The sequence below is a fragment of the Thermotoga sp. SG1 genome (genome assembly GCF_002865985.1).
In the GTDB taxonomy this organism is placed as follows: Bacteria; Thermotogota; Thermotogae; order Thermotogales; family Thermotogaceae; genus Thermotoga.
On record NZ_LNDD01000005.1, the window covers coordinates 170,489 to 226,708 of the forward strand.

Below are 56,220 nucleotides of genomic sequence, written 5' to 3' on the forward strand. Positions count from 1 at the left end.
AACCCATGGTGAGTGAGGGAGACTGGAGAGTTGTAGTGAAGGATGATGGATGGACCGCGGTAACTGTGGATGGTTCAAGATGTGCTCATTTTGAACACACCGTGCTGATCACAGAAGATGGGGCAGAGATATTGACCAGGGAGGGATGAAATGGGAAAGGATGATGTCATTCGGATGGAAGGTACGATAATAGAGGCTTTACCAAATGCAATGTTTAGAGTAGAATTAGACAATGGTCATAAGGTTCTGGCCCACGTGTCCGGCAGGATGAGAAAACATTTCATAAGGCTGGTACCGGGTGACCGTGTTGTTGTCGAACTCTCTGTGTACGATCTCACCCGAGGGAGAATCGTTTATAGAAAAAAACCAGAGTAACGAAAGGAGTGGAGTGATATGAAAGTGAGAGCTTCTGTGAAGAAAAGATGTGAGCACTGTAAGATAATCAGAAGGAAAAAGAGGGTTTATGTTGTCTGCAAGGTTAATCCAAAACACAATCAAAAGCAGGGTTGAGAAGGAGGGAAATGAATGGCTCGTATCGTTGGTGTCGAGCTACCCAACAACAAGAAAATCTGGGTTGCACTGACCTACATTTACGGAATCGGCAGGAGCAGATCCTTTGAAATACTGAAGAACACCGGTGTGGATCCAGACAAGAAGGTTGGTGAACTCACCGATGAAGAAATAAGCAAGATAACCAAGTACATACAGGACCACTTCAAGGTCGAAGGTGAGTTGAGAAGCGAGGTAGAGAGAAACATCAGAAGACTAATAGAGATAGGATGCTACAGGGGCATAAGACACAAACTCGGTCTTCCGGTGAGAGGTCAGAAGACCCGCTCCAATGCGAGAACCAGAAAGGGCCCAAGGCCCAGCAGGATAAAGACCAAAAAGAAGTCTTCATGAGGGAGGGAAATGAATGGCCAGAAAGAAAGGGACATCGACCAGGAAAAAACAGAAAAAACTCAGTTTCGATTATGGTGTTGTCCACATAAAATCCACGTTCAACAATACCATCATCACTCTCACAGACAAGGATGGAAACACTCTGACATGGGCCAGTGGAGGCACCGTTGGTTTCGAAGGGACCAGAAAAGGAACGCCGTATGCCGCCCAGTTGGCCGCTGATAAGGTGGCAAGAGAAGCACTCAGAATGGGAATAAAGAGAGTGGATGTTCTGGTCAAAGGACCCGGTCCGGGAAGGGAACCTGCCATCAGAACACTTCAAGGAGCAGGCCTTGAAATCAACCAGATAAAAGACGTTACCCCCATTCCCTTCAACGGTTGCAGACCTAAAAAGAGGAGAAGAGTGTAAGGAGGGAAGAAAATGGCAAGGTACACAGGACCTGTTTGCAGGCTTTGCAGAAGGGAAGGCATGAAACTCTACCTCAAAGGTGAAAGATGCTACACGGACAAGTGTGCTTTCGATAGAAGACCCTACGCTCCTGGACAGCACGGCCAGAGGAGAAGTAAGCTCACTCAGTATGGAATACAGCTCAGAGCCAAGCAAACGGTCAAGAGAATATACGGCATCCTCGAAAGGCAGTTCGAAAGGTACGTTGAAAAAGCTATGAAGAGAGCTGGCGACACGCGAGAAAATCTGATTCAACTTCTCGAGGCAAGACTCGACAACGTGGTGTACAGGATGGGATTTGCCATCAACAGAAGACAGGCAAGACAACTCGTCAACCATGGACACTTCCTTGTAAATGGAAAAAAGGTTGACATTCCAAGTTATCTCCTGAGGCCGAACGATGTGGTGGAGGTCAGGGAAAAGAGCAGAGACATAGAAGTGATCAAGAAAGCCGTAGAGTTCAACAGGGAAAGAAACACGGTTCCATGGATAGAGGTTGACTTCGACAACTACAGAGGAACCTTCCTGAGGTATCCGCGTCTTGAAGAAGTCACAGATCTTCCGGTCGATCTGCAGACAGTCATCGAATTCTACTCGAGGTGATGAAAATGGTAGAGTTTGTGATGCCAAAGAAGTTGAAGGTGGAAGAAGAGCGAGAAGAAAAAGATTATTACTACACCAGGTTCTCGCTTTCTCCACTTGAGAGAGGGTATGCTATCACCATAGGAAACGCATTGAGGAGGGTTCTTCTTTCTTCCATACCCTCCCTTGCGATCGTTGGAGTTAGGTTCATAAAACCTGAAAAATATCACGAGTACGATTACATCGAAGGAGTAAAGGAGGATATACTCGACATCATATTGAACCTGAAAAAGGTTCAGTTCCGTGTGAACGTGACCGTCAAGGACAGAATCAAAATGGAAGTGGAAAAGAAAGGTCCAGGAGAACTCGTGGCCGGTGACATAAAAACCCCCGCCGGTATAGAGGTGGCGAATCCAGACCTCCACATAGCAACTTTGAATTCGAAGGCTGATCTCTTTTTCGAAATCTACGCCGAAGTCGGAAAAGGCTTCGTCCCAGTCTCAGAAAGAGATGAAAGGCCTGAAGTGGGATGGATACCCATCGATGGTGTCTTCAGTCCGGTTATGAAAGTGAATTTCTTAACGGAAAATGTGCGTGTTGGAAAGAGGACGGACTACGACAAACTCATACTTGAAGTGTGGACGAAAAAGTCGATAAGACCCGAAGAAGCGTTACGGAAAGCAGCCGATATCTTGATAAACCACTTCAGGATCGTTATGGAAGGCCTTCCGGAGATGAAAATATCCGAAGAGTACATCATCACGGAAGAGAATGAGGAAGAAGTCTTGACCTCTGTCGAGGGCGAGGATCAGGAAAGCAGCGAAAACCTCGATGTGTACAGTAAGAAAATAGACGAACTTGAGTTGTCTGTCAGATCCCTGAACTGTCTCAAGAGAGCAAAGATAGAAACGATAGGCGATTTGATGAGCAAGACAGAGGATGAACTCTTGAAGATCAAGAACTTCGGTCAAAAGTCTCTTGATGAGGTTAAAAAGAAGTTAAAGGAAAAATTCGGACTCGAGCTCAGGAAGGGGGAATGAAAGATGAGGCACAGAATGAAGAGGCATAAACTGGGAAGGTACGGTAGTCACAGGAGAAGTCTTTTGAAGAATCTTTCAAGAGAGATAGTTGAGCACGGGTCCATCGTGACCACCACGGCCAAGGCAAAGGCATTGAAAGTGTTCATGGACAAGTTATTAAACAAGGCCATAGAAGCCGCCACAACTGAAGACAGAGCAAGAAGTGTTCATTTAAGAAGGCAGATCAACGCAGTGCTTGGAGATAGAAGACTCACGAACAAACTGGTGGACGAGATAGCGAAAAACTACGTTGGAAGGAGAGGCGGCTACGTGAGAGTTCTCCGAATAGGTTTCAGAAGAGGAGACGCCGCCGAGATGTCACTCGTTCAGCTGGTGGAGGCATCCAGTCAGGAGGGCTGATGCCTCCTTTTTTCTTTCCCGCCTTTTCCTCCTTCCACCAGTTTCCAGGAGGTGAAAAGTTGCCAGAAGAACAGAAAACCATCAGTATATCAGAACTGGAGTCGATGAACATAAAACAGCTTTACGAGATAGCAAAATCACTGGGTATTCCTCGGTACACCTCTCTGAGAAAGAGAGATCTCATATTTGCAATTCTGAAAGCCCAGACCGAATCCTCCGGTTATTTCTTCGGTGAGGGTGTCCTGGAGATACATCCAGAGGGTTTTGGTTTTCTCAGGCGCATCGAAGACAACCTGCTTCCAAGCAACGATGACATATACATCTCTCCCTCTCAGATCAGAAAGTTCAACCTGAACACGGGAGACATCATATCGGGTGTCATAAGAAAACCGAAAGAGGGAGAAAAGTATTTTGCCATGATAAAAATTGAAGCCATAAACTACCGTCCCGTTGAAGCTGCAAGTGAGAGGGTAAACTTTGACAATCTCACACCAGACTACCCGAGGGAGAGATTCATTCTTGAAACGAATCCGAAGATATTCTCCACAAGACTCATCGATCTTTTCGCACCCATTGGAAAAGGTCAGAGGGGAATGATCGTAGCACCGCCCAAAGCGGGAAAAACCACCATCCTGAAAGAGATAGCGAACGGCATAGCGGAGAACCATCCAGATACCATAAGAATCATTCTCCTTGTCGATGAAAGACCCGAGGAAGTGACAGACATAAAGGAATCCACGAACGCTATAGTCATAGCAGCTCCCTTTGACATGCCTCCTGACAAACAGGTGAAAGTTGCAGAGCTCACTCTAGAGATGGCAAAGCGTCTGGTTGAGTTCAACTACGATGTGGTTATTCTACTTGACAGTTTGACAAGGCTTGCAAGGGTTTACAACATAGTCGTTCCCCCGAGCGGAAAACTTCTGACCGGTGGTGTGGATCCTGCGGCGCTCTACAAGCCCAAGAGGTTCTTTGGAGCAGCAAGGAACACAAGAGAAGGTGGGAGCCTCACGATAATCGCCACTGCCCTGGTGGAAACCGGATCGAAGATGGACGAGGTTATATTCGAAGAGTTCAAGGGAACGGGTAATATGGAACTCGTTCTTTCCAGACAACTGGCGAACAAGAGAATATTCCCCGCCATCAATCTTCTCCTCTCTGGAACCAGGCGGGAAGAGCTTCTCCTGGATGAGGAGACATTGAAGAAAGTCTGGCTTCTTCGAAGAATGCTCTCTGCAATGACAGAGGAAGAGGGATTGACGTTGATTCTTAACAAACTCGCCGAAACGTCCTCGAATGAGGAGTTCTTGAAACTGATAGACAAGGAAAAAGCAAGGTATTGATCATGCCAGGAGGTGCTGGAGTTGAAACTGATAGGTGTTGATCTCGGTGGAACAACATTCTCTGTGGGTCTGGTCAGTGAAGACGGAAAGATCCTGAAGAAAATCACCCGCGATACGCTTGTTGACAACGGAAAAGACGATGTGATCAGAAGGATTGCGGAGGCAATTCTCGAGGTATCTGATGGTGAAGATACTCCCTACGTTGGGATAGGTTCTCCCGGATCGATAGACAGAGAAAACGGCGTAGTAAGGTTCTCTCCGAACTTTCCAGACTGGCACAACGTTCCTCTAACCTACGAGATATCGAGACTCACGAAAAAGAAAGCCTTCCTCGAAAACGATGCGAACGCCTTCGTTCTCGGTGAGAAATGGTTCGGTGCCGGAAAAGGCCGTGATCACATAGTTGCCCTAACGCTTGGAACGGGAATCGGAGGAGGCGTCATCACCCACGGTCAGCTTCTTACAGGAAAAGACGGAATAGGAGCAGAACTGGGACACGTTGTTGTGGAACCAAACGGTCCCATGTGCAACTGCGGAACACGGGGATGTCTTGAAGCGATAGCCTCTGCAACGGCGATAAGAAGATTCCTCAGGGAAGGCTACAAGAAGTACCGTGATTCCCTGGTTTACAAACTGGCAGGCTCCCCAGAGAAGGCAGACGCCAAGCATCTTTTTGATGCTGCAAGACAGGGCGATCGCTTTGCCCTCATGATAAGAGACAGGGTGGTGGACGCACTGGCGCGGGCTGTGGCCGGATACATTCACATATTCAACCCGGAAATAGTGATCATAGGTGGGGGTATTTCCAGGGCAGGAAGCGTTTTGTTCGATCCTTTGAAAGAGAAGGTAATAGACTACATCATGCCCTCCTTCGTGGGAACCTATGAAATAGTGGCAAGTCCTCTGGTAGAGGACGCCGGCATCCTCGGTGCGGCCTCGATAATAAAGGAAAGGACGGGGGGCTAAACCATGAAGGTGAAGATTCTTGTCGACAGCACTGCTGATATTCCTTTTTCCTGGATGGAAAAGTACGATATGGACAGCATACCTCTCTACGTGGTATGGGATGATGGAACGTCCGAGCCAGACGAAAGAACCCCTGAAGAAATAGAGAACTTCTACAGGAGGATAAAAGAAGCAGGCAGTGTCCCAAAGACCTCACAGCCGAGTGTGGAGGATTTCAAGAAAAAGTATCTTAAATATCGGGAAGAAGGTTACGATGCCGTGCTGGTACTCACCATATCTTCCAAACTCTCCGGAACGTATAACTCCGCCGTTCTTGCAGCCAGAGAAGTAGATATACCTGTACACGTTGTCGACACTCGACTTGCATCCGGTGCCATACCTCTCCCAGCGCGAGTGGCAAGGGAAATGCTGGAGAAAGGGACATCCGTTGAAGAAGTCCTGAAAAAGCTCGATGAGAGATTGAAAAATGGAGATTTCAAAGCGATCTTTTATGTTTCAGATTTCAACTACCTTGTCAAAGGTGGAAGGGTAAGCAAATTTCAGGGGTTTGTTGGAAATCTTTTGAAGATAAGAGTGTGTCTTCACATCGAAAACGGAGAACTCATACCCTACAGGAAGGTAAGGGGTGACAGGAAGGCCGTTGAGGCTCTCATCGAAAAGCTCAGTGAAGATACACCGGAGGGCTCAAAACTTCGGGTGATAGGTGTTCACGCAGACAACAAAGCAGGAGTCATGGAACTTCTAAACACTCTCAGGAAAAAGTATGAGGTTGTGGATGAGATAATCTCACCCATGGGCAAGGTCATCACGACCCATGTGGGACCCGGGACGGTTGGTTTTGGAATCGAGGTTTTAGAACGAAGAAAATGAAAACACCGATGAACACCAGAATGTCTCCCAGACTTATCACAAACCTTCTTCCCCACGGAAGATAAACGGGGATGTAATCTGCCAGTATTGTTTTCCAGGAAAACTCGGTGAACACACTGTGTTTGAAATCCAGTCCAAGATCGAGGAGTCTGAGTGTTGGTTCCCAAACCGGCATCTTTCCACCGTTGACACTCATGGTGAATCCGTTCAAAACGGCACCTGCTGTCATGAGTTTAAAGCCGGGCAGGTTTCTGTTCCACACAAAGAAGAGAAACAGCATGAAAAAAGAGATGGGAACGATGATCTCTTTCCAGGGGAGAAACTGAAGAAAAAACGGAACGGCAAAAAGATAAAGCCCTTTGTAGTTGTATTTCAGAATGTTTTTGATGTTTCCGGTTATCAGTGAAAGAATCAGTGCTATGATGAACACGTCAACCATCATTTTTCTTTCTCCTCCTCTCCTTCCTTGTCGAGAATTTCAAAAAGAAGTCTGACGAGATCGGGGTCGAGCACTGTGCCGCTCATCTGTTTCATCATGATCTCTTTCGCCTCTTCTTTTGTTAGAGCCTTTCTGTATGGTCTGTCACTGGTGAGTGCCTCGTACACATCTGCTACCGCTATGATTCTTGAAGGAAGGGGTATCTCTTTTCCTTTCAATCTGTCGGGGTATCCCGTACCGTCCCATTTTTCATGGTGATGTCTCACCCACTTGCTTTCCCTGTTGTTGAATATGTACACCTCTCTCAGTATGTCTTCGCCCATGATCGGATGGTTTTTCACTATGTCCATTTCCTCCTTTGAAAGGATAGTTGGTTTTTTCAGTATGTGATCGGGTATTCCGATCTTTCCTATATCGTGTAGAAAGGCTGCGTTGTAGATTCGTTCCACCATTTTGGGTGAAAATCCGAGTTTTCTTGCCATTTTTCTTGCAAATTCTGCCACCCTTTCACTGTGTCCACGGGTGTACTTGTCTTTTTCTTCGAGGCTCTTCGCAAGAAGTTTCAGGTGTTCCAGTTTGGCTTCGTAGTACTTGTACCTGTAGTAGTTTCCTATTTGAATGGAAAGTACGGCGGCAAGAGAGACAGGAATGGCGATGAAACCCATATATTGATAAAGAATGTAAACAATGATGACCACAGGAATAAATAATGCCATACTTAAAACAGGTCCTGATATTACCTTTGAAAAAGTTTCAACAAAATCTCCACCAGAAAGTATGCAAACAGCGAAAAGCACAAACAAGTTGTTCAAAGTGAAATAGATAACCGTACAAATTATCACAGCAAGAATATTCCACACAAAATTTCGATCAACTATGGAGTGAAATACGATACTAGAGACATATGAAGATACGGCAACTTGTGAAAAATTGAATATATACCGACTCACTGGATATCGTTCTTTGGGTATTTTGATCAGTTTGTATAGAATACCCGAAGAAGCGTTGATCAAAGAGGCTTCCAGAGGCATAAGAAGAAACACCACTGTGATGTGGACGACCATACTGGCAGAAGTTTCCACTCTTCCTCCTGTAAACTCCAAAGTCTTTATGCTTGCGATCTCGAAAATAGAACTGATCAGAAAAAGAAAAAGAACAAATTCCATGTCTTGCATTCTAGAAAAAGTGTTCTTGAAAATGAAAATTAGAGTAACATAGATAACAAGAACAAGCAAAGAATAAATCAGAAATGGCCTCTCTCTTTGATTTATCACACTCTCACTCCTTAAAGGAAATATAATCGGACTACACGGGGCAGGGGGATACCAGATGAAGGAATATTATATTACCAAACTCTATTGGTTCCAACCACTGCCATCAGAGCTCCAAAGAGGCTTCCAAGAACGAGGATCACTTTCACGAGTTTTCTCATGGCTTCCCCCCCTTTCATTGCTCAGTCTCAGTGCTTCGCTTGTTACCGGATCTTCGCTGACCACATTTCTTTCTGCGAAACTCCGCTTTTGAAAGACCCCCTGCCCCCATACTATTTTATCAATTTTCTTTCAGGAGTGTTGAGATCAGATTCAAAAGATCATCTATTCCCTCACCCGTCACAGAAGATGTTGGTATAATCGTGTACTCTCCATACTTTGAAAACGCTCTTTTGTGTTCGTCCAGTTTTTTCTTCCTTTCAGACATCTTGACCTTGTCCATCTTGGTGAGGACGATGGTGAAGGGAATGTTCAGGTTTTTCAACCACTCCACCATCATGAGGTCTGTTTCCTGAGGTGGTATCCTACCATCAACGAGTAAAAACACCATCTGAAGGGACCATCTGTTCGTGAAGTAGTCTTCTACCAGTTTTTTCCACTGCATACGTTCTTTTTTGGAGACTTTTGCGTATCCGTATCCAGGAAGGTCTACAAAATAATACCTGGAATTCACAAGGTAGAAGTTTATCGATCTTGTTTTCCCTGGCGTTTTACTCACGTAGGCTATCTTTCTGTTGAACAGAGCATTTAAAAGAGACGATTTTCCAACGTTGGACCTTCCAACGAAGGCGATCTCACCCTTCAAAGGAGGGGGATAATCACCCGGTGTTTTCGCTATCTTGACCAGTTCCACATCCTTTATGACCATTTTCTCTCACCCTCTTTCTATGCTAGCATACAAAGAAGGAGGGATGAAGTTGAAGGGATACGTGCACGTTTACACAGGAGACGGCAAAGGGAAAACAACCGCCGCCCTTGGACTTTCGGTGAGAGCGGCCTGTGCGGGCCTGAGGGTGTTCATAGGGCAGTTTCTGAAGGGAACACCGGTTTCGGAGTTGAAACTGAAGGAGTTCTTCCGCAACATCGAGATAGTTCAGTACGGAACTTCCGAATTTGTCGTGGGAAGACCATCTGAAGAACAGATAAAAAAAGCAAAGGAAGGACTTCGGGACGTCAAAGAGAGACTGATTTCTGGAAGATACGACGTCGTCGTTCTGGATGAACTCTGCGTGGCGATTCATTTTGGATTCTTTTCGAGAGAGGAAATAGAGGACCTGCTGAGTGTCAGACCCGAAAACGTGGAACTCGTAATAACAGGAAGGTACGCACCAGAATGGTTGATCGAAAAGGCAGATCTTGTCACGGAGATGAAAGAAGTGAAGCATTACTACAGAGAAGGCGTCAGGGCAAGAGAAGGCATAGAGTACTAGGAGGGATACCCATGGTTGTAGAAAACAGGCTGGAAAAGGGAAGACCCGCGGTGGGAATGGAAACCACCGTGTTCGTTCATGGACTACCCAGAAAAGAGGCGATTGATCTTTTCAGAAGGGCAAAGAAGATGTCCGAAGAGATGGGATTCCAACTTGCGGTAGTGGGTGTCTTGAAGGGAAGAATTATCGTGGGAATGAACGAAGATGAACTCACCATCATGATGAACGAAGGTTCAGAAAAAATAGGAACAAGAGAGATTCCGATAGCACTGGCAAAGGGAATGAACGCTGCAACGACTGTAAGTGCCACCATCTTTCTCTGCAAAAGATTCGGAATGGATGTTGTCGTGACGGGTGGTACGGGTGGTGTTCATCCCGGTAAAGTGGACGTTTCCCAGGATCTCACGGAGATGGCATCTTCAAGGATCATACTTGTGTCCAGCGGCGTAAAATCCATCCTCGATGTGGATGCAACGTTCGAGATGCTTGAAACCCTGGAAATTCCAGTGGTGGGATTCATGACAGATGAATTTCCCCTCTTTTTCTCAAGAAAAAGTGGAAAAAAGGTGATGAGAGTAGAGGATGTAGAAGAGATCCTGAGAATCTACAGGACCATGGAGGAACTGAACCTTGAAAAGACCCTCATGGTGCTGAACCCTGTTCCAGAAGAACACGAAGTTCCACGGGAAGAAATCGAACATCTTCTGAAAAACATCGAACTGAAGGTGGAAGGAAAAGATGTAACACCCTACCTTCTCAGAAAACTTGTTGAGGTAACGAACGGTAGAACTCTGAAGGCAAACCTTTCTCTTCTTGAGGAAAATGTGAAACTTGCCGGAAAGATAGCACTGGCACTTGGAAGATAACGGATATGGTATACTAAAAATCGATGGTACTCCAGACACCGTGAAGAGGGAGGTCAGGCAAGATGAAGAGAACGTACCAGCCTTCAAGAAGAAAGAGAAAAAGAACGCACGGCTTTCTTGCGAGGAAGAGAACTCCAGGAGGAAGAAGGGTTCTCAGGAACAGGAGGAAGAAGGGTCGCTGGAGACTGACTGTATGAGCGAGCGTTTCACCAGAAAGGAACGCCTGAGGCTCAGGAAGGATTTCCTTGCGATATTCAAAGAAGGAAAGAGTTTGCAAAACGAGTATTTTGTGGTTCTGTTTTTGAAGAACGGTCTTGATCACTCGAGATTGGGAATAGTGGTGAAGAGAAAGTTTGGAAAAGCGACCAGAAGAAACAAATTGAAAAGATGGGTAAGAGAAACGTTCAGGAAGAACAAGGATAGAATACCAAAAGGTTTCGATATCGTGGTGATTCCCAGGAAAAGATTGTCCGAAGAGTTCGAAAGTATCAACTTCTGGGTGGTTCAGGAAAAGTTGCTCAGTCTCTTAGAGAGGATAGAGGAATGAAAAGATTGCTCATAATGATCGTACGGTTCTATCAAAGATACATCTCTCCTCTGAAACCTCCAACCTGCAGGTTTGAGCCAACCTGTTCGACTTACTTCATACAGGCATTGGAAAGGCACGGCCTTCTGAAAGGTTTTTTCCTGGGCCTCAGGCGTGTTGTTCGCTGCAACCCTCTTTCGAAAGGTGGATACGACCCAGTTCCCGAAGAATTCTCGTTCAAACTGAGGAGGCGATGATCTTGAAAAGGATCGTGGCAGTGTTGCTTGTCATCTTGCCTTTCATCCTGTTCGGGATCGAACCCATCAAGGTCACACGCTCTGACGAAGAAATCGTTGTTTTGACCAGATTCAGGGAGTATCACTTCGATCTTGAAAAAGGCATACTGAAGGATTACTACACACTCGTTGAGGGCAGAAAACACGTTTTCACATACGGAAACGATGGTTTCGATGTGCTCGACGAGGGGACACCTCTCACTGTCATTGAAGAGCCGATAGTAACCGGAAAAGGAAAGACTGCGGAGGGATTTTCAGATGAAGTGAGTATCGTGTACAACTACGGATACGTGAAGAAGATCTTCACCATAAAAAATGACGAAAATTATCTCTTTTTTGTGGACATAGAAAATTCCAGGCCCGTGGAAGTAACGCTTCCCAGAGTTTCACTGGATCCCTCCACAGACAGATACATGGAGAACTACTTTGCCTCTTTCAACTCGAAATCGAGGACACTGGTTCTTGTCAAACACGATGAGGGCCTTCGCTTCGAAGGAACTCTGGAGGTGAACGGGCAAAAAAGACTCACCGTCTTCATGGGACCAAACAAGAGAACTTTGATCAAAAAAGCGTTCCCCGAAGACTATGAAGCCCTGATGAAAGTCCTTGGAAACATTCCTGGATTCAACAGATGGTACGATTCTGTGTTCTATGGGCTCGTCTGGTTTTTCTGGTGGCTCAAAGATCTGACGAAAAGCTTCGGGTGGGCTATCGTTCTGTTCACACTGATAGTCAGGTTGATTTTGTATCCGCTCTATCATGCACAAACAAAGTCGCTCATAAACATGAGGAAACTCCAGCCGCAGATAGAGTCGATCAAGAAAAAATACAAAGATCCTACAAAACAACAGGAGGCACTGCTGAAACTCTACAGAGAAGCAGGTGTGAACCCTGCCAGCGGATGTCTGATGCTTCTCATACAGTTGCCGATCTTCATTCTTCTGTGGTCTGTTATCAGGTATTACGTCGAGGAGTTCGCTTACAGCGGTGGCTTTCTCATCTGGAAGGATCTTTCGGCAGGTGGTTTTGCAAACAACTGGATTTTCCTTGTGATCACGATAGTGGCAAGCTATTACACCACCCTTCTCACGAGTCAGGATGTGAGAACGGCCTGGCAGGGTCTCATAATGTCCATCATCTTTCCGTTCTTGTTCGTGGGACTTCCAAGTGGTCTGTTCCTTTACTACACGACAAACACGCTGATTCAACTCGCAGTTACCTATTACACCTACAGAAGGTACAAGATCAAAGGAATCACCACAAGAGAACTTCTAGGACTTCCGAAAAAGGCTTGAGGAAGAGGGGGGATTAGATGAAAAAGGTCATCGAAAGAGCTCCTTCTGTAAACGAAGCCATTGAGAGGGTAGTCAAAAGGTACGGACTCGAAGAAAACGAGTACACGGTAAACGTTCTGGAGAAAGGATTCCAAGGCATATTTGGACTTTTCTCAAAAGAAGCCGTCGTTGAGGTTTCAATCAAAAAGTCCTATTTTGAAAGGAGATTGAGAGAGTTTCTGGAAGACATACTGCGTGTGGTGGATCCTAATGTTAAAGTGGCTGTGAGATCTTCCGGAAGGAGTTTCTTCGTTGACGTGGACAGTGAGAACGTGGGAAGGTTGATAGGAAAACATGGAAAAACATTGGGTGCTCTTCAACACATCACGATGATTTTTCTGAACAGACTGAGTGATACGAAATTGAACGTGATCCTCGACATGGGAGATTACAGGGAAAAGAGGAGGAAATCGCTTGAGAAGATAGTTGAAGAAGCGGTGAAAAAAGCTCTTTCAGAGAAAACGAAAGTGACTCTCGATCCCATGTTTGCTTTCGAAAGGAGACAGGTTCACAAACTGGTTAAGAAGTACAAAGGTGTCACGAGCTATTCAGTGGGAGTGGAGCCTTACAGACGGGTTGTTATAGAGTACGTCGGAACAAAGAGGGAGGGAAGAAGAAGACATGATATTAAAGAGAGCATATGATGTCACTCCCCAGGAGATATCTACAGATAGTGTAAAGGGTGTCCAAAAGCGAGTTTTGATAGGGCTTAAAGAAGCAAGAAATTTCGTCATGAGGCTCTTCACAGTAAAACCATCTGGTGTTATAGAAAGACACACACATCCCTGGGAGCATGAAATATTCGTTCTGAAAGGAAAGTTGACGGTTCTGGACGAGAAAGGTGAAAAAGTGGTGGAAGAAGGACACTGTATCTATGTAGAACCCAACGAGGTTCATGGATTCAGAAACGACACGGACAGTGATGTGGAGTTTCTCTGTTTGATACCCAAAGAAGGCGGAGAGTAATTCTTTTTTAAAGAACACGAAAAAAAAGAGTAGTAAAATACTCCTCTGGCGCTTGAAGTGCGTCAAAAAATCCCGTTTGGGTACGTACTTCAGCGCCTGTATACCAACAGGTAGGAGGTGAAGGTTTTGTACGCCATCGTAGAAACAGCGGGAAGGCAGTACAAAGTGGAGGAAGGAAGGATCCTTTACACCGAAAAGCAGGCAGAGTACGCTCCTGGAGACGAGATCGTCTTCGACAAAGTGGTGTTTCTGAGAAAGGACAACGAAGTACTCGTTGGAAGACCCTATGTTGAAGGCGCAAGGGTCGTTGGAAAGGTGCTCGAACACGCCAAGGCCAGAAAGGTGAAAACGGTGAAGTACAGACCCAGGAAAAACAGCAAGGTAGAAAAAGGGCACAGGCAGTGGTACACTGCCATCAAGATCGAAAAGATCGAGGTATGATAGAAGTAACCATCACCGATACTTTCTTCGAAGTGAAGGGTCATGCATCGAACGAAGTTGCCTGTGCGTCTGTGAGTGTTCTCACTCAACATGTAGCGAACTTCTTGAAGGAGGAAAAGGTTGCAAGAATAGACAAAAGATCGGGTTATCTGAAAGTGGAATTTGAAAAACTGGAACCGTGTGAAGTAAAGGTACTCGCAGCGATGGTGAGATCTTTGAGAGAACTGGAGCAGAAGTTTCCTTCCCAAATTAAAGTGGAGGTGATTCTGAATGGCACATAAAAAGAGCGGCGGTGTTGCAAAGAACGGCAGAGACAGTCTTCCAAAGTATCTTGGGGTTAAAGTGGGAGACGGACAATTCGTAAAAGCAGGGAACATACTCGTGAGGCAGAGGGGCACAAGGTTTTACCCAGGAAAAAACGTTGGAATGGGAAGAGATTTCACGCTCTTTGCTCTGAAGGATGGCAGGGTGAAGTTCGAACAGAAAAACAACAAAAAGTATGTGAGCGTTTATGAGGAGTGAAAGGGTGAACGGCATAAAGCGGATCTCCTTTGTTGGAGTGTTTTCTGCCCTTGCAACACTCATGATGTTTCTGGAGTTTCCCATATTTCCACAGGCAAGTTTTTTGAAATACGATCCCAGTGAGATCCCGGCACTCATTGTGAGTTTTCTGCTGGGACCAAAGGTGGGCATGCTTGTAATTTTGATCAAGGATGTTCTGTTCTTTCTGGTAAAATCGGGTGATCCTGTAGGAATCGCAATGAACGCGGTTCTGGGAATGTCCTTTGTTGGACTGGCTGGTCTCATTTACCACAGAAACAAAAGCAAGATAACGGCCATAAAGGGAATGATCATAGCGACTCTCTTCACAACGGGATTTGCGCTTGGTTTGAACGCGTTGATCGTTCCTCTGTACTTCAAGGCTCCTTTCGAACTGTACTTGAAGTTTTTCCCGTTCATTCTGGCCTTCAATCTCGTGAAGTTTGGGGCTGACTCGATGGTCACTTTCTTCGTCTACAAGAAGGTTTCGAGTATCTTCAAGTTAGAAACAGTAGAAGGGAGGAACAGCAATGGCTAGATACTTTCCCGTTCAAAAAACGACGATGGTGAAACCCGAAGAAGTGGAGAGAAAATGGTACGTTGTCGACGCTTCCGGGAAGGTTCTTGGAAGGTTGGCAACACGTATAGCAAAGATTTTGATGGGGAAACACAAACCATCTTACACTCCCCACGTTGACACGGGAGATTATGTGATCGTTGTGAACGCAGACAAAGTGGTACTCACAGGTAAGAAGTGGGATCAGAAAGTGTACTATTGGCACTCTGGATACCCTGGTGGTCTCAAATCTATGACCGCAAGGCAGATGCTTGAGAAGCATCCAGAAAGACTCATATGGCTTGCGGTCAAGAGGATGCTTCCAAAGAACAAGATGGGCAGGAGGATGCTCAGAAGACTCAAGGTGTACGCGTCTTCCGAACATCCTCATCAGGCTCAGAAACCAGAACCAATTGAATTGTGATGAGGAGGGAATAAAATGGCCGGTGTTATCGGATATTACGGAACAGGAAGAAGAAAGACTGCGGTTGCAAGAGTTTACCTGAGACCTGGTGATGGGAAGGTCAAAGTGAACGGAAAAGAGTACGAGAGTCTGAATGACTATTTCAAAAACGTCGCCTGGACAAAGCACGCCATAGAACCTCTTGAGGTGACGAACACCCTTGGAAAATTCGATCTTGTGATCAGAGTAAACGGTGGTGGTCTTTCTGGACAGGCCGGTGCTGTGAGATTGGGCATAGCCCGTGCTCTGCTTCAGTACGATGAAAACCTGAAATCTGTCCTCAAAAAATACAAGATGCTCACAAGAGACCCGAGAGAAGTCGAAAGGAAGAAGTACGGTTTGAAGAAAGCAAGAAGGGCACCACAGTTCTCCAAGAGATGATCTCCTGAAAAAGAAAGCAACACGGGGGTCCGGTTGCCCCGGACCTCTCTTTTTCTCTACATTCCAAGGAGTGAGAATGTGATTCCTCGAGAGGTGATCGAGGAAATAAAGGAGAAGGTTGACATCGTTGAAGTGGTTTCAGAGTACGTGAATCTCACAAGAGTTGGTTCTTCATACCGGGCACTCTGTCCCTTTCATGCGGAAACGAATCCTTCCTTTTATGTCCATCCGGGCTTAAAGATATATCATTGTTTTGGTTGCGGTGCAAGTGGTGACGTCATCAAGTTCCTTCAGGAAATGGAGGGAATAACCTTTCAAGAAGCTCTGGAAAGGCTTGCAAGAAGGGCTGGTGTGGATCTTTCCGCGTACAGATCAACTGGAAGCTCTGATTACACCAGATACGTTCATCTGTACGAGAGGGTCTGGAAGAGATACGTTAACGAACTCAAAAAATCACATCAGGCAAAGGAGTATCTGCTATCCAGAGGGTTCACCGAGGAAGAAATGGAGAACTATGGATTCGGTTACGTTCCTGAAGACTCGGAAATAGCCGCTGAAGTCGGAAAAGAGTTGAATCTGAAGGAAGACGAAGTGATGAGGTACGGGCTTGCCTTGAAGAAAGGAAACAGACTGGTCGATAGATTCGAAGGAAGGTTGATCGTTCCGATAAAAAACGACAGGGGGCAGATCGTTGCCTTCGGAGGTCGTTTGTTGGGGGACGGTGAACCGAAGTACCTGAACTCTCCAGACACCAGATACTTCTCCAAGAGAAAGACACTGTTTCTCTTTGACGAGGCAAAAAAGGTGGCGAAAGATGTTGGCTTTTTTGTTGTAACTGAAGGATATTTCGATGCCCTGGCGTTCAGAAGAGACGGCATACCAACCGCGGTGGCAGTTTTGGGAGCGAGTCTTTCACGCGAAGCCATACTGAAACTTTCCGCATATTCAAAGAACGTGATCCTGTGTTTTGACAACGACAGGGCGGGTCTCAGAGCCACTTTGAAATCTCTAGAAGACCTTCTGGAGTACGAGTTCAACGTTTTGATAGCAACACCTGATCCCTACAAGGATCCGGATGAACTTTTTCAGAAAGAGGGAAGAGGATCTCTCAAAGATATGCTCAAAAAATCTGTTTCTTTTGAGTATTTCCTGACAAAGGCGGGAGAAGTTTTTTTCGATAAGGGTAGTCCTGCAGGTATGAGGTCCTATCTTTCCTTCCTGAAAAGATGGGTCCAGAGGATGAGAAGGAAGGGATACCTCAAGAATATAGACAATCTTGTGAAGGAGGTTTCCAGTTCGACTCAAATACCAGAAAACCAGATCTTGAACTTTTTCGAAAGCGATAGGTCTAATAATGTGCCTGTTCAAGAGGCGAAGGTGCAAAAGGTCTACGACGAAGGAAAAGGGCTTGCCTATCTGTTCTTGAACTATGAGGACTTCAGAGAAAGGATACTGGAACTCGACCTGGACGTTCTGGAAGATCACAATGCAAAAGAATTCTTCAAAAGAGTATCTTCAACCGAGAACATAAACGAATCAGTAGAAACACTTCCGAAAGAGGTGAAGGACTGGATCTTCAGAGTCCTGGAAGAAGTTCCCCCTCCAAAGAATCCGGAAAAGTTCTTTTGGGATCTCGCCGAGAGATTGAAAACTCGTCAGTTGAAGAAACGCCTGGAGGAGATAGAAAAGTTGATAAAACAGGGTGTCAGTGAGGAGGAAAAGCGTATCCTCCTGAACATGAAGTTGGACCTTTTGAGAAAGATCAAGGGGAGGTGAAAATATGGCGGAAAAGGAAGAAGCAATCATGAAGGATGAACAGATCACTGAAAGTGAACAGGAAAAGAAGTTTCCACCGCAGATAGAAAAGCGGATAAAAAAACTCATAAACCAGGGAAAGAAGAAAGGATACATCACCTATGAAGACATAGACAAGGCGTTTCCTCCAAATTACGAAGAATTCGATACGAACCTGATAGAAAAGATATACGAAGAACTCGAAAAGCACGGAATAAACATAGTCGAGAGCGATTCAGAAGAAGAAACAGAAACCTCCACGGAAGAACTTGAAGAACTCCTTGAAAAGGAATCCCCTGAAATATACGACTCCAGCAACGTGAGGGATTCCATAAAGATGTACCTCAAAGAAATCGGCAAGATACCGCTTCTCACACCGGCTCAGGAAAGAGAACTTGCAAGACGAGCTCAAATGGGTGACAAGAAAGCCAAGGAAAAGCTCATAACGTCGAATTTGAGACTGGTAGTCAGCATCGCAAAGCGTTACATGGGTCGTGGGCTTTCCTTCCAGGATCTGATACAGGAAGGAAACATTGGTCTTCTCAAAGCGGTGGAAAAATTCGACTGGAGAAAGGGCTACAAGTTCAGCACGTACGCCACCTGGTGGATTCGACAGGCTATTACAAGGGCAATAGCAGATCAGGCAAGAACTATCAGAATCCCTGTTCACATGGTTGAAACGATAAACAAGTTGAACAGACTGAGAAGAGAATACTACCAGAAATACGGAGAAGAACCATCTGTGGATGAACTCGCCAAGATGATGGGGAAACCACCCGAAAAGATAAAGGAGATACTCGAAGCAGCAAAAGAAACCATTTCACTCGAGTCTCCGATCGGTGAAGATGAAGACTCCTCTATAGAAGATTTCGTGGCAGACGAATCGGTGCCTTCTCCAAAGAAAGAGGCCATGAGAATGCTCATGCGCGAAGAACTGGAAAAAGTTCTGAAGACCCTCAGTCCAAGGGAAGCCATGGTTCTCAGGATGAGGTATGGTCTGCTCGATGGGAAGCCAAAAACACTGGAAGAAGTGGGACAGTATTTCAACGTCACAAGGGAAAGGATCAGACAGATCGAAGTCAAGGCCCTTCGAAAGTTGAGACATCCTTCAAGAAGTAAATACCTGAAATCTCTGCTTTCACTGATGGATGAAAACGAAGGGTGAGCGAAAGCTCACCCTTCATTTTTCAAAATCTTCAGAAGATACTCTATCGGGTCACCCTTTTTGTAAAGGACGACAGTACCGGATCTTGGATTGTACCCTGGATGTTTTAAAAATGGAGAATTTTTACCCGGAAGGAGTTCCACCATGAAGTGGTCGAATCTGATTTTTCTTATACCCAGTTTTGATGCTCTTATTCTTATTCTGAAGTAATCCAGGAGCAGTTTCACCTCTTCTGGCGGCTCTCCGAATCGATCCCTCATTTCTTCCAGTATCTCTTCTATTTCCTCTTCTTCAAAAGCGGACGCAAGCCTTCTGTACATCCTCAATCTTTCCACGGGGTTTGAAATGTAATCCTCTGGTATGAAGAACCTGCCCGGAGGGTTTTCTATCTCAACTTGAACGGTGTGCTTTCTCTCTACTCGTTTTTTCTTCACCTTTGTCACAGTTTCCTTCAGGATTTCGTTGTACAGTTTCAAACCAATGGAGACGATGTTTCCGTGCTGCTCCAGTCCCAGAACATCTCCGATACCCCGCATTTCCATATCCTTCATGGCGATCTGTAGACCACTCCCTGGACCTGTGTGTGCCTTAAGCACCCTGAGTCTTTCCAGAGAACTTCTTGGAACCCCTTTTGGATACAGAAAGTACGCGAAAGCCCTTCTGTCACTCCTTCCCACCCTTCCTCTGAGTTGATAGAGCTGGGCAAGACCGTACCTGTGGGCATCGTCGACGATCAGTGTGTTGGCGTTCGGTATATCGACACCGTTTTCGATGATCGTTGTACACAAAAGAACGTCGATGTTTCCACTGTAAAACTCATGAACGACCTTTTCCATCACTCTTCTGGACATCTTACCGTGTGCCATAGCGATTCTGAGTTCTGGAAACATTCTCTTCAATTTTTCGAATACTTCCGGAAGTTCTTCCACCCTGTTGTGAACATAGATCACCTGTCCTCCTCTGTTCACCTCTCTTACAACGGCCCCTTTCACCAGTTCTTCGTTGTATTCAGCAATGTAAACGTGCACAGGTTTTCGCCCGGGCGGAGGAGCGTTTATCACCGAAAGGTCCTTCATCCCGGAGAGTGCCATGTGGAGCGTTCGCGGAATTGGCGTGGCACTTAGGGAAAGAACGTTCACAGAAAGTCTCATCTTTTTGAATTTTTCTTTCTGTTCAACACCGAACTTTTGTTCCTCGTCGATGATGACGAGTCCAAGATCTGAAAATTCCACTCTTTCGTTCAAAAGAGCGTGCGTTCCTATTACGATGTCTATTTCACCCTTTTTCAGTCCTTCCAGTATCTCTCTTCTTTCTCGCAGCGTTCTGGAACTGTCGAGAAGTTCTACTCTAACACCGAAAGGCTCGAGTCTTTCTTTGAAGTTCTCATAGTGCTGTCTGGCAAGTACAGTGGTGGGAACAAGTACTGCCACCTGTTTCCCGGATACCACAGCGCGAAAGGCAGCACGAAGTGCTACTTCCGTTTTGCCCACTCCAGCATCACCACATAGCAGTCTGTCCATAGGTTTCTCCGATGACAAATCTGTCAGAACTTCTTCTATGCATTTCTGTTGATCAGGGGTCTCTATGTACGGAAAGGTTTCCGCGAATTTTTCTTCCAGTTCAGGATCACCGGGAAGTGGTGTTCCTCTCACTTCTTCTCTCTTCAGGTAGAGTTCAACGAGTTCCCGCACCCTTTTCTCGATGTCTTCCCGAACTTTCTTCAGCGTTCTCTTCCATCTTCCCCTGTTCAATCTGTCGAGTTTTACCTGGGATGGGTCACCTATGTACCTGTGTACCCTGTCAATTTTTTCAACCGGAACGTAAAGAAGCGCATCTTCGTATTTCAGTTTGAGATAGTCCCGCTCTCCAAGAACACTTTTCAATCTGATCATGCCTTCGAAGATGGCGATCCCGTGTTCTTTGTGAACGACGAGTTCTCCCTCTTCTATCTCGTCGATGTCTACCAGGGGAAGTGGTCTCTCTTCAGTACCAGAAGAGATGGTTGCACCGGCGACTGTCTTCTCCACGTTTTTCAGAACTCTTTCCAGGACACCTTCATCGAAGAACAAATCGTATTTTTCCTTCAGGAGATCTTTCAATTCTTTTCTTATCCTTCGGTATTCCGTCAGGGCTTTCTCCAGATCTTCACAGGTAAAACGTACATCCTTCACAAAGTCGAGCAGAGAACTGTCTCCATATTCATCGAGAAAGGGTAGAATGTAAACCTCGTTGACCTTCTGGAAAGATCTCTGGGTGGAAACATCGAAAAATCTGATGTCTTCAACGACGTCTCCAAAGAGTTCTATCCTCACGGGAAAGTCGTATCCTGGAGAGAAGATGTCCAAAATTCCACCTCTTATGGAGAACTCCCCCGGCATTTGAACGGTGAAGGTTCTCTCGTACCCCATCTCCACGAACCTTTCTGGAGAAAGATCGAACGAAGCAGAACGTCTGACTTCGATGATTCTTTTTTTCAAAGATTCCGGTGAGAAGATCTTTTCGGTGAGGGCTTTCAGGGTGATGGCGATTTTTAGATCTTCGCCTCTGAGAAGCTTCCAGAGGATCTCCACTCTCTTCTTTTTCACTTCAGGTGATAAAGAAACGTCTTCGAGAGGCAGGTTGTCTCTCGATGGATAGAAGAGATATCCTTCCAGATGTATCTCTCTTTCATTCGGAATCAGAAGTATTTCAACCATCTTTCATCAGATCTTTCACGAGTTTCCTTTCATCATCACTGAGACCTTCAAAGGGATTGGGGAGGTTGAGTTTCGCCCTGCACAGGGCCTTCACAATTTTCAACTTCGGGTCTTTTAAACCAAGATTTTCTGCTTTTTTCAGCAGATTCAGCGCTTCAAAATACTTTCCCATCTGATAATAGGTGCATCCCATGTTGAAGAAGGCTTCCGCACTTTTTGGATTTATCTCCATGGCCTTTTTGTAGCTTTCCATGGCTTTTGCCAGAAGATTCTTTCTCCTGTATATGTTCCCGATGTTGATCCACAGCTCAGCCGATGGTTCTTTCTCAACCAGTTTCAAAAACTTTTTCAGAGCGATATCCAGTTTTCCGTTCTTCATATCGAGGTACGCTTCTTCGAACTCATTTGAGCTCAAGTTCTATCACCTTCTTTGTGACATAAACGGTGTCTGAATAGTTCATCTCAGGTGTTCTGAAGGCTGCAGAGATGGGGATGATTTCCTCGGTGATGGGTTTGACGTAGGAAAAGCTGAACACCCAGAGGTTGTGTTTCAGAAAGTGTGGCGTTCCCACTCCTCCACCCGACCTGTAGCAAAACTCCTTCAGTTCAGGTGGTGCATCGGACATGGAGTGGAGTTTGATGTTTTTCAGTTTCAGAACAGCGAGTTGTTCGTTTGAAAAGCTCGTATCAGGTGGCACCAGTACGCAGTAACCCTTTCTGTCGTTAATCTGGTATATCTTTTCTGAAAGAAACTCCTCGTCACTTATGTAGAATGTATACTCTCTCGTTTTGTAGGACACCTCGAAGGGAACACGGCCGCGTGCCTCGAGTAAATCGGAAAAGAGATGAACGAGATCTATATCCTTTCCAAAAGCGTTTTCCACCCTCACGTAAAGAAACATCCTGTCGGTTGTGAACTCGAAGGAATCTATGTGTACGAAGATCGGCTCTGAGGATTTCAGGATGCTGATCTCTACTCTGTGGTTCTGCCAGTCTGTTCCGAAAAGATACGGATACTCGTATTCTATGTTCACATATTGAGGGACCGATCCTATCTTCAGGAGTTTTCTTCCGTCGAAGTGATAGAGTGTTCCAAACTGGTCGAGTAAAAGGTACGATCCATCGTAGAACATCTCAAAAGAACGTGCTGGAACGGGAAGGGAGATCCTCTGCTGTTCTCCATCGTCAACATTTGTTACTATAAGAGAGTTGCTCCAGGTATCAAGAACTATCACTCGATTTCTGTAAATTTCTGCATCCGTGATCAGTGGATTGCCACCGAGTGGTATTTCATCAGAACCGCTGTCTTTCATCAGAACTATCCTGTTTACATCAGCCAGCACGAACTCTCCAGAATCCAGAATCCCTGCTCCGATAGGATGAAGAAACGATCCTATCTTCTCCTCGTTTCGATAGACATCCCCACTTTCTGAGATCAGAAAGATGTTCCCTTCTCTGTCCACGAAAACCTGTCCTGGGCGAAACGAAAGATTCTTCACGCTGTAGGTGTATCCGTCGGTTTCTATCAAACGATTGTTTGGTGGGTCAACGATGTAGATGGTTTGTCCCAGAACAGCCACGTCTGTCGGGGAAAAGAAATATTCCACTCCATCTTTGAATCCATCCAGAGTACGAAGGGTTTTCATATAGAAAGAAACCGTTTTTTTGTTCTGCAGGATGAATTCGAGGTTGTGAACAAGCGAAAGAACTTCTGGCTGATCGGGAACGATAACAAGAAGATTCTTCAGATCTTCATAAGCCTCTCTGACACGTCCGGTTTCTATCATCAACTTCGCTCTCAGATACCAGAACTCCGCCAGATCTTCTGCCGGAACAGGCTTGTAGAAGATCTCCTCCATCTTCTGTAAGGCGGAGTTCACATTTCCCTTTGCCCAGTCCACTATCACCTCTGAGAACATTTCCCTGACACTCTGTGTAAAGACAGCCAGAGTGATGAGCAGGAAAAAAAGAACGATGTGTTTTTTCACGGTTTCACCTCTTGAAGAGGGTCACCTTTCTTTCTGTTCCAGAGAGGAGTCTTCGTATGTTCTCCGAGTGACGAAGGGTTGACAAAACAGCGAGTATCAGGATCAACATACCAGCGTCGTAACCTTTTAAGATGTATCCCAGGAGTGCAGAAGTGTAGAGTCCGATGAGTGATCCAAGAGAAGCGTAACCAGTGATCATAACCACGAAGAACCACACAAGAGCGAATACAATTCCTGTGGGCCATGACAGATAGAAGATGACACCGAGTGTTGAGGCAACGCCCTTTCCTCCCTTGAACTTCATGAAGACAGGAAAGTCATGACCAAGGACGGTCAAAATCGCCGTCAGGGAAACTAGTTTTGGATCACTAGAAGTGGACCCCGCCAGGAAGGCAGGAAAGAACCCCTTCAAAGCGTCGAGTAAAAGGCAAAGACCACCGACCGCAGGGCCCGTTGTTCTGATCGCGTTCGTTGCCCCTATGTTTCCACTTCCGACTTTTCTCACGTCCACACCCTTGATCCACTTTGGTATCAGATAACTGAAGGGAATCGATCCCACCAGGTATCCAAGCAGGGGGAAAACCCACCACTCCACATTATCACCTGCTCTTTTTGAATTTCAAAAATATAGGAGATCCCTCAAACGGGAACACGTATTCTCTGATCAACCTTCTCAGAAAGACTTTCTGAGGTTCTTTGATCTTTTCTATGTCGTTCACAAAGAACAGGAAAGTGGGTGGTTTTATGTCTACCTGGAGTCCAAAGAAGATTTTGAGGCCGCGCGGCAGGTTGGTGAACGCCAATACCTTCTGAAGAGCAGAGTTTAAAGCACTGGAAGGTACTTTGGTCGTGTAGGAAGAGTACGCCAGGTTGATGGCATCGATTATCTTTTCCACTCCCCATCCTTTGTCCGCAGAAGTGAATATCAGAGGACTGTAGTCAACAAAGTAGAGTTTTTCCTTGAAGAGTTTTGTGAATTCATCGTATCTCTTCTCACGATGTTCCACCAGGTCCCATTTGTTGAACACAACAACACTCGCTTTCCCTCTTCTTTCAACCAGACCTGCTATTCTTTGATCCTGTCTTGTGATACCTTGTGTGGCATCGAGAACGATGATGACAACATCCGCTTTCTCTATACTCTCAACGACCCTGTACGTACTGTACCTTTCCACGGTTTTTGGTTCTATCCTTGACTTCTTTCTGAGTCCCGCCGTGTCCACGAAGATGTATTTTTTCCCATCGATGAACACTTCATCGTCCACAGGATCTCTGGTGGTGCCAGGAATCGGTGAAACCAGCGCTCGTTCTTTGTTCAGAATAGCATTGAAAAGGGTAGATTTTCCAACGTTCGGACGTCCAACGATGGCGATCTTTATCGTTTCGGTTATCTCTGGTTTCGTTTCTAGATCCAGGCCTTTTTCCTCCAGTTTCTGAATGATCTTTTCCATCAGTGTATCGAGGTTGATACTGTGTTCAGCCGAGACAGGTACGGGATCACCGAATCCCAGACTGTAGAGCTCAGGTTTTACCTCTCTTTCAAACTTTTGCTGGTTCTCAGTTTTGTTCGCTACCAGAATAACATCCGCTTCTGATTTTCTGAGAAAGTCGGCAAGGGACTCGTCCTCTTTTGTTATACCGTTTTTACCATCGACGACGAACAGGACGAGATCTGCTTCCCTGATCATATTCAAGGTTACTTCCTTCATCTTCTTTGAAATGATATCCTGCGGGTTGTCGAACACACCACAGGTGTCAACTAACCTGAAGGTTTTTCCGTACCATTCCACAGTATCTTGAACGGGGTCACGAGTGACCCCTTCTTCATCCTCGACGATTGCCTTTCTCTTTTTCACAAGTTTGTTGAAAAGAGTCGACTTACCAACGTTGGGTTTTCCTACAATCAACACAGTCGCCATAATTCACTCTCCATTCTTCAACAGGTCACCGAGTGATTTCTGGTAGCTTTCCTTTTCCACCTTTTTTCTGTATTCTTCTATGTTCATCCTTTCTTCGAATCTCTTTTCACTCAGGATCATTCTTCCACCGAATATCTCATCTGGATCGATCCTGAGAACGACGAGGTTGAGCAACTTTCCTTCCTCGGGTTCACTGACAAGGTGGTTGTTCGGCACAAAGCCTTCCACATCGTATTCTTCGACCTGAACGATTACGCCTGAGTTCACTATCTTTTTCACGGTTCCCCTGACTATCGAATCTTTTTCCAGCTCTTCCAGGGCACGTTTCCACGGATTTTCTTGAGTCCTTTTTATACTCAAGGAAAGTCTTCTGTTTTCTTTGTCCAGGTTCATTATCTTCACTTTCACCTTCTCGCCCACTTTAACGACCTCTTCTGGGCTATCAACCCTTTTCCAGGAAAGTTCGGAGATGGGGACAAAACCTTCAATCCCTTCCTCGAGTTCGACAAATACACCTTGTCTTATAATGGAAGTGACCTTTCCTGCCACCGTGTTTCCAACGGAGTATCTGTCTTCGATGTTCTCCCATGGATCTCCCTTTGCCTTTCTGTAACTAAGGGTGAGCTTTCTGTTTTCCCTGTCCACGTTGATCACTTCAACTTTTACAAGGTCACCAATCTTCACAACGTCTTCCAGGTTCTTTCTGCTGTTTCCCCAGAAAACCTCTGAACGTGGAACGAGTCCCTCCACACCAGGTTCGAGCCTCACAAAGAAACCAAACGGATGTATGGACGTGACCTCCCCACTCACCACTTTTCCAACAGGATATTTTTCCTCCACCTTATTCCAGGGATCAGGCATGAGCCGTTTCAGGCTGAGAACCACACTTTTTCTGTCTTTGTTCAGTTCGATGAGTTTTGCTGTGACCTTCTGGCCAACCTGCACCACATCCTCAGGAGTTATTCTTGTGTCATAACTGAGCTCGCTTCTTGGAATGAAACCTCTTATTCCATCCGAAATTTCAACCTCAACTCCTGAACGATTTATCCTTTTCACTGTGCACTCTACTAAGTCTCCTGTTTTCTTTTCAGAGAAAAACTCTTCCACTTTCTTTTCCTGTACAGCCTTTCTTGAAACCACGATTCTTGTTTCCCGTCGTGTACGGACCATGTCCAGTATGAGAACGTCGATCTCTTCTTTAGGGAAGGGTTCTTCTCTTCTCAACAGAGAGTGTGAACCTGGCAGAAAAGCTGGTACCACTCCCTTCAATACCACGCTGTATCCACCTTTCGTCTGTGAAACGATCCGTGCTTTGACTGGTTTTCCTTCTTCGTATAGTTTTCTCAGTTCTTCCATTGTCTTTCTGAAGATCGGCCTTTTCTCTGAGAGTGTGGATCTTTCTTCGTAGTTCAGGTTCAATATTTGAAGGGTGAGTTCCTCCCCTACTTTGTAATCGTCTATCGGTCTGGTCAACTCGTTTTCTGGAACGAATCCTTCACTTTTTCCCCCAAAATCCACTACTATGCCATCCTCTTCCTTCCCGATGACCATCCCTTTCACTATCTGCCCTCTTCTGAACTCACCCGGTTCATACTGATTGAGAATTTCATCGTTGAATTCCACTGGTTCCATACTACTTCCCCTCCATCTCTTTCAGTTTTCTAACAACGTCCTCTATCAAAGAAACAGGTGTGGAAGTTCCACTGAACACACACACCGTACCATATTTTACTACGTCCTCCGGAATTTCATCGGGTGATTCCACCCAGATGGTTCTAGAGTTTTTGGATGCAAGACGGAATAGTTTTCCCGTATTGGAACTGTGCTTTCCACCAACCACTATAGAAAGTTCGCAGATCTTCGAAAGATCTTTCACTTCCCTTTCCCGCTCCACGGTCACAGGGCATATCGTGTTCAGATAGATGGCCTTTTCGAAGTTGTTCATTCTGATCATCTCTGAGACGAATTCTCTGTATTCGTCCAGGGAAGAGGTGGTTTGGGACAGAAAAACTACGTTCTTTTCTTCCGTTTTGAAAGGTTTCTTTGTTACGATCGCGGGAGCGTATCCCATCAAAGCCACCATTTCGGGATGATCCTTTTTTCCAAACACTATGAGCTTTCCTCTGGAGGAATATTCTCTGGCTGTTTTGAAAAGCTGGAAGACGATAGGACAGGTGAGATCTACAACCTTTGGATAAACCTTTCTCAGTTCTTCGAGCTTTTTCTCTGGTATTCCATGGGCTCTTACGACGAAGACATCTCCATCGGTGGGATCAGAGGAGATTTTCAGACCCTTTTTTATCAGTTCTTCCATTACCTGCCTGTTGTGAACGATCTCACCGTCCGTTACTACCCTTTTTCCTTCATTCAGAAGCCTTTCAACGGTTTTTATTGCCCTTTCCACTCCAAAACAGAAACCGACATTCTTTGCAACGATGATCTTCAAACCTTCATCCTCTCCTCAACAAGTTTCAGTATTTTTTGAAGAACCTCGTTCACACTCATACTGGTTGTGTCGATGACCACGGCATCTTCCGCCGGTTTGAGTGGTGCAATCTTCCTGCTGGAATCTTGTGTGTCCCTTGAGATCAATTCCTTTTCAACCTCTTCCCTGCTGACGTTCAAACCCTTTTTCTGGTATTCCCTGAGTTTTCTCTCGATGCGAGCTTCCAGAGAAGCTGTGAGAAAAATCTTGAGCTGAGCATTTGGCAAAACAACGGTTCCGATGTCCCTTCCCTCAACCACTATGTTTTTGTCATCACAGATCTCCCGTTGTATTCTAACAAGGTGTTGTCTTACCAAATCGAGTTTTGCAAAATCTGAGGCGAGAATACCCGCTTCGGGGCATTGGATTTTCTCTGTGTAATCTTCTCCGTTGATGAACACCCTACCATCTCTGTAATCCACATTCACATCTTTGAGTGCCTTTTCCAGTTCCTCTCTTGATGAGAAAGGATTCAGCCCTTTTTCTTTCAGGTAGACAGCAACAGCACGGTAAGTGGCTCCCGTGTTCAGATGTTCAAAGCCCAGCCTTTCTGCCAGGAGCTTTGCGATGGTGGATTTTCCTGAGGCTGCTGGTCCGTCTATTGCTATCTGAAGCCCCATCCTACACCTCCTCCGTTGTGTCGACGATCTTGAAGATCTTGTCCAGGTGTGTGAGTTTGAAGATTCTCAGAATGCTCTCTTTCAGAGAACTGAGAATGAATTCCTTTCCGTTGATCTTGGCGTCCTTTAAGATGACAACCAGAGTTCCAAGACCCGCACTGTCCATGTAGGAGACGGAAGAAAGATCCAGAACGATCTTCTTTTTGTCCGTCGATGAGACAAGGTTTCTCAACTGCTCTTTCAACTCTGAGGAATTGTACGCATCGATTTCCCCATGAACCTTCACGATTATCTTGTCTTCCTGCTCTATCTTTTCTAGTTTCAGTCCTTCCATGTTATCCCTCCTCAACACGGATTCTGAGTTCCCTGAGCTGTTTTTCATCGACCGACGAAGGTGCTCCTGTCAGAAGACACACACCGTTTCCTGTCTTCGGAAATGGAATGACCTCTCTTATGGAGTTTTCTCCAGCGATGATAGCAACCAGCCTGTCCAGTCCAAAGGCGATTCCACCGTGTGGGGGAACACCGTATTTGAACGCTTCAAGGAAAAATCCAAACTTCTCCCGGGCTTCTTCTTCACTTATTCCAAGTAGTTTGAAGATCTTTTCCTGTATCTCTCTTTTGTGTATCCTTATGCTTCCCCCTCCTACCTCGTATCCGTTTATAACGATGTCGTAGGCTTTTGCTCTCACCTTTGTATGATCATCGCCGAGAGTTTCCTCAACCGGCATGGTGAAGGGATGGTGCCTTGCCACGAACCTTTCTTCCTCTTCGCTCCATTCGAAGTATGGAAAATCAACCACCCAGAGGATGTCAAACCCCTTTGCCAGATGTGAAAAGTACTCTTTTCCTATTTCCAGTCTGAGTGTTCCAAGAGCCTCGTTGAGTAGATCTCTATCCTTGTGAGCAGCTATCAAACAAACGTCCCCTTCTTTCAGATTTTCCTTTTCTGCTATCGTTTTGAACTCCCTTTCGAGGTGTTTTAAATGCGGTGAAGTGATTTTTCCTTCTATCTTGAACCAGATGAGTCCTCCTAGCCCAAGTTCTTTGGCCCTTTCCATCAACTCGTCACCTTTTTTCCTTGTCATCTCAGAGGCGAACTCTGGAACGACGAATCCCTTTACACTTCCTCCCTCTTCCAGGACGCTTCTTATAACCCTGAAATCAGTTCCTTCAAAGGCGTATCTCAGATCTTTCAGTTCCATACCGTACCTTCTGTCGGGCTTGTCCGTTCCGTATTTTTCCATCGCTTCATTGTATGTTATTCTGTCAAAGGGCGTTTTCAGATCCATACCGATGGCTTCCCTGAACACTCGGGCGATCATGCCCTCACTCACCGAAAGAACATCTTCTACGTCGACAAAGGACATCTCCACATCGACCTGGGTGAACTCCGGTTGTCTGTCAGCTCTCAGGTCTTCGTCTCTGAAACACCTTACTATCTGAAAGTACCTGTCGAAACCAGATATCATCAGAAGCTGCTTGAAAAGTTGTGGAGATTGTGGAAGAGCGTAGAATTTCCCTGGTCTGAGGCGAGAAGGAACCAGAAAATCTCTGGCACCCTCCGGTGTGCTCTTTGTGAGAAAAGGTGTTTCTATCTCTAGAAACCCCAGCTCGTCGAAATATTTTCTGATTGTCCTTGCAATGGTGTATCTCAGAATTATATTGTCTCTCATTCGCTTCGACCTCAGATCTATGTATCGGTATCTGAGCCTCATTTCTTCCTTGGGTGTTTCATTGGGATAAAAAGGTAGGGGTTCTGCTTTAGACAGGATCTCTATCCTCTCTGCTACAACTTCTATTTCTCCGGTTGCAATGTTAGGGTTTTCCGTGCCAGCCGGCCTCCTTCTCACCGTTCCTTCAACCAGAACGACGGACTCACGCGTAAGATCGTCCACTGTTTCGTAGGCTTTGCTGTTCACATCACACACAATTTGTGTTTCACCGTACCTATCTCTCAGATCAAAGAATCGAACTCCTCCAAGGTCTCTTATTCTGTCCACCCATCCACAGAGTTTCACCTTTTTTCCTTCGTCTTCTGCTCTGAGTTCACCGCATGTATGAGTCCTCAACATGCTGTCCCTCCCTCTGGATCTGTTATTATCGCCGTTATCAACTCAGATGGAATTACCTCAAAAAGATCTGTCTCCTTCAAAGATCTTGAACCGAACTTAAAGGGATCAGCCACCACTAGAAAAGGTTTTTTCTGCTCCCTACACAGGATTGCAAGCGTGGTCGATCCCACCTTGTTCAGAACATTTCCTGCTTTATCGACGTAATCGGCTCCGACAAGGCACAGATCCACTTTCCTCAGGATTCTGTACGCCAGAAGGTCTTCGACGAGTTCAACCCTCAGACCTTCCCTTCTCAAAGATTCTACCAGTATCCTTCCTTCACTTCCAGGACGTGATTCCAGAACATAGACACAGACTGGTTTTGCCTTAATGAAGGTTTGTTTCAGAGTCTTGCTGTTACTCAGCGTTATTATTCTTTTTCCTCTGCAAAAAGAAGATGCGTATTCAACTGTGCGCTCCAGGGTTTTCTTTAAAAGACGGAGAAATTCCGATAGTTCTTTTTTTGAAGGACTTGTTTTCAGAAAATGTGCCAACTTTTCCAGAACCGCCATGGGTTTTTCCCTGAAGAAAAGATGTATATCTCTTACTACCTCGTTCATGTTCAGAGATTCAAAATTGTCTTCGATGAAGGTTATCAAACGTTCTGCAACTTCCCGGGATCCTTCTGTTTTCATCTGGCTCAAAAACTCTTGAACTCCAGACACTCTGGTATCACCTCATATAAGTATTGTATCCCAATTTCCCTCTGTTCCAAAAAAATAGTTGTAATTGGTGCTCTTCCGTTGTTTTCAAAAATTGCTGGTGATTATTTGGAAATAAATTAAAAATTCTCCGCTAATCTCTCGTTTACAACCGAAATCATTGGTGTTATAATTTTTTAAAACGAAAATTAACAAGGAGGCGAGGATAGTGAAAAGAGAAGAAATACTGAAATGGCTCGATGCGAATCCCACCATACAGGAACTCAAGAGATTCGCAAAGAGTCTGGGACTCAGGGTGAAGAAGGCCATGAAGAAAAAAGATGTCATAAAGCTCATAAGAGAACACGTGGAAAATTCTTCAGCAACGAGTGCATCCTCTGGTGCTCCCACATTGAAACAAGTGCCTTCTACAGTAGATCTCACGCTTCCCAAAACCTACAACAAGAACAAACTCGTTCTCATGCCGGTCAATCCCTACGTGGTGTTTTCTTACTGGGATTTTGACGATGAAACTAGGAACTTGATGAAACAAATGGCAAGGGAAGGGAAAGCTGTCATCAGACTTTACGATGTAACTTTCATTATGTTCGATGGAACCAATGCTCACAGGACCTTCGAATACAGACTCGATGAGGTCACTCTCGAAGCAGGGAATTTCTATTTCCAGGTTCCCATGCCCAGGGCAGACTACCTCTCGGAGATGGGTTATTTAGATGAAGAAGGAAGGTTCATTCCTTTGATGAGATCCAACGTAGCAAGAACTCCAACCGCTTCTCCTTCGACTTCTTCCAGGGAAAGATGGTATGATCTGCGTAGCAGAAAGAGAAGCGTGATCCTCTCTGAAGGAAGCCTGGTGAAACCGATAGAGAAACTGAGAGGTGTCACCTCTCCGGGTTGGCCTTCCGGACAAGGAATAGGCATCATGTGGGAGATATTCAGAAGCGGGAGGTAATCGTATGCGTGGAAAAATACTCATCTTTTTACATGCTCATCTTCCGTATGTTCACCATCCAGAGTACGATCACTTTCTAGAGGAAAGATGGTTGTTCGAAGCCATAACGGAAACTTACATACCACTTCTGATGATGTTCGATGAGATAGCTGACTTCCGACTCACCATGTCCATAACTCCTCCACTGATGGAAATGCTCTCTTCCAGAGACCTTCAGGAAAAATACAAAAAACACATGGAAAAGCTCATCGAACTTGCAGATAAAGAAGTGGAGAGGACAAAATCCGAACATCCTCTGAAACACAAGATGGCAAAGTTCTATCGAGAGCATTTCGAAAAAGTGCTGAACGTCTTTCTGTCTTACGATGGGAACATTTTGAATGGCTTCAAGAAATACCAGGAAACAGGAAAGCTCGAGATCGTTACCTGCAACGCAACTCACGCGTTTTTGCCTCTCTATCAGATGTATCCGGAGGTTGTAAACGCTCAAATCGCAGTTGGTGTGAAGAACTATGAAAAACACATGGAAAAACACCCCAGGGGGATCTGGCTTGCTGAATGTGGATACTATCAAGGACTGGATCTCTACCTTGCCCAGAACAACATAGAGTACTTCTTCGTTGATTCACACGCGTTCTGGTTCGCTGATGAACAGCCAAGATACGGGGTCTACCGTCCTGTCATGACACCGAGTGGTGTGTTCGTCTTCGCCAGAGATCCCGAGTCGAGCGAGCAAGTGTGGAGTGCCATGGTCGGATATCCCGGAGATCCAAGGTACAGAGAGTTTTACAGAGACATCGGATTTGACAGAGAAATGGAGTACATAAAAGATTACATAGATCCTTCTGGAGTGAGGGTGAACACAGGGATAAAATACCACAGGATCACATCGAAGAGTCTGGATGCATCGAAAAAAGATTACTACGACATAGATGCAGCCATGGAAGCGGTTGAAGAACACGCAAGAGACTTTCTTCACAAAAAGGAAGATCAGGCGAAAAGATTAATGGATGTGATGGGAGTAGAACCCGTGATCGTAGCGCCGTTTGATGCAGAGCTATTTGGTCACTGGTGGTTCGAAGGTGTTTACTTTTTGAAGAGGTTCTTTGAGCTTGTGAACGAATCCAGGACTTTGAAGTTGGTCACCGCTTCGGAAGTCATAGATACACTCGAGGAGGTTCAAATCGTCACTCCTGCCGATTCCAGTTGGGGAGCTGGTGGATATTACGAAACCTGGCTCAATGGAACGAACGATTGGATCTACCGACACCTTCACGAAATGATAGAAAGAATGGTAGAGCTTGCCAGAAAATACTACGACAGTTCCGATCCTCTCACAGAGAGAGTACTCAACCAGATGCTCAGAGAGCTTTTTCTGGCGCAGTCCAGTGACTGGGCTTTCATCATGACAACGAGAACAAGCGTTGAATACGCAGAGAACAGAACAAAACTCCACATAAAGAGATTCTTCGATCTATATGACCAGCTCACCAGCGGAAATATAAACAAAAAGGTTCTTGAATACTACGAGTGGGTGGATGCGATATTTCCGGAGATAAACTTCAGAGTGATGGCGAGGGATGTGGTTTGAAGACATCCGATTACCTGAAAAAATACGGTATAAGACTCAAAAAGCATCTTGGTCAGGTGTTTCTCTCAGACGATCGAATAGCAAAGCGCATTGTGAAGGAAGCAGGTTTGAAACCAGATGATGTTGTTGTGGAGATAGGAGCGGGTGCAGGTACGCTCACAGAAGAACTCGCAAAAACAGGTGCAAGGGTGATCGCTTACGAAATAGATGAAAGTCTTGCACCGATTCTTCAAGAGAGGCTTTCAAAGTACCCAAATGTGGAGCTGAGATTCGAGGATTTTCTCAAAGCAAAAGATGTACCAGATGGGGCCATTTGTGTTTCCAACATACCGTACAGTGTAACAGGCCTCATAATAGAAAAGATCATAGAGTGGAGATTCAAAAGAGCCATCCTGATGGTCCAAAAAGAAGTTGGAGAAAGAATTCTCTCAAAACCAGGAAGAAAGTCTTATGGATATCTTTCTGTGATGGTTCAGACATTCTACGAAGTAAGAAAACTCTTCGATGTTCCAAGATCCTATTTTGTTCCAAATCCAGAGGTGGATTCGGTGGTCATCGAAATGAAAAGAAAGGATGTGGATCTGGACTTTGAGAGGTTCAAAAAATTTGTTTCAATGATATTCTCAAAGAAAAGAAAGACTCTCAAAAACAATCTCAAGCCGTTCCTTTCCATTTTTGAAGGAATGGACCTTTCAAGAAGGGCAGAACAGCTCACCATTGAGGAGATAATGGAACTCTACAACGTTTGGAGGAGGACTCTTGAATGTTCAAAGGAATAATAGCTGCGATCTGGGATATGGAATCTCTTGGGGAGATAGATCCGAACGTTGTTTTTCTTCTCAAGAGCGATATTTTGAACCTGAAGTTCCACCTGAAGATTCTCAAAGATAAGGGAAAAACAGTCTTCGTTGACATGGACTTTGTGAGTGGCTTGGGAGAAGGTGAAGAAGCCGTTTTATTTGTCAAAAAAACCGGTGCCGATGGAATCATCACGATAAAGCCAAAAAACTACCTTGCCGCGAAGAAAAACAACATCTCCGCTGTTCTCAGATTCTTCGCACTCGATTCGAAGGCAGTTGAGAGGGGAATCGAACAGATCGAATCCCTTGGAGTGGATGTGGTGGAGATTCTTCCGGGACTTGCGGCACCGAAGGTGGCAAAGAAAATACCCGGCAGGACTGTGATCGCCGCCGGGCTTGTTGAAACAGAGAAAGAAGCCAGGGAAATTCTCAAACACGTTAGTGCGATCTCTACAAGTTCAAGAAGCCTTTGGAAGATGAAGTTTCAACCATGATACATTTTTCAGCTGAATACTCCACATCATTCAGAGTGTTCAAGAACTCTTCAATTTCTCTGGAAAACGCTCCAGGTTGGTACCAAAACTTCCTGAAACCTGCCTTGTAGGCCTTTTCTGTTTCTTTGAGGGCCACTTCTGGTGGTACAACAAAGACTATCACGTCCACATCTTTGGGAAGTTCTTCCACACTCTTGTGAGTTTTGAAGCCTTCTATCTCGTCGTATTTGGGGTTCACCGGCAAAACTTCGAATCCTTTGGAGATCAAATCCTTGAGAATCACGTTACCGTATTTCCTCGGGTTAACCGTTGCTCCAACAAGAGCTATCCTCTTGAACTTTTTTGGATCCATTTTCCAACCTCCTCACAGTTCTTGTTACAACCAGATTCGCTCCTGTTCCAAAAAGGTCTTTCAGAACGATATCTCCAGACTTCACGGGTGCTTCCACCTTTATCTCCCTGACGATCTTCATCAACTCTGGGATGAATCTTTTTGGAATCGGTCTGTCGGTTTTGACCGACGCAAGTGGTAGCTCTCCGTTGAGCACTCTTATGCTGGTTGGAACTACCCTCTTTGGATCTCTGATTTCGTCTTTTGCGTATTCTACCCCTCTGGGACATCTGTTACCAATGATCGATTTTATATGACCCTCTTCATTTAGTTCCACCTTAATTTTACACCCAACCGGGCACTGAACACAAACGACGTTCTTCAGCATTTCATTCCACCTCCTCTACGGACACAACGATCTCATCGAAGCCTTCAAGATCTCTATCTGGGATCTTTACCCTCAACATCTCACTCGGCACAAGATCTTCAAACTCTTTCTCGAACCTTCCCACGGTGAGTCTTCCCTTTTCCATGGGTTTCTTCACTCTCAGATAGAGTGTGAGGGGTTCAGCGGGTGTGTACCAGATGGGATGAACCACCATCACGTTCTTTCCAAGCTTTACAGGTATTTTCTCCTGGGGAACTTCTCCTTTTACAAACTTTGCAGCGTATCGTCCTGCCATTTCTCCTTCGTAACTCACGTAGTCAACAAGATCAAAAATCACGGTGCAGTTCCCTGCTGAGAATATCCATTCTTTTGAACTTTGACCTATGTTCGATACCCCAATTCCCTTCGAAGTGAGATTTTTGACCACGAGGTTTTCTATCAACTCCACTTGTGGAATGAGCCCAACAGACAGTACCAGTGTATCGACTTTGAAGACTCTTTCGGTTCCTGGAACTGGTTTGAAGTTCTCGTCGACTTTTGCGACGACAACCTCTTCCAGTCTCTCCTTTCCCCTCACTTCGACCACAGTACTGGAAAGATACAGTGGTATGTTATAGTCTTCGAGACACTGAATCACGTTTCTGAGAAGTCCCCCGGTGTAGGGAAGACGCTCCACCACTCCCACCACTTCCATTCCTTCGAGGGTGAGCCTTCTTGCCATGATGAGACCGATGTCACCTGAACCCAATATGAGAGCACGCTTTCCGGGAAGCCGGTTTTCGATGTTTATGAGTCTTTGTGCAACTCCTGCTGTGAAGATGCCGGATGGTCTGTCTCCAGGGATCATGAGACTGCCGAAAGGTCTCTCCCGTGCTCCCGTTGTGTACACCAGAGCACCGACCTCTACTTTTTCAATTCCTCCTTCTGTGACCAGAATCACCTCTCTGTCATCAACCTGTTTTACGTAGGCGTTCACCAGAGTCTTTATCCCCATCTTTTCCATTCTTTCCTGGAATCTTTCGGCGTACTCGGGTCCCGTCAGTTCCTGTCTGAAGTAGTGAAGACCAAAACCGTTGTGAATACACTGGTTCAGTATGCCCCCTGTTCTTTCGTCTCGCTCGACAAGAAGAACTTCTGCTCCTTCTTCTTTTGCTTTCAAAGCTGCTGCCATTCCAGCCGCACCGGCTCCTATCACCATCACGTCCACCTTCATTCTCTCACCTTCCCGTTCACAACCCAGCTGTTTTTCGATTTCATCCTGATTTCGGACATGTCCGTGTTGAGTTCTCGCTCGAGGATTTTTAGAATTTTTGCCATACAGAATCCTCCTTGACACCTTCCAAACATCGCTCTTGTTCTGAATTTGACTCCATCGAGTGTTCTTGCACCCCTTCTGATCGCTTCTACGATCTCTTTCTCCGTTACCTCGTTGCAGAAGCAGACCAGTCTTCCTGCACGTGGATCTTTTTCTATCTCTTTTTTCCATTCCTCGATGGGCAAGGATGAATAGTGTTTTATTCCTTCCCTCAGCGGATTGAAATCTTTCTTTTTGATGAGTGGAATCCTCATCCTTTCCTGGATGAGTTCCTCGACCACGTATTCCGCCACGGCGGGCGCTGCTGTGAGTCCTGGAGATCTTGTGGCCATGACGTTCACGAAGTTTTCCACCGTTTCACTTTTCTTTATGAAGAAATCCTTCTGAGGACTTTCCGGTCTGAGACCGGAGAAAGTTTTCACAACAAGCGAAAAATCAAGAGACGGTACGAGTTTCTTTGTGAACTCCCGCACCTTCTCAAGGCCTTCCTTGGTAGTAAGAGGCCTGTCTTTCATGTTCTCTGGAAGATCCTCGGCAGTTGGGCCAAGGAGGATTCCTCCATCGACTGTGGGAAGAACGAGGATTCCCTTCGAAATCTTCGTGGGTGTTGGGAATATCACTCTTTTCACAAGTCCTTGAAGTTTTTTGTCAAGAAGAATGTACTCTCCCTTTCTGGGATGTAGAGGAACGTACTCTGCTCCTGCCATTTTCGCTATCTCGTCTGCATGAAGCCCCGCACAATTTATCACGATGTCTGCCTCGTACTCGTGTTTGTCGGTGATCACTTTCTTTATACGGCCGTTCATCTTCACAAAACCCAGAACCTGTTCACCTAGAACGAGTTTCAAACCATTTTGAAGGGCGTTTTCCACGGCCGAGATGGCGACCATCCAGGGTTCTGTGATACCAGCCGTTGGTGCATAGAGAGCATATCTGATCTCCGGATTGAGATTGGGCTCCATCGAAAAGATCTCGTTTTTTTCAAGAATGGTCAGCCCTGGAACACCGTTTTCCTCACCTTGCTTGAGCAGGCGTTCGAGTTCTTTCAACTCTTCATCGTTGAACGCCAGCACGAAAGAACCGGTTCTTTTGAACTCAAAATCCAGTTCTTTCGAGAGTTTCTCGTACATGGCGTTTCCTCTCGCACAGAACTGTGCTCGAACACTTCCTGGAGGATCGTCGTATCCTGCGTGGACAACGGCGGAGTTTGCCTTGGTCACACCCCATCCTACATCTAAATTTTTCTCTATGAGCGTCACTTCAAGATCGTACTTCGTCAGTTCTCTCGCGATGAGAGATCCAAACACACCTGCACCAATGACGATTGCCTTCAAGTCGAACACCTCCTTAAATAATAAAAAAAGCCATACCCCACCCCTGTGGGATATGGCTCTCTCTTCTTCTCTTTCCACCATGTATTATAGAATTTTCCAGAGATCTTTGCAACTCGTTGAAATGGCTTTTGCTCCGGCTTTCAAAGCGGCAAAGATCTGTTCTTTTTTCCTCACCAGACCTCCTGCGATGATATTTCCAGAGTATCGATTGGATATTTCCTCGATGATTTCTGGAATGATGCCTGGCAGTATCTCCAGAAAATCCGGCTCCAGGTCTTTTGCCTGAACCAAGCCGCTTTCCAGGGCTCCAGAATCCACCAGAAATACTCTCTGAATGATTTTCAATCCAAGTTTCCTGGCCGCTTTTAATAGTGAAATGTGTGTAGAAATGATTCCATCAGCACCTACTACGTCTTTGAGAAATTCGAGTGAACATTTATCAAACGACAGTCCCTTCACAAGATCGATGTGGACGAAAACTTCCTTGTTTTCTTTTTTGAGTTTATAAACCATCTCTTCGATGTTCACCACGTTTCCTGTCAGTAGAAATACCAGGGTGGAAGGTGAAGCCAGAGCCTCTTCGATGTCTTTTTCTGTCCTGATGGCTGGAATCACGGGGTACAGATTCACTGCTTTTCCCATCCAAGAGACCTCGACACAGCTTCTTTCCATTTTGAGTACAACCTCTCTCTCTCTTCAGGATCCATGGATGGTTCAAACCTTCTATCCAGCTGCCATAATTTCGATATCTCTTCCTGATCCTTCCAGTATCCGACAGCGAGTCCTGCCAGATACGCCGCACCGAGTGCTGTCGTTTCGTTCACCACTGGTCTTTCTACAGGAACTCCCAGAATGTCCGACTGGAACTGCATCAAAAAGTTGTTCACGACAGCACCACCATCGACGCGGAGTGTTTCAACCTTCATGTTGCTTTCTTTTTCCATGACTTCCACAACATCTCTTGTCTGATAGGTGATCGATTCAAGGACAGCTCTCACTATATGTTCTTTTGTGGTTCCTCTGGTAAGACCTATGATCAAGCCACGTGCGTACATGTCCCAATACGGTGCGCCAAGACCCACGAACGCTGGAACAAAGTACACACCACCGTTGTCCGGCACCTTTGTGGCGAGTTCTTCTGTTTCTGCTGCATTTGAGATGATCTTAAGACCATCTCTGAGCCACTGAACAGCTGCTCCTGTGATGAAGATACTGCCTTCGAGTGCGTAGTAGACTTTGTTGTTCAATCCCCAGGCAACTGTTGTGAGAAGGCCGGATCTGGATTCAAAGGCCTTTTCTCCGGTATTCATGAGTAGGAAACATCCGGTTCCATAGGTGTTTTTGAGCATACCCGGCTGGAAACAGGCTTGACCAAATAAAGCCGCCTGCTGATCGCCAGCATCCCCAGCAATCGGTATCTCTGTTCCAAATAGTTCTTTTGTCGTACGACCGTACACGTGACTCGATGGCATCGCCTGTGGAAGCATTGCCCTTGGTATATTCAAAAGTTCCAGGATTTCATCGTCCCAGTCGAGTTTGTGGATGTTGAAAATCATCGTTCTGGAGGCGTTCGAGTAATCAGTAACGTGCACCTTTCCACCCGTGAGGTTCCAGATGAGCCAGGTGTCGACCGTTCCAAAGAGTACTTCTCCTTTTTCTGCTTTTTCTCTTACTCCTTCAACGTTGTCGAGAATCCACTTGATCTTTGTTCCAGAGAAATAAGCGTCGATGACAAGGCCCGTTCTTTCACGGATGAATTCTGAATACCCTTTTTCTTTGAGTTCGTCACAGATAGGAGCAGTTCTTCTACATTGCCATACGATGGCGTTGTAGACTGGCTTTCCTGTGTTTTTGTCCCAGACGATGGTTGTTTCCCTTTGATTTGTGATCCCTATGGCAGCTATCTCTTCAGGTTTGACTCCTGCTTCTTCGATCGCTCTTTTTGCAACTTCGATCTGAGACTTCCATATCTCCATGGGATCGTGCTCCACCCATCCAGGTTTTGGATAGATCTGTTTGAACTCCTTGTTTACCCTGGAGATCACGTTTCCCTTCTCATCGAAGACGATCGCCCTGGAACTCGTTGTACCCTGATCGAGAGAAAGAACGTATTTCATGAAAACCCCTCCTTTTGTGATAAATTTAGAACAACCAGTTATAAAGGGATGCACCAAGAATTCCCCCAATAATAGGACCTATTATTGGAATCCATGAATAACCCCAGTCTGAATCCCTTTTTCCAGGGATAGGGAGAACGGCATGAGCCAATCGTGGACCGAAATCCCTTGCAGGATTTATGGCGTAACCTGTTGGTCCTCCCAGGGAAAGTCCAATACTCCAAACGAGAAAGCCCACAAGCAACGGATTCAAGCCATCTGCAAGTTTGTTGGCTCCTATTCCAAGAACTCCCATGAGCAACACCATCGTTCCAACAATTTCTGTCAGAAGGTTGGCACCATACTTTCTGACAGCAGGTCCTGTGCAAAAGACGGCCAATTTTGCATCTGGATCGTCTGTTTCTTTCCAGTGAGGAAGGTAGGTGAGGTATACTATAATTGCACCTACAAAAGCTCCAGAGATTTGTGAAAAGACATAACCAGGTACCTTTGACCAGGGAAATTGACCGATGGAAGCCAATCCAATGGTTACGGCAGGGTTAATATGAGCTCCACTGATCCTTCCAACGAGGTAAACTGCCATAGCAACTGCTAGACCCCAACCTGTTGTGATAACTATCCATCCTGAGTTGTACCCTTTTGACTTTTTCAAAACTACGTTTGCAACCACACCATCTCCTAGGATGATGAGTAACATTGTGCCAAGGAATTCAGCCAGGTACACGGACATTTTCTCAATCCTCCCTTATTGTAAATATTTAACCCCCCAACAGTATCCATAAACCGGATACATGCTGGGGGGTCTCTTTTTCTCTGAACCCCAACTATTCACTTTTTAGTTATGATCCACATCGAATTATAACGAATCTTTTTCTTTGTGTCAATATAGTTACAAAAATCACAATACAGTTTCACCCTACCTAGATATTTCTTAATGTTAAATCTTAAACCTTTCCACATCTTTCTTCAATTCATCCGAAAGATTCTTGAGTTCTGTTCCAACATCTGCTATCCTCTTTGCAGCTTTCTCTTGTTCTGTGATGCTGGTAGAAACCTCTTCTATCTCGTCGGCAACCGTTGTGGTTGTCTTGGCTACTGCATCGAGAGCACTGCTCATCTCTTCGGATGCGGCGCTGAGTTCCTGAGCGCTCGCAGCGATTCCTTCGATCCTTGCGGCAAGGTCTTCTATTCTGGACACGATCTGGTTGAAGTTTTCGTAGGATTCTTCCACCAGTTTTCTTGCATCTTTTGTGATTTCAACGTTTTCTTTTGACATCTCGTTCGTTCTTTCCACACCGTCTCTGATGTTTTCAAGGATCTGGCTGATCTCTTCAGTAGCTTTCTGGCTCTCTTCCGCAAGCTTTCTGATTTCATCGGCAACCACTGCAAAGCCTCTTCCTGCTTCCCCGGCTCTTGCGGCTTCTATAGCGGCGTTGAGGGCAAGAAGATTCGTCTGTTCTGCTATGTTCTGGATCGTTCTTACAATCTCTTCTATGTTTCTTGCACTCTCTGTGACCTTGAGAACAACTTCAGCGGTGTTTCTTGAGTTCTCCGAAACGCCTTCTACTTTTCTGACCGCTTCCTCGAGGATTTTCTGACCGTTCTTTGCGAAGTCCGATATGTTTTCTGCACTCTCTGAAATCTCCTGGATGAGTTTGGATATGTTCTGAGAATTGGCGGCGACTTCTTCGGAGCCGGACGTAACTTCTTCTATGGAAGCAGAAGCGTTCTGAACTTCCCGGCTGATCGTCTCAGACGCTCTTGCGATCTCTTCAAGGGCACCGCGGAGTTGCTGTGATAGAGCAAAGAGTTCTTCAGAAACTCTTTCCACTTCATCCTGGGATTTGTCTATCTCCGAGATGATCTTTCTCAGATTCTCGAGCGTTTCATTCAACTTCTGTGAAATAGTGCCAAACTCGTCTTTTGATTTTATATCAACGGACACAGAAAGATCTCCACTGGATACCTTCTCAAGGGCGGAAAGAATCGTTTTCGTCTTTCTGGAAAGAACTCTTCCATAGAAGAAAACGGTTACTATCACACCAAGTCCTATAACACCAACAATCAAAGCGTTTCTGAAGACAAGATTTCCGACGATCTTTTTCACATCGTCCACGTATATTCCTGTTCCCACAATCCAGTTCCATGGCTTGAAGAGTTTCACGTAAGAAACCTTGGGCTCAGGTTTGTCACTTCCAGCCTTTGGCCAGGAATATTCGACAAAGCCTTCGCCTTTTTCTTTTGTTATCTTCACCATTTCGTTGAAAAGGTACACGCCGTTTGGATCTTTGTAGTCACTCAGATCCTGACCGTTCATCTCTGGTTTGATCGGGTGAAACACCATTCTGGGGTGGGTGTCGTTGATCCAGAAGTAGTTGTTGTCGTCGTACCTGATCTTTCCTATCAAAGATTTTGCCAGCTCTTGTGCCTGCTCTCTTGTGAGTTCACCCTTTTGTTCCATCTCATAGGCTTTCTCCAGTATTCCGTAGACCGTTTCAACCAGGTTTTTGGCCTCTTCTTTTTTTCTTTCCATGATGGAGTTGTAAACGGTTGTGTTCATGAGGATGTACTGTGTCACAAAGAAAGCCAGTACAACCACCACACCGAGTGCCAGAACTTTGGAAGAAATGCTTCTCATGTCTGAAACCTCCTTTTTAATAACGTTTATGAAATGTTGATGAACATTATCAAAGAAATTATACCATTGAAGAGGGGGTTGCCCCCCTCTTGTAAGTGTTCAGAGGATTTTTTTATTTCAAAAGGTGTTTTATCGTCAGGAGGGATCTTGTGAGGTCTTCGTCCACCACGGTAACATATGAAGGAAGGTCAAGATGAACACCCGTGAAGTTCCAGATGGCTTTTATTCCTTTTTCAACAAGTAAGGTGGCTGTATTTTTCGCTTTTTCTTTTGAAACGCACAATGCTGCAATTTCTACGTTAAACCTCTTGATTACTCTTTCGAGTACATCCATTTCTCTCACTGCAAACTCTCCGATAAACTTTCCCACGTTGCCACTTTCAACGTCTAACACTGCAACGACCTTTACGCCGACTTTTGAGAAATCTTGGTTCACGAGAGCCCTTGCCAGATCATTTGCTCCCACGATGATCATGTTCGTTGTGTTGTTCACACCAAAGAGGTCGTTGAGTTCTTTTCTGAGTTCTTCCACATCGTAGCCAACCCTTGGTTTTCCCTGACACTTCAAATAAGAGAGGTCTTTTCTCACAAGTTCAGGGTTTATCTCGAGAAACTTTGCTATTTCATCAGAGGATATGAAGGGCTTTTTTACGGACTCCAGTACCTTCCTGTACATCTTCAATCTTTCAAATGTAGCTCTAGGAAGATGGATCATCTCACCCATTTTTCGATAGCTCCTCCAACACTTTCTCAAAGGTGGCTTCACTTAGAATTCTACCATCCACGACCACGTTCGGGGAAGCTCCACAGTTCTCTACACAGAACGTTCCAAGAATTTCTATCTTTCCTTCCATGTCGTTTTCTTTGACGTAGTCGACGAGTTTTTTCAGAATTTCGTAGGATCCCTTCGTATAGCAGGAGGTTCCAAGGCAAACCTTCACAGTTCTTTTTTCTCCAGACGGAACGGGAAGTATTTCTACGTCTTTTTCTGGATACCTTCTTCTTGGACGGTACGTTGTGTGGAGAATTTCGTGTCTTGTGTGTTTATCTTTTAGATCTTCCTCGTAGAGTTTCATGAGGAAGAGGTTCTCCACGGGAGTGAGAAGAGATTTTATTCCCATCGTGTCTCTCAGAACCTTTGCCCTGTGCTGTCTGATCCTGGAGTCGTTCGGATAAGGCTGTCCTCCACCACCCACACATCCGTAGTTACATGCCATCACTTCCACTATAGACAGGTCGTTCCTTTCCTTCAAAACTTTTTTCACTTTTCCAAGTCCGTAGATGATCGCTCCTTTGAAAGATGTTCCATCTTTGAGTGTAATCTCTGCTAGTCTGACACCTTCTTCTGGAACCTGAATGTCCATTTTCTCTATCCCTATTTCTTCGTTCAGAACAGAGAGCACGCAGGAGAAAACACCCCCTGCTTTTCCGAAACCAAGTCCTGCCTGAGAAGACACACCGTAGGGTCTGTCGAAGGGTTGTGGTTCTACTTTGCTGATGTCGATTCTGCTCATCTTGATAAGCTGCGAGAGTTCCCTTGTGGTAAGGACAAGATCGACGATTCCTTTGTGCTCTTCTCTTTCTGCTTCGAATTTCTTTGCGGTACACGGCATGAACGAGACAAGGAATATCTTTTCTTCAGGAACACCAAGTTTCTTTGAGTAGATCTTCTTTATCACGGTACCGAGTGCCTGCTGAGGTGATTTCACACTCGAGAGGTTCGAAAGATACTGAGGATAGTTGTGCTCAGCGTACTTCACCCAAGCGGGACAACAGGAAGTGAACTGTGGAAGTCTCTCACCGTTTTTGAGCCTTTCGTAGAATTCGTGTGCCTCCTCGTATGCGACAAGGTCTGCTCCGAACGAAACGTCGAACACTTTGTCGAAGCCGATCGTTTTCAGAAATGAAACGATTTTTTCCGCCATCGCAACGTCTTCATCTATTCCGAACTCTTCCTGAATGGCCGCCCTGACAGCAGGTGCGATCATTCCTATCACCATTTTGTCACTCTCGAGGGCTTCTATGAGTCTGTCTATTTCGTTTCTGATGCTCAGTGCCCCCGTTGGACAGTAGGCAACACACTGACCACAGAAGACACATTCCGTTTCCGCAAGGGGTGTGTTGAACGCTGTTGTTACAACGCTTTCGAAACCTCGTTTTGCAAATTCGATGACTCCCACTCCCTGAACTTCCTCACAGACACGCACACAGTCACCGCAGAGGATACACTTGGAGGTGTCTCTCACAATGGGAGAGGATTCATCTCTCACGTGTTCTTTTTTGAGAGGTTCGAATCTTATCTTTCTGATGCCAAAATCTTCTGCGTATTTTTGTAGTTTACAACTTCCGTTTCTGTCACAGGTGGTGCAGTCCCTGTTGTGGGTCGCAAGAATGAGTTCGAGGATGTTTCTTCTCATTTCGTATATTTCCGGCGTGTTCGTCTTAACTCTCATTCCTTCGTACGGTTTGAGTGTACAGGAGGTGGTGATCTGTCCTTCGACCTCCACAAGACACATTCTGCATGCTCCGTAGATGGAGGCTTCCGACAGATAACACAGGTTCGGTATCTCTATACCTACGTTTCTCAGTGCTTCAAGGAGATTTCTCTCGTTGTCGTTTATGTTTATCTCTCTTCCGTCAACGAAGACTTTCATCCTTTCCCCTCCTCATACAAGTTCAATGGCCCTGAAAGGACACTTGCTGGCGCAGACACCACATTTGACACACTTTTCCTGATCTATCATGTACGGTTTTCCGCGCTCTCCCGTTATGGCGTTCTGTGGACAGGATCTTGCACACAGACCACATCCTTTACAGATCTCAGGATTGATGACGTACTTTTTGAACGCCGTGCACATTCCGCTGGGACACTCTCCTTCGATGTGGGCGATGTATTCGTCTTTAAAGAGTCTCAAAGTGCTCAGTATGGGGTTGGGCGCAGTCTTTCCAAGGCCACAGAGAGAAGCCGTTCTTATCGTCTTTGAAAGATGTTCGAGTGTTTCAAGGTCTTCGTAAGTGGCCTTCCCGTGTATGAACTTCTCGAGTATGTTATACGCTTGCATAGTACCTTCTCTGCATGGAACACACTTTCCACAGGATTCTCTTTTTGTGAAGTCAAGGAAGAACCTTGCCACTTCCACCATACAGGTTTTCCTCGTGATCACGACGATTCCACCGGATCCCACCATCGCATCTGCCTTCTTCAGCGTGTCGTAATCCAGAGGCATGTCCAGGAAGTCTTCAGAGAGACACGCTCCGGATGGTCCTCCTATTTGAACGGCTTTGAACTCTTCACCCTCAACGAAACCACCACAAATGTCGTAGATGATCTCTCTCAGAGTGGTCCCGAACTCGACCTCGATGATTCCAGTGGCTTTCAGGGGACCTGCAACGGAGAACATTTTGGTTCCAGGAGAATTCTCTGTTCCTCGTTTTCTGTAGTTTTCCACACCGTCTCTCAGTATTCTTGGAACGTTCGCGTACGTTTCCACGTTGTTGATGAGGGTGGGTTTTCCCCAGAGACCAGACTGGGCGGGAAATGGTGGCTTTGGCCTTGGCATACCTCTTTTTCCTTCGATGGAGGCAAGAAGTGCCGTTTCCTCACCGCACACGAATGCACCGGCTCCCTCTTTCACTTCCACATCGAAAGAAAAGCCCGTTCCGAGGATGTTTTCACCGAGTAGTCCCATCTTCTTCGCGTCTTCTATGGCCTTTTTGAACATCCTGACTGCGAACGGGTATTCGGCTCTGATGTACGCGTATCCTTTCTGAGCACCGACTGCATACCCGGCTATGATCATCCCTTCCAGAACAAGATGCGGATCCCTCTCCAGAAGAGTCCTGTTCATGAACGCTCCGGGATCTCCTTCATCACCGTTACAAACAACGAACTTCGTGCTTTCTTGTGCTTTTCTTGTGTACTCCCACTTGAGACCCGTTGGAAATCCTCCACCACCTCTTCCTCGAAGGCCAGAGGCTTTTACAGTTTCTATGATCTCTTCCGGCGTCATAGATGTAAGGGCCTTCACAAGGGATTCGTATCCACCACGTGCGATGTAATCTTCTATGGTGTCACATTCAGACTCTCCAATAGCCTCCATTATGTAGAAATCCTGATTTTTGAAGAGTGTTGTATCTTCTATTCTCGGCACTTTCTCTCCTGTGATGGGATCTATCAAAAACAGTCTTTCGATCGGCTCTCCTTTGAGGATCGTCTTTTCCACGATCTCTGGAACATCTTCCGGCGTCACGTTGGAGTAGAAGAACCTGTAAGGCATGATCTTTACAAGGGGTCCAGAAGAACACCTTCCGCAGCATCCTGTTCTGTTCAATGTGACCTTGTCATCGTCGATCCTCTCGAGGGTCACTTTTCCAAGGAGATCTCTCTTTTCTAGTTCTTTTTTGAAGGTATTGTAGACCCTGAGAGCACCCTTGGCGGTACATCCTGTCCCAACACATACGTACACAGAAGTACCGCTCAATTTCTTTTCCCTGAGATCTTTCAGTTTGTTTGCATATTCGATAAATTCCTTCACGTTTTTAAACATTGGCGCTCTCCCTCTCTTTCTCTTTTATTTTTCTGAGGATTTCTTTCACCTTTTCTGCCGTCAAATTTCCGTAGACCTCATCGTTGATCACCATAACAGGTGCAAGAGCACAGGCACCAAGACAGCCAACCTGATCCAGACTGAACATGAGATCCTCTGTGACGTTTCCGGGTGTGAGCCCAGTTTCCTCTTTTATGGCCTTCAAAACTTCCGGAGAGCCCGCCATGTGACAGGCCGTTCCATCGCACACCATGATCGCGTACTTTCCCTTCGGTTTGAGAGAGAACTGTGCATAGAACGTTGCCACTCCGTAGATCTTCGCGGGAGGAATTCCCATCGCCGTACTCACGTAGTTGATCACGTCTTCGGGGAGGTATCTGTAGAGTTCCTGGATTTCGAGGAGAATCTTTATCAGGTTCTCTCTTTTGTAACCATGTTTTCTCAGGATCTCTTCAACCTTTTCGAAGCGCCTTTCCAACTCCAACACCTCCTAACAGTATTGGACGTTCACTATTTTTCCCATTTCCTGAAGGATGTGAGCAATATCCTTCACCAGTCTGAACTTCAGGGATATATCGTGACTGAACAGTGGATTTTGATGTGCCGGGTTTATAGCCCTTCCAACGAAGAAGTTGATCTCATCAGCCTCCAGAAGGTTTTCCACAATGAATTTCGCTCCGTATCCCATCTCTTCGGATTGTCCCTCGAGGTATCTGAACACCTGAGTCAGCGTGACGATCCCTTCCGTCAGAAGATCGATTCCCTCCATGTATCCAACAGGTGGAGAATTCTCTGAGAACGTGTAAAGATCTATCTCCACTTTCTTTCCAGTGACTCTTTCAAATATCTGGCCCGTGGTACCACCACACACGATCTTTTTCCCGGGAAGACTCAGGAATTTTTTCACGTACTCTTCATCTTTTTCCTTCCTCTCAGGTGGCCCAACGAACAGGTTCAGTATCCGTTTTTCACGGAAGTTCAAACAGGCAACGAGTGTGTCGTCTCCCTTCACATCTCTGTCCAGTTTCTCTGCAAGTCTCACAAAGTGTCTGACGATATCTGCAGGGGAAACGTGATTTCTGAGAAGGTGTTTTATTTCACTCTCGATGTTTTCAACACCAAAACCCAGAGGAAAAAGTTCCGTTCCCATTCCTGCCTGTGAGAGTCCATCTGTTGCCAGAAAAAGCATCATTCCTTTCTCAGGATGAAATTCCCAGATGGAGACTCGTCTTCCCTCTATGTCAAGACTCTTTTTTTCTGGATGAATCCGCCTGTTTTCTCTGAAGAGCATCACCACGGGAAACTCGTACTCCACCACGGTACAGATTTCGTTCTTGAAATCACACACCACGGAGCACAGGTTGGAGTAACTGATTCTCCTCACCCTGCAAACAGGAAGTGTGGCGAGAATCGTTCTGAAAACATCTGTCACAGTAAGACCGTTCGCCAGCATGGTTGTTGCAATCGTTGAGGTGAGGGTTGAAAGAATGCTCGCCTTTATACCGCTTCCAAGCCCGTCGGAGATGCTGACCACGACTTTTTCGCTCTCTTTTTTTACCCTGATCGAGTCTCCACAGACTTCCTCACCCTTTTTGTTCTTCGAGGCGAAAAACACATCACAGGTCAGCATTCTTTCCCTCCATGAACATCTTCAGTTCCAGAAAACTGCTCTTCGTCTCTGCAATCGATTCACCGAGAATACCGGCTATTTCCTGAGCGATTCTCATCTGTTTGTTGAGCATCTCCTCGACCTTTCTGAGTGTCTCCTGTTTCAGTCTGTTCAGTTCGTCTTCTTTCAACTTCTCCTGGGTGACATCCACAAGCATGAGGACCTCTTCTCCTTCCTCGAGTGAAAACCTCTTCACGAAGAAGTACCTTCTTTCATCAAGTACCAGTGTGTTCCCCACCATCTTCATCGCTTTTGTGAGTATTTCTGGGTCATTTTCTGAGAGATCCCCGGCCAGTTTGTTTCTGTAGATCACCTTTCCTTCTTTAAGAACGAAGACAGCGTTGGGAGACTCCTCGACAACCCTATAACTGGATGACTTAACCAGATCCAGAAGGTACACAAAGCACATTTCCTTCTCTGCCTTTCCAAGGACGACTGCTTTCGCTTTATCACGACACGAATCGTACCCGCAGGCACCACAGTTCAGTTCCTTTTTTGGATCGTCTTTTCCGATCGACACAAGAACTTTTCTGACTTCCTCTTCGGAAACGTCCACACTTTTTGATCTGTTTCTGAAGGATCTGAATGTCTCTATCTCGAAGGAATCTACTTTTGGCTCTTTTGGAAGTCTCTTTTGCCACTCGGGAATTCTGTCTTTCCCTGCAGCCTTTTTTCTCATCACAGGACCGTTCAGACAGCTTCCATAGCAGGCAGATGCTTCGATGAAAACATTTCTGTACTCGTCGATTCGTGAAAAGACTCTCATCAGGTTTTCTACCCCTTCCACCACCATCTTCTTTTCCCAGGGGATAGAGACGGTGTAGTTGATTCCATCAGTTGTCGGGAAAAATCTTGCCCTGTTCGGATACGGGGGATCGGGAAATACCTCTTCTGCTTTCATATCATCAATGATTTCTTCGAGTTCTTCGAACGTGAGGGCGATATCCACAAGGCTGCTCTCTTCTTTCTTTGCTATACACGGTCCCACGAAGACGACGGGAAAGTCTCCATAGCGCTTTTTCAGAAACTTTGCGTGGGCCATGAGGGGGGAATCAATCGGTGTCAGATACTTCAGAACATGCGGGAAGTGTTTTTCTGCAAGGTTTACGACCACAGGGCACGCTGTTGTCACAACGGGACCGTCGTTTTTTTCAAAGACCTCGGTGTATCTTCTTGAGACGATTTCTGCCCCAACGGCCGTTTCCTGAACGACCATGGCTCCCATCTTTTTGAGAGATCCGATCACCTTCAATGGATTTTCGAAGTAGGCAAAAAACGAGGGTGCGATGGAGACAAGAAACGGTCTTTGAAGATTCAACAGTTTCTCCGTGTCTTTTCTGTAACTTCTTGCACTCTGGGGACAGACCTCAAGGCACGTTCCACAGAATATGCACTCTTCCACCACCACGGTGGATTTACCTGATTTGAAAGAGACCGCCTTGACAGGGCAGTTTCTCAGACACTTGTAACAGTACCTGCAATCCGTTTCTTTTGAAAATATGAGATCAGGCACTCTGAAGCACCTTCTTTACCAGTTCCTCCACGTTTTCAGGGGACACCCCTGTGAACAAACGCCCGTCTATTTCAACGCAGATCCCCTGAGAACACCTTCCAAAGCAGAGAGAACCGTAGAGTTTGAAGTTATACCTTTTCTGAAGTTCTTTGAGTTTTTCAACTACCCGGTAGGAACCTTTCAGATGACAGGAACTTCCCATACAAACCCGGATTGTCATCGGTTGTTTTCCTCCAATATCGTGAACCTTTTCACGTTATATTTTTCACTATTTTTCGACAAAAGTCAAGGGAATACACCATGTTGTTACTGTATTCACAAGAAAAGTAAACACCACACGCCTCAGATTTTTAACTTCAATGAAAAGCAATAGAAATATATGATTGTAAAAACGTGATATAATGAAATTGGCTGTCATTCTAAACTTCCTCCGCCATAATTCCTTTCCCGAAATAACTCATCGATGAAAAAACTGGACAGGAGGTGAGGGCACATGATCAAAGTCCTGATTCTTGGTCAGGGCTACGTTGCCAGCACCTTCGTTGCAGGTCTTGAAAGACTCAAGAAGGGAGAGATCGAGCCTTACGGTGTGCCGCTTGCAAGAGAGCTTCCGATCGATTTCAAAGATATCAAAATCGTGGGAAGCTACGACGTAGACAGGGCAAAGATCGGAAAGAAACTGAGTGAGGTGGTCAGACAATACTGGAAAGACACGGGTTCTCTGTCCGATGATCCTGTCGTTTCCATGGGAGTACACCTTGGAAGTGTGAAGAACCTTCCCATTGAAGCAGAAGGACTCGAAGACAGCATGCCTCTGAAAGAAGCCGTTGAAAGACTCGTCGATGAGTGGTCAAAACTCGATCCTGACGTGATAGTGAACACCTGTACCACCGAAGCGTTCAAGCCCTTCGGAAACAAGGAAGAACTGCTCAAGGCCATAGAAAACAACGATAAAGAAAGGCTCACGGCCACACAGGTGTACGCCTACGCGGCAGCGTTGTATGCGAAAAAGCGAGGTGGAGCAGCCTTTGTGAACGTGATACCGACTTACATAGCGAACGATCCGGCTTTTGTCGAACTCGCAAAAGAGAACAACCTTGTGGTCTTTGGAGACGATGGAGCAACGGGTGCAACTCCGTTCACAGCGGACGTCTTGAGCCATCTTGCTCAGAGGAACAGATACGTTAAGGACGTTGCACAGTTCAACATAGGTGGAAACATGGACTTTCTTGCGCTCACCGATGAAGGAAAGAACAAGAGTAAAGAGTTCACAAAATCCAGTATCGTGAAGGATATCCTCGGTTACGATGCACCGCACTACATAAAGCCGACTGGATACCTGGAACCTCTCGGTGACAAGAAATTTATAGCCATCCACATCGAGTACGTTAGTTTCAACGGTGTAACCGATGAGCTCATGATAAACGGAAGGATCAACGACAGTCCGGCCCTCGGAGGACTCCTTGTTGATCTTGTAAGACTCGGAAAAATCGCTCTCGATAGGAAAGAGTACGGAACAGTATACCCTGTGAACGCCTTCTACATGAAGAACCCCGGCCCGTTTGAAGAGAAGAACATACCGAGGATCATCGCGTACGAGAAGATGAGGATCTGGGCAGGATTGAAACCAAAATGGCTGTGAGGGGCTTTTGCCCCTCTTTCTCTTTCATGGAGGTGATGTGGTGAAAGAAGCGGTTGTACTGGCATCGGGTGTGGGAAAAAGACTTAGAACTCTCACCAGAGAGATTCCCAAGGTTTTCTATAGATTTGTTGGCTGTGAACTGGTGAAATATCCGATGATCTCTCTGATGAAAAACGGTGTCGAGAGGTTCGTGATGATTGTGCCTGAGGGATACGAAGATTACGGCAAGAAGGTTCTGAAAGATCTCGGTGTGGAAGGTGTTGTGATAGAAAACAGCAGGGTTGAACTTGGGAACGCCTATTCCTTCTTTCTGAGCGAACCACATGTGAAGAGCGAGAGGTTTTTCCTCTCCTGTGGTGACTCGATTTTTCCACCGGAGGCACTGAAGAACGCTTTCGATGAGGATGAATTTCACATAAAACTGGGTGTGAGCAAAAGAAAAGATCTGATAGACCCTCAGGAAGCAAGTAAAGTACTCGTCGATGAAAACGGTCGTATCGTTAGAATAGGGAAGAAAGTCGATGAGTACAACTATTTCGATACAGGTGTTTTCATCATGACGAAAAAGGTCTATCGACTCAGGGATGCCTTTTCGTGGTCGGAGGAGATCTCCCTGTATCAAGTTCTGCAAAAAGCAGTCGATCTTGGTATGGTTGTGAAGGTGTTCGATTTCGAGGATGCACCGTGGACGGAGATAGACTCGCCGGAGGATCTGAACGAAAAGGTTTACGAACTGATGGAAAGGATAAAGGAGGGGATACCGTGTTGAGGAAGACCACCGACGGGTGGGTCTCTTCCCTCCTGAACAGGAGAATCTCCACCAGAATAACGAACTTCATCCTGAAAAGGAACTGGAGCGTGACACCGAATCAGATGTCCTTTGTCAGTTTTTTGATCGGAATGATTGCTTTTCCGTTCTATCTGGTCAAAATGCCGTGGCTTGCGGGAATCTTCATTCAAATTTCTTCCACTCTGGACGGGGTCGATGGAGAAATCGCCCGTGCCAGAAACATGAGTTCGAACTGGGGGGCCTTCTTCGACACCATGCTCGACAGGTTCGTCGATATTTTCGCTGTTTTCGGTGTTTCAATTTACGGGTATTTTGAAGGGGGTCTTTCCTTTCCTCTTCTTCTCTGGTCGATTCTTGCTGTCAGTGGATCTTTGATGGTGAGCTATCTTCACAGTGTTGGGAAGGTGTTCGGCACGCATCCTGCGCTGGTGGGAAAACTTTCTGGTTTTGCCTCAAGAGACGTCAGACTGTTTGTGATCTTTGTCTTTTCGCTGTTTGGAATGTACCTTCCTGCCCTTGTTTTTGTCTCTGTGTTGTCTTATGTTTACATTATAGGGAAATTTGTGGAACTTCTGGTGCTGAACAGGTGATCTGGTGCTAAACTCTCCTTGAGGTGATGAAGGTGTTAGAACTCGTCGATGTCTGGTATGAAGTGGAAGGAAAGGCCATTTTGAGGGAGATAAATGCCCGTTTTGAAGAGAAAAAGGTTTACTCCATTCTTGGAACCAACGGCGCAGGAAAGAGCACCCTTGCGTATCTCATCATGGGACTTGAGGGATACAGACCCACAAGAGGAAAGATCCTCCTTGATGGAGAGGATATAACGAACCTTTCCGTGACGGAGAGAGCCAGAAGGGGCATTACCCTCATGTGGCAGGAACCCGCTCGTTTCACGGGAATAAAGATCAGAGACTATCTGACACTTGGTGGGAAGAGAAAGGTTTCAGAGGGTGAACTTGAAAGAGTGCTTGAAATAGTGGGTTTGAGTCCTCTTCTTTATCTTGAAAGAAACGTCGATGAGAAACTGAGTGGTGGTGAAAGAAAGAGAGTGGAACTTGCCAGCATCCTCCTCATGAAACCCAGGTACACCATCCTCGATGAACCCGATTCAGGAATAGACATAATGAGCCTTGAGATGATAGAAAGGGTCCTTTCCGAACTTGTGAGTGCGGGTGGTTCTGTGATTCTTGTCACCCACAGAGAGGAGATCGCCTTGGAAAGTGATTATGCCTTCCTCATCTGCGATGGAACCATTCTGAAAGAAGGAGATCCCTCAACGATTGTTCAGTTCTACAAAAACAGCTGTGACAGGTGTGATCATCCAAATGAGCCGCAAGAGGAGATGATCGGATGATAGTCAAAGACTACAGAAAGGAATTTGAGGCACTGGCCAAGGCTTATGAGAAGGCGGGAGGAGACGTTTCCAAGTTCCTCGACAGGAGAATCGCATCGATAATAATAAGCGGCGATAAGGTCATAGGTCTGAACGGTGTTGAAGGAGTGGAACTCACGCCACAGAGAATAGAAAACGGTGTACAGGTCGATATGAGAATAAAAGAGGGTGTGGTGGTGGAATATCCCGTTCACGTGTGTACGGGATACCTTGAGAAAAAAGGTCTTCAGCGGGTGATCTTCAACATAAAACTGGAAAAGGGGGCAAAAGCGATCTTTGTGGCACACTGCGTCTTTCCCTGGACGGAGGATTTCACCCATGATGCGTTGATGAACGTGGAACTGGAAGAAGGAGCCTGGATGGAGTACCACGACGAGCACATGCACAGCGAAACAGGATCTATAAACCTGATCACAAGATCGATAGCAAAAGTGGGAGAGGGTGCCGTTTACCGGAACACCTTTACCCTGGTGAAGACCAGGATAGGGACTTTGAAGGTTTTCATGGACGCCACGCTGGAAAAAGACTCGATTGGAGAGCTATACACGAAGGTGAAAGCCATCGAAGACGACGATGTGGAAGTGAAAGAAATTCTAAGACTGAATGAAGCAGGTGCAAGGGGGCTTGCCAAGACGAACGCAGTTGCACTAGACAGATCGAGGGTTTCCGTTGTGAACGAGGTCTATGGAAACGCGCCTCACACCAGAGGACACGTGGAATGTCTTGAGATCACGAAAGGAGACGCGGTGGATGTGAGAGCTCTTCCCGTCCTTGTTGTGAAGAATGACTCATCGGAACTCACTCATGAAGCCTCCATAGGAAGGGTCAACGCAAAGCAACTTGAGACCCTCATGGCGAAAGGCCTCACAGAAGAAGAAGCAACGGAGATGATCATAAAAGGTGTTTTGACATGATGAAGATTTTGTTGTAAAATCCATAAACGGATGGGTGCGTAGCTCAGTGGGAGAGCGCTTCCCTCACGAGGAAGAGGTCGCAGGTTCGAGTCCTGCCGCACCCACCAGAGGGCTCCCTTCGAGGGAGCCGTTAATTTTTTTGGAGGGAGGGATCGAATTGGACAGACTGGACTTTTCGATAAAACTCCTGAGAAGGGTCGGGCATTTCCTCATGCTTCACTGGGGAAAGGTGGACAGTGTGGAGAAAAAAACCGGTTTCAAAGACATTGTGACGGAGATAGACAAAAAG

General features: G+C 45.8%; 66 protein-coding genes and 1 tRNA gene (2 of these 67 only partly in view). 38 read left to right on the plus strand and 29 right to left on the minus strand.

Going from position 1 to position 56,220, the window contains the following annotated elements:
- The 11 genes in view from map to AS006_RS08565 are tightly spaced (at most 59 nt apart) and all read left to right on the plus strand, a layout consistent with a single transcriptional unit that may run on beyond the window.
- A protein-coding gene (gene map / locus AS006_RS08515; protein WP_101513921.1) for a type I methionyl aminopeptidase crosses the window boundary here: on the plus strand, positions 1-149 show its 3' portion. It extends 604 nt beyond the left edge of the window; the window shows 149 of its 753 coding nt (coding positions 605-753); its start codon lies beyond the left edge, outside the window; the stop codon is at positions 147-149.
- 1 nt (position 150) lies between these two features.
- On the plus strand, positions 151-375 hold the full coding sequence (infA, locus tag AS006_RS08520) for a translation initiation factor IF-1 (protein WP_101513922.1): 225 nt from the start codon (positions 151-153) through the stop codon (positions 373-375).
- An 18-nt stretch (positions 376-393) separates the two neighbouring features.
- Positions 394-510, plus strand: a complete 117-nt coding sequence (gene rpmJ / locus AS006_RS08525; protein ID WP_038067439.1) for a 50S ribosomal protein L36 — start codon at positions 394-396, stop codon at positions 508-510.
- Positions 511-525: 15 nt separating this feature from the next.
- Positions 526-903 (plus strand): 30S ribosomal protein S13, encoded by a 378-nt coding sequence (gene rpsM, locus AS006_RS08530; protein WP_101513923.1) that lies wholly within the window; start codon positions 526-528, stop codon positions 901-903.
- 13 nt (positions 904-916) lie between these two features.
- A complete protein-coding gene (gene rpsK / locus AS006_RS08535) occupies positions 917-1,312 on the plus strand; it encodes a 30S ribosomal protein S11 (RefSeq protein ID WP_015919511.1) in 396 nt (131 codons plus the stop codon).
- Positions 1,313-1,324: 12 nt separating this feature from the next.
- Entirely contained in the window at positions 1,325-1,954 is a 630-nt protein-coding gene (gene rpsD / locus AS006_RS08540; protein ID WP_101513924.1) for a 30S ribosomal protein S4, read from the plus strand.
- Between the two features lie 5 nt (positions 1,955-1,959).
- Positions 1,960-2,973: a DNA-directed RNA polymerase subunit alpha gene (locus AS006_RS08545; protein WP_101513925.1), complete on the plus strand. Its 1,014-nt coding sequence runs from the start codon at positions 1,960-1,962 to the stop codon at positions 2,971-2,973.
- Between the two features lie 3 nt (positions 2,974-2,976).
- Positions 2,977-3,372 (plus strand): 50S ribosomal protein L17, encoded by a 396-nt coding sequence (rplQ, locus tag AS006_RS08550; RefSeq protein ID WP_101513926.1) that lies wholly within the window; start codon positions 2,977-2,979, stop codon positions 3,370-3,372.
- Between the two features lie 59 nt (positions 3,373-3,431).
- Entirely contained in the window at positions 3,432-4,715 is a 1,284-nt protein-coding gene (gene rho / locus AS006_RS08555) for a transcription termination factor Rho (RefSeq protein ID WP_041844560.1), read from the plus strand.
- A gap of 21 nt (positions 4,716-4,736) precedes the next feature.
- A complete protein-coding gene (locus AS006_RS08560) occupies positions 4,737-5,681 on the plus strand; it encodes an ROK family protein (RefSeq protein WP_199167552.1) in 945 nt (314 codons plus the stop codon).
- Positions 5,682-5,684: 3 nt separating this feature from the next.
- Positions 5,685-6,551 (plus strand): DegV family protein, encoded by an 867-nt coding sequence (locus AS006_RS08565; protein ID WP_101513928.1) that lies wholly within the window; start codon positions 5,685-5,687, stop codon positions 6,549-6,551.
- On the opposite strand, the gene AS006_RS08570 is transcribed toward AS006_RS08565, so the two are convergent.
- From AS006_RS08570 to yihA, 3 genes are all read right to left on the minus strand, one after another.
- Entirely contained in the window at positions 6,487-6,993 is a 507-nt protein-coding gene (locus tag AS006_RS08570) for a DUF5317 domain-containing protein (RefSeq protein ID WP_101513929.1), read from the minus strand. The genes AS006_RS08565 and AS006_RS08570 overlap by 65 nt on opposite strands.
- On the minus strand, positions 6,990-8,165 hold the full coding sequence (locus AS006_RS09725) for an HD-GYP domain-containing protein (protein WP_369819757.1): 1,176 nt from the start codon (positions 8,163-8,165) through the stop codon (positions 6,990-6,992). Before AS006_RS09725 ends, AS006_RS08570 begins: the two co-directional genes overlap by 4 nt.
- 376 nt (positions 8,166-8,541) lie before the next feature.
- Complete coding sequence (gene yihA / locus AS006_RS08580; protein ID WP_101513931.1) at positions 8,542-9,129, minus strand: ribosome biogenesis GTP-binding protein YihA/YsxC; 588 nt, start codon at positions 9,127-9,129, stop codon at positions 8,542-8,544.
- Between the two features lie 49 nt (positions 9,130-9,178).
- On the opposite strand from yihA, the gene cobO reads away from it, so the two are divergent.
- From cobO to rpoD, 16 genes are all read left to right on the plus strand, one after another.
- Complete coding sequence (gene cobO, locus AS006_RS08585; protein ID WP_101513932.1) at positions 9,179-9,691, plus strand: cob(I)yrinic acid a,c-diamide adenosyltransferase; 513 nt, start codon at positions 9,179-9,181, stop codon at positions 9,689-9,691.
- A gap of 11 nt (positions 9,692-9,702) precedes the next feature.
- The gene (gene psuG, locus AS006_RS08590) at positions 9,703-10,557 is read left to right on the plus strand and encodes a pseudouridine-5'-phosphate glycosidase (RefSeq protein ID WP_101513933.1); all 855 of its coding nucleotides are present in this window, start codon (positions 9,703-9,705) and stop codon (positions 10,555-10,557) included.
- Between the two features lie 62 nt (positions 10,558-10,619).
- Positions 10,620-10,754 carry a 50S ribosomal protein L34 gene (rpmH, locus tag AS006_RS08595; protein ID WP_038067454.1) on the plus strand — a complete coding sequence of 45 codons (135 nt, stop codon included), beginning with the start codon at positions 10,620-10,622 and terminating at the stop codon, positions 10,752-10,754.
- Positions 10,751-11,104, plus strand: a complete 354-nt coding sequence (gene rnpA, locus AS006_RS08600; RefSeq protein ID WP_101513934.1) for a ribonuclease P protein component — start codon at positions 10,751-10,753, stop codon at positions 11,102-11,104. The genes rpmH and rnpA overlap by 4 nt, the downstream gene beginning before the upstream one ends.
- A complete protein-coding gene (gene yidD / locus AS006_RS08605; protein WP_101513935.1) occupies positions 11,101-11,340 on the plus strand; it encodes a membrane protein insertion efficiency factor YidD in 240 nt (79 codons plus the stop codon). The genes rnpA and yidD overlap by 4 nt, the downstream gene beginning before the upstream one ends.
- Positions 11,337-12,674, plus strand: a complete 1,338-nt coding sequence (gene yidC / locus AS006_RS08610) for a membrane protein insertase YidC (protein WP_101513936.1) — start codon at positions 11,337-11,339, stop codon at positions 12,672-12,674. Before yidD ends, yidC begins: the two co-directional genes overlap by 4 nt.
- A 17-nt stretch (positions 12,675-12,691) precedes the next feature.
- Complete coding sequence (gene jag, locus AS006_RS08615) at positions 12,692-13,357, plus strand: RNA-binding cell elongation regulator Jag/EloR (RefSeq protein WP_101513937.1); 666 nt, start codon at positions 12,692-12,694, stop codon at positions 13,355-13,357.
- Positions 13,335-13,679, plus strand: a complete 345-nt coding sequence (locus AS006_RS08620; protein ID WP_101513938.1) for a cupin domain-containing protein — start codon at positions 13,335-13,337, stop codon at positions 13,677-13,679. Before jag ends, AS006_RS08620 begins: the two co-directional genes overlap by 23 nt.
- 126 nt (positions 13,680-13,805) lie before the next feature.
- Positions 13,806-14,120, plus strand: coding sequence for a 50S ribosomal protein L21 (rplU, locus tag AS006_RS08625; RefSeq protein WP_101513939.1), 315 nt, complete (start codon positions 13,806-13,808; stop codon positions 14,118-14,120).
- Complete coding sequence (locus AS006_RS08630; RefSeq protein ID WP_101513940.1) at positions 14,117-14,401, plus strand: ribosomal-processing cysteine protease Prp; 285 nt, start codon at positions 14,117-14,119, stop codon at positions 14,399-14,401. The genes rplU and AS006_RS08630 overlap by 4 nt, the downstream gene beginning before the upstream one ends.
- Positions 14,391-14,642 (plus strand): 50S ribosomal protein L27, encoded by a 252-nt coding sequence (gene rpmA, locus AS006_RS08635; protein ID WP_101513941.1) that lies wholly within the window; start codon positions 14,391-14,393, stop codon positions 14,640-14,642. Before AS006_RS08630 ends, rpmA begins: the two co-directional genes overlap by 11 nt.
- Positions 14,632-15,198: an ECF transporter S component gene (locus AS006_RS08640; protein ID WP_233185708.1), complete on the plus strand. Its 567-nt coding sequence runs from the start codon at positions 14,632-14,634 to the stop codon at positions 15,196-15,198. The genes rpmA and AS006_RS08640 overlap by 11 nt, the downstream gene beginning before the upstream one ends.
- Positions 15,191-15,640 carry a 50S ribosomal protein L13 gene (gene rplM / locus AS006_RS08645; RefSeq protein ID WP_101513943.1) on the plus strand — a complete coding sequence of 150 codons (450 nt, stop codon included), beginning with the start codon at positions 15,191-15,193 and terminating at the stop codon, positions 15,638-15,640. Before AS006_RS08640 ends, rplM begins: the two co-directional genes overlap by 8 nt.
- Before the next feature lie 15 nt (positions 15,641-15,655).
- Entirely contained in the window at positions 15,656-16,060 is a 405-nt protein-coding gene (rpsI, locus tag AS006_RS08650; RefSeq protein WP_101513944.1) for a 30S ribosomal protein S9, read from the plus strand.
- 78 nt (positions 16,061-16,138) lie between these two features.
- On the plus strand, positions 16,139-17,836 hold the full coding sequence (gene dnaG / locus AS006_RS08655; RefSeq protein ID WP_101514094.1) for a DNA primase: 1,698 nt from the start codon (positions 16,139-16,141) through the stop codon (positions 17,834-17,836).
- A gap of 4 nt (positions 17,837-17,840) precedes the next feature.
- A complete protein-coding gene (gene rpoD, locus AS006_RS08660; protein ID WP_101513945.1) occupies positions 17,841-19,019 on the plus strand; it encodes an RNA polymerase sigma factor RpoD in 1,179 nt (392 codons plus the stop codon).
- 8 nt (positions 19,020-19,027) lie between these two features.
- On the opposite strand, the gene mfd is transcribed toward rpoD, so the two are convergent.
- From mfd to AS006_RS08715, 11 genes are read right to left on the minus strand one after another with little or no spacing between them, the layout of a single operon-like run.
- Positions 19,028-21,715, minus strand: coding sequence for a transcription-repair coupling factor (gene mfd / locus AS006_RS08665; protein ID WP_101513946.1), 2,688 nt, complete (start codon positions 21,713-21,715; stop codon positions 19,028-19,030).
- Positions 21,708-22,130, minus strand: a complete 423-nt coding sequence (locus tag AS006_RS08670) for a M48 family metallopeptidase (RefSeq protein ID WP_101513947.1) — start codon at positions 22,128-22,130, stop codon at positions 21,708-21,710. Before AS006_RS08670 ends, mfd begins: the two co-directional genes overlap by 8 nt.
- Positions 22,117-23,703 (minus strand): hypothetical protein, encoded by a 1,587-nt coding sequence (locus AS006_RS08675; protein ID WP_101513948.1) that lies wholly within the window; start codon positions 23,701-23,703, stop codon positions 22,117-22,119. Before AS006_RS08675 ends, AS006_RS08670 begins: the two co-directional genes overlap by 14 nt.
- Before the next feature lie 4 nt (positions 23,704-23,707).
- Positions 23,708-24,298, minus strand: coding sequence for a glycerol-3-phosphate 1-O-acyltransferase PlsY (gene plsY / locus AS006_RS08680; protein WP_101513949.1), 591 nt, complete (start codon positions 24,296-24,298; stop codon positions 23,708-23,710).
- Positions 24,299-24,302: 4 nt separating this feature from the next.
- Positions 24,303-25,622, minus strand: coding sequence for a ribosome biogenesis GTPase Der (der, locus tag AS006_RS08685; RefSeq protein ID WP_101513950.1), 1,320 nt, complete (start codon positions 25,620-25,622; stop codon positions 24,303-24,305).
- 3 nt (positions 25,623-25,625) lie between these two features.
- Complete coding sequence (locus AS006_RS08690) at positions 25,626-27,254, minus strand: 30S ribosomal protein S1 (RefSeq protein WP_101513951.1); 1,629 nt, start codon at positions 27,252-27,254, stop codon at positions 25,626-25,628.
- Between the two features lies 1 nt (position 27,255).
- Positions 27,256-28,068: a 4-hydroxy-3-methylbut-2-enyl diphosphate reductase gene (gene ispH / locus AS006_RS08695; RefSeq protein ID WP_101513952.1), complete on the minus strand. Its 813-nt coding sequence runs from the start codon at positions 28,066-28,068 to the stop codon at positions 27,256-27,258.
- A complete protein-coding gene (cmk, locus tag AS006_RS08700) occupies positions 28,065-28,727 on the minus strand; it encodes a (d)CMP kinase (protein ID WP_101513953.1) in 663 nt (220 codons plus the stop codon). The genes ispH and cmk overlap by 4 nt, the downstream gene beginning before the upstream one ends.
- A 1-nt stretch (position 28,728) precedes the next feature.
- Complete coding sequence (locus AS006_RS08705; protein WP_038067478.1) at positions 28,729-29,061, minus strand: STAS domain-containing protein; 333 nt, start codon at positions 29,059-29,061, stop codon at positions 28,729-28,731.
- A gap of 1 nt (position 29,062) precedes the next feature.
- A complete protein-coding gene (gene aspS / locus AS006_RS08710) occupies positions 29,063-30,802 on the minus strand; it encodes an aspartate--tRNA ligase (RefSeq protein WP_101513954.1) in 1,740 nt (579 codons plus the stop codon).
- Positions 30,796-31,506 (minus strand): initiation factor 2B, encoded by a 711-nt coding sequence (locus tag AS006_RS08715; RefSeq protein ID WP_101513955.1) that lies wholly within the window; start codon positions 31,504-31,506, stop codon positions 30,796-30,798. The genes aspS and AS006_RS08715 overlap by 7 nt, the downstream gene beginning before the upstream one ends.
- Before the next feature lie 205 nt (positions 31,507-31,711).
- On the opposite strand from AS006_RS08715, the gene AS006_RS08720 reads away from it, so the two are divergent.
- The 4 genes from AS006_RS08720 to AS006_RS08735 are packed head-to-tail and all read left to right on the plus strand — an operon-like array spanning position 31,712 to position 35,340.
- On the plus strand, positions 31,712-32,455 hold the full coding sequence (locus AS006_RS08720) for a DUF4912 domain-containing protein (RefSeq protein ID WP_101513956.1): 744 nt from the start codon (positions 31,712-31,714) through the stop codon (positions 32,453-32,455).
- A 4-nt stretch (positions 32,456-32,459) separates the two neighbouring features.
- On the plus strand, positions 32,460-34,046 hold the full coding sequence (locus AS006_RS08725; protein ID WP_101513957.1) for a glycoside hydrolase family 57 protein: 1,587 nt from the start codon (positions 32,460-32,462) through the stop codon (positions 34,044-34,046).
- On the plus strand, positions 34,043-34,825 hold the full coding sequence (gene rsmA, locus AS006_RS08730; RefSeq protein ID WP_199167554.1) for a 16S rRNA (adenine(1518)-N(6)/adenine(1519)-N(6))-dimethyltransferase RsmA: 783 nt from the start codon (positions 34,043-34,045) through the stop codon (positions 34,823-34,825). Before AS006_RS08725 ends, rsmA begins: the two co-directional genes overlap by 4 nt.
- On the plus strand, positions 34,810-35,340 hold the full coding sequence (locus AS006_RS08735; RefSeq protein ID WP_101513959.1) for a glycerol-3-phosphate responsive antiterminator: 531 nt from the start codon (positions 34,810-34,812) through the stop codon (positions 35,338-35,340). Before rsmA ends, AS006_RS08735 begins: the two co-directional genes overlap by 16 nt.
- Here the strand turns inward: AS006_RS08735 and AS006_RS08740 are convergent.
- The 15 genes from AS006_RS08740 to AS006_RS08810 all read right to left on the minus strand — a co-directional run bounded on the left by AS006_RS08740 (position 35,297) and on the right by AS006_RS08810 (position 51,412).
- The gene (locus AS006_RS08740) at positions 35,297-35,692 is read right to left on the minus strand and encodes a CoA-binding protein (protein WP_101513960.1); all 396 of its coding nucleotides are present in this window, start codon (positions 35,690-35,692) and stop codon (positions 35,297-35,299) included. The two genes, AS006_RS08735 and AS006_RS08740, sit on opposite strands and share 44 nt — an antisense overlap.
- Positions 35,643-36,059 carry a DUF1667 domain-containing protein gene (locus tag AS006_RS08745; RefSeq protein ID WP_101513961.1) on the minus strand — a complete coding sequence of 139 codons (417 nt, stop codon included), beginning with the start codon at positions 36,057-36,059 and terminating at the stop codon, positions 35,643-35,645. Before AS006_RS08745 ends, AS006_RS08740 begins: the two co-directional genes overlap by 50 nt.
- Position 36,060: 1 nt before the next feature.
- Positions 36,061-37,272, minus strand: a complete 1,212-nt coding sequence (locus tag AS006_RS08750; protein ID WP_101513962.1) for an NAD(P)/FAD-dependent oxidoreductase — start codon at positions 37,270-37,272, stop codon at positions 36,061-36,063.
- Positions 37,269-38,708 carry an NAD(P)/FAD-dependent oxidoreductase gene (locus AS006_RS08755; protein WP_101513963.1) on the minus strand — a complete coding sequence of 480 codons (1,440 nt, stop codon included), beginning with the start codon at positions 38,706-38,708 and terminating at the stop codon, positions 37,269-37,271. Before AS006_RS08755 ends, AS006_RS08750 begins: the two co-directional genes overlap by 4 nt.
- Positions 38,709-38,792: 84 nt before the next feature.
- Positions 38,793-39,350, minus strand: a complete 558-nt coding sequence (locus AS006_RS08760; protein ID WP_233185709.1) for a glycerol-3-phosphate responsive antiterminator — start codon at positions 39,348-39,350, stop codon at positions 38,793-38,795.
- Positions 39,335-40,825 carry a glycerol kinase GlpK gene (gene glpK / locus AS006_RS08765; protein ID WP_101513965.1) on the minus strand — a complete coding sequence of 497 codons (1,491 nt, stop codon included), beginning with the start codon at positions 40,823-40,825 and terminating at the stop codon, positions 39,335-39,337. The genes AS006_RS08760 and glpK overlap by 16 nt, the downstream gene beginning before the upstream one ends.
- A gap of 25 nt (positions 40,826-40,850) precedes the next feature.
- Positions 40,851-41,555 carry an MIP/aquaporin family protein gene (locus AS006_RS08770; protein WP_041844280.1) on the minus strand — a complete coding sequence of 235 codons (705 nt, stop codon included), beginning with the start codon at positions 41,553-41,555 and terminating at the stop codon, positions 40,851-40,853.
- A 207-nt stretch (positions 41,556-41,762) separates the two neighbouring features.
- The gene (locus AS006_RS08775) at positions 41,763-43,463 is read right to left on the minus strand and encodes a methyl-accepting chemotaxis protein (protein ID WP_101513966.1); all 1,701 of its coding nucleotides are present in this window, start codon (positions 43,461-43,463) and stop codon (positions 41,763-41,765) included.
- 112 nt (positions 43,464-43,575) lie between these two features.
- Positions 43,576-44,187, minus strand: coding sequence for a redox-sensing transcriptional repressor Rex (locus AS006_RS08780; protein WP_101513967.1), 612 nt, complete (start codon positions 44,185-44,187; stop codon positions 43,576-43,578).
- Complete coding sequence (locus AS006_RS08785) at positions 44,180-46,117, minus strand: [Fe-Fe] hydrogenase large subunit C-terminal domain-containing protein (RefSeq protein ID WP_101513968.1); 1,938 nt, start codon at positions 46,115-46,117, stop codon at positions 44,180-44,182. The genes AS006_RS08780 and AS006_RS08785 overlap by 8 nt, the downstream gene beginning before the upstream one ends.
- A 12-nt stretch (positions 46,118-46,129) precedes the next feature.
- On the minus strand, positions 46,130-48,010 hold the full coding sequence (locus tag AS006_RS08790) for an NADH-ubiquinone oxidoreductase-F iron-sulfur binding region domain-containing protein (RefSeq protein ID WP_101513969.1): 1,881 nt from the start codon (positions 48,008-48,010) through the stop codon (positions 46,130-46,132).
- Complete coding sequence (gene nuoE / locus AS006_RS08795; RefSeq protein ID WP_199167556.1) at positions 48,003-48,488, minus strand: NADH-quinone oxidoreductase subunit NuoE; 486 nt, start codon at positions 48,486-48,488, stop codon at positions 48,003-48,005. The genes AS006_RS08790 and nuoE overlap by 8 nt, the downstream gene beginning before the upstream one ends.
- Positions 48,489-48,500: 12 nt before the next feature.
- On the minus strand, positions 48,501-49,640 hold the full coding sequence (locus AS006_RS08800) for a SpoIIE family protein phosphatase (protein WP_101513971.1): 1,140 nt from the start codon (positions 49,638-49,640) through the stop codon (positions 48,501-48,503).
- A complete protein-coding gene (locus AS006_RS08805; protein ID WP_101513972.1) occupies positions 49,627-51,192 on the minus strand; it encodes a [Fe-Fe] hydrogenase large subunit C-terminal domain-containing protein in 1,566 nt (521 codons plus the stop codon). Before AS006_RS08805 ends, AS006_RS08800 begins: the two co-directional genes overlap by 14 nt.
- Complete coding sequence (locus AS006_RS08810; RefSeq protein WP_101513973.1) at positions 51,185-51,412, minus strand: (2Fe-2S) ferredoxin domain-containing protein; 228 nt, start codon at positions 51,410-51,412, stop codon at positions 51,185-51,187. Before AS006_RS08810 ends, AS006_RS08805 begins: the two co-directional genes overlap by 8 nt.
- A 273-nt stretch (positions 51,413-51,685) precedes the next feature.
- On the opposite strand from AS006_RS08810, the gene AS006_RS08815 reads away from it, so the two are divergent.
- The 7 genes from AS006_RS08815 to suhB form a co-directional block, all read left to right on the plus strand.
- Positions 51,686-52,834: an inositol-3-phosphate synthase gene (locus AS006_RS08815; protein ID WP_101513974.1), complete on the plus strand. Its 1,149-nt coding sequence runs from the start codon at positions 51,686-51,688 to the stop codon at positions 52,832-52,834.
- A gap of 40 nt (positions 52,835-52,874) precedes the next feature.
- Positions 52,875-53,603, plus strand: a complete 729-nt coding sequence (locus AS006_RS08820; RefSeq protein ID WP_101513975.1) for a sugar phosphate nucleotidyltransferase — start codon at positions 52,875-52,877, stop codon at positions 53,601-53,603.
- On the plus strand, positions 53,597-54,214 hold the full coding sequence (locus AS006_RS08825; protein ID WP_101513976.1) for a CDP-alcohol phosphatidyltransferase family protein: 618 nt from the start codon (positions 53,597-53,599) through the stop codon (positions 54,212-54,214). The genes AS006_RS08820 and AS006_RS08825 overlap by 7 nt, the downstream gene beginning before the upstream one ends.
- A gap of 32 nt (positions 54,215-54,246) precedes the next feature.
- Positions 54,247-54,978 carry an ABC transporter ATP-binding protein gene (locus AS006_RS08830; RefSeq protein ID WP_199167558.1) on the plus strand — a complete coding sequence of 244 codons (732 nt, stop codon included), beginning with the start codon at positions 54,247-54,249 and terminating at the stop codon, positions 54,976-54,978.
- Positions 54,975-55,931: a SufD family Fe-S cluster assembly protein gene (locus AS006_RS08835; protein WP_101513978.1), complete on the plus strand. Its 957-nt coding sequence runs from the start codon at positions 54,975-54,977 to the stop codon at positions 55,929-55,931. The genes AS006_RS08830 and AS006_RS08835 overlap by 4 nt, the downstream gene beginning before the upstream one ends.
- 32 nt (positions 55,932-55,963) lie before the next feature.
- Positions 55,964-56,038: transfer RNA gene (locus AS006_RS08840), tRNA-Val, on the plus strand.
- A 50-nt stretch (positions 56,039-56,088) separates the two neighbouring features.
- On the plus strand, positions 56,089-56,220 hold the beginning of the coding sequence (gene suhB, locus AS006_RS08845) for a bifunctional fructose-1,6-bisphosphatase/inositol-1-monophosphatase (RefSeq protein ID WP_101513979.1). Its footprint extends 642 nt past the window's final position; only the first 132 of its 774 coding nucleotides appear in the window; the start codon lies at positions 56,089-56,091; its stop codon lies off the right edge, out of view.

Excerpts from the sequence above, each read along its gene's own strand:
- infA (WP_101513922.1), top strand. The coding sequence starts at position 151 with ATGGGAAAGGATGATGTCATTCGGATGGAAGGTACGATAATAGAGGCT.
- rpmJ (WP_038067439.1), top strand. The coding sequence starts at position 394 with ATGAAAGTGAGAGCTTCTGTGAAGAAAAGATGTGAGCACTGTAAGATA.
- rpsM (WP_101513923.1), top strand. The coding sequence starts at position 526 with ATGGCTCGTATCGTTGGTGTCGAGCTACCCAACAACAAGAAAATCTGG.
- rpsK (WP_015919511.1), top strand. The coding sequence starts at position 917 with ATGGCCAGAAAGAAAGGGACATCGACCAGGAAAAAACAGAAAAAACTC.
- rpsD (WP_101513924.1), top strand. The coding sequence starts at position 1,325 with ATGGCAAGGTACACAGGACCTGTTTGCAGGCTTTGCAGAAGGGAAGGC.
- AS006_RS08545 (WP_101513925.1), top strand. The coding sequence starts at position 1,960 with ATGGTAGAGTTTGTGATGCCAAAGAAGTTGAAGGTGGAAGAAGAGCGA.
- rplQ (WP_101513926.1), top strand. The coding sequence starts at position 2,977 with ATGAGGCACAGAATGAAGAGGCATAAACTGGGAAGGTACGGTAGTCAC.
- AS006_RS08565 (WP_101513928.1), top strand. The coding sequence starts at position 5,685 with ATGAAGGTGAAGATTCTTGTCGACAGCACTGCTGATATTCCTTTTTCC.
- AS006_RS08570 (WP_101513929.1), bottom strand. The coding sequence starts at position 6,993 with ATGATGGTTGACGTGTTCATCATAGCACTGATTCTTTCACTGATAACC.
- AS006_RS09725 (WP_369819757.1), bottom strand. The coding sequence starts at position 8,165 with ATGCAAGACATGGAATTTGTTCTTTTTCTTTTTCTGATCAGTTCTATT.
- yihA (WP_101513931.1), bottom strand. The coding sequence starts at position 9,129 with ATGGTCATAAAGGATGTGGAACTGGTCAAGATAGCGAAAACACCGGGT.
- psuG (WP_101513933.1), top strand. The coding sequence starts at position 9,703 with ATGGTTGTAGAAAACAGGCTGGAAAAGGGAAGACCCGCGGTGGGAATG.
- rpmH (WP_038067454.1), top strand. The coding sequence starts at position 10,620 with ATGAAGAGAACGTACCAGCCTTCAAGAAGAAAGAGAAAAAGAACGCAC.
- rnpA (WP_101513934.1), top strand. The coding sequence starts at position 10,751 with ATGAGCGAGCGTTTCACCAGAAAGGAACGCCTGAGGCTCAGGAAGGAT.
- yidD (WP_101513935.1), top strand. The coding sequence starts at position 11,101 with ATGAAAAGATTGCTCATAATGATCGTACGGTTCTATCAAAGATACATC.
- yidC (WP_101513936.1), top strand. The coding sequence starts at position 11,337 with ATGATCTTGAAAAGGATCGTGGCAGTGTTGCTTGTCATCTTGCCTTTC.
- jag (WP_101513937.1), top strand. The coding sequence starts at position 12,692 with ATGAAAAAGGTCATCGAAAGAGCTCCTTCTGTAAACGAAGCCATTGAG.
- AS006_RS08620 (WP_101513938.1), top strand. The coding sequence starts at position 13,335 with ATGATATTAAAGAGAGCATATGATGTCACTCCCCAGGAGATATCTACA.
- AS006_RS08630 (WP_101513940.1), top strand. The coding sequence starts at position 14,117 with ATGATAGAAGTAACCATCACCGATACTTTCTTCGAAGTGAAGGGTCAT.
- rpmA (WP_101513941.1), top strand. The coding sequence starts at position 14,391 with ATGGCACATAAAAAGAGCGGCGGTGTTGCAAAGAACGGCAGAGACAGT.
- AS006_RS08640 (WP_233185708.1), top strand. The coding sequence starts at position 14,632 with ATGAGGAGTGAAAGGGTGAACGGCATAAAGCGGATCTCCTTTGTTGGA.
- rplM (WP_101513943.1), top strand. The coding sequence starts at position 15,191 with ATGGCTAGATACTTTCCCGTTCAAAAAACGACGATGGTGAAACCCGAA.
- rpsI (WP_101513944.1), top strand. The coding sequence starts at position 15,656 with ATGGCCGGTGTTATCGGATATTACGGAACAGGAAGAAGAAAGACTGCG.
- rpoD (WP_101513945.1), top strand. The coding sequence starts at position 17,841 with ATGGCGGAAAAGGAAGAAGCAATCATGAAGGATGAACAGATCACTGAA.
- mfd (WP_101513946.1), bottom strand. The coding sequence starts at position 21,715 with ATGGTTGAAATACTTCTGATTCCGAATGAAAGAGAGATACATCTGGAA.
- der (WP_101513950.1), bottom strand. The coding sequence starts at position 25,622 with ATGGCGACTGTGTTGATTGTAGGAAAACCCAACGTTGGTAAGTCGACT.
- AS006_RS08690 (WP_101513951.1), bottom strand. The coding sequence starts at position 27,254 with ATGGAACCAGTGGAATTCAACGATGAAATTCTCAATCAGTATGAACCG.
- cmk (WP_101513953.1), bottom strand. The coding sequence starts at position 28,727 with ATGGGGCTTCAGATAGCAATAGACGGACCAGCAGCCTCAGGAAAATCC.
- AS006_RS08705 (WP_038067478.1), bottom strand. The coding sequence starts at position 29,061 with ATGGAAGGACTGAAACTAGAAAAGATAGAGCAGGAAGACAAGATAATC.
- aspS (WP_101513954.1), bottom strand. The coding sequence starts at position 30,802 with ATGTTGAGGACTCATACATGCGGTGAACTCAGAGCAGAAGACGAAGGA.
- AS006_RS08725 (WP_101513957.1), top strand. The coding sequence starts at position 32,460 with ATGCGTGGAAAAATACTCATCTTTTTACATGCTCATCTTCCGTATGTT.
- AS006_RS08735 (WP_101513959.1), top strand. The coding sequence starts at position 34,810 with ATGTTCAAAGGAATAATAGCTGCGATCTGGGATATGGAATCTCTTGGG.
- AS006_RS08740 (WP_101513960.1), bottom strand. The coding sequence starts at position 35,692 with ATGGATCCAAAAAAGTTCAAGAGGATAGCTCTTGTTGGAGCAACGGTT.
- AS006_RS08745 (WP_101513961.1), bottom strand. The coding sequence starts at position 36,059 with ATGCTGAAGAACGTCGTTTGTGTTCAGTGCCCGGTTGGGTGTAAAATT.
- AS006_RS08750 (WP_101513962.1), bottom strand. The coding sequence starts at position 37,272 with ATGAAGGTGGACGTGATGGTGATAGGAGCCGGTGCGGCTGGAATGGCA.
- AS006_RS08760 (WP_233185709.1), bottom strand. The coding sequence starts at position 39,350 with ATGGGAAAAGCAGTGAATCTGTACCCCGTGATTCCAGCCATCAGGACA.
- glpK (WP_101513965.1), bottom strand. The coding sequence starts at position 40,825 with ATGAAATACGTTCTTTCTCTCGATCAGGGTACAACGAGTTCCAGGGCG.
- AS006_RS08770 (WP_041844280.1), bottom strand. The coding sequence starts at position 41,555 with ATGTCCGTGTACCTGGCTGAATTCCTTGGCACAATGTTACTCATCATC.
- AS006_RS08775 (WP_101513966.1), bottom strand. The coding sequence starts at position 43,463 with ATGAGAAGCATTTCTTCCAAAGTTCTGGCACTCGGTGTGGTGGTTGTA.
- AS006_RS08780 (WP_101513967.1), bottom strand. The coding sequence starts at position 44,187 with ATGGGTGAGATGATCCATCTTCCTAGAGCTACATTTGAAAGATTGAAG.
- AS006_RS08785 (WP_101513968.1), bottom strand. The coding sequence starts at position 46,117 with ATGAAAGTCTTCGTTGACGGAAGAGAGATAAACATAAACGACAACGAG.
- AS006_RS08790 (WP_101513969.1), bottom strand. The coding sequence starts at position 48,010 with ATGTTTAAAAACGTGAAGGAATTTATCGAATATGCAAACAAACTGAAA.
- AS006_RS08800 (WP_101513971.1), bottom strand. The coding sequence starts at position 49,640 with ATGCTGACCTGTGATGTGTTTTTCGCCTCGAAGAACAAAAAGGGTGAG.
- AS006_RS08810 (WP_101513973.1), bottom strand. The coding sequence starts at position 51,412 with ATGACAATCCGGGTTTGTATGGGAAGTTCCTGTCATCTGAAAGGTTCC.
- AS006_RS08815 (WP_101513974.1), top strand. The coding sequence starts at position 51,686 with ATGATCAAAGTCCTGATTCTTGGTCAGGGCTACGTTGCCAGCACCTTC.
- AS006_RS08835 (WP_101513978.1), top strand. The coding sequence starts at position 54,975 with ATGATAGTCAAAGACTACAGAAAGGAATTTGAGGCACTGGCCAAGGCT.